The following is a 56677-nucleotide window of genomic DNA, read 5'->3' as shown; positions in this document are numbered from 1 at the left end:
TCGCTTCGCGAGCCCTGCGTACTGCCTCTGCCAGTTCTTCCGGGTGGCGGGTGGAGAGGTACAGGTAGGGGGTCGGGTCGGTGGGGTCGGTGACTTCGATGCGGACGGCGGTGGGGATGTAGGAGCGCAGCAGCATGAAGGCGCGGGTGTCGGCCTTGTGGGTGCGCCAGGCGCGGGCCTCCTCGGGGTCCATCACATGGGTCTCGCCCAGCACCGCCACCGGGACCTTCGCCTCGCCCGCGACCAGCGCCCCGCCGACCACGCGGATCCGGACCGAGCCGTACGAGCTGGCCGCGACCGCTGCCACGGCGGTGCCGCCGACCAGGCCGCCGAGCAGCGGCAGGGTGCCGAACGGCAGGAATGTCAGGGCGAGACCGATGCCCACCAGCAGGGAGATGCCCCACCAGATCTTGGGCGCGGTGAGGCGTTCTTCGTACGGGGTGGCCGAGAGCTGCTCCATGCCGGACAGCTTGGCACGGGGCGGGTGCCGGGCCGTCGCCAGGGCGGTGGGAAGGAAGCGCCGTAGGTCACAGCGCAGGCGGGTAAGGTCTGCGGCTGTGAGTGGTACTTCCCCGAGTCCGAAGCCCCCGGCCGACGCCGTGCCGCCGGTGCGGCATCCCGACGCTCCCGCCCCCGGTGAGCTGCTCGGATCGCACTACGGACAGTGCTTCGGCTGCGGCGGCGAGCAGCCGCACGGACTGCATCTGGCGGCCCGTGCCGGTGAGGGCGTGTCGATCACCGCCGAGTTCACCGTGCGTGCCGCCCACCAGGGCGCCCCGGGCCTCGCCCACGGCGGGGTGCTGGCCAGCGCCCTGGACGAGACGCTCGGCTCGCTGAACTGGATGCTGCGGGTGATCGCGGTGACCCGGCGGCTGGAGAGCGACTTCGTGCGGCCGGTGCCGGTCGGCGCCACCCTGCACCTGCGTGCCGAGGCCGTGGCGGTGGCCGGGCGGAAGATCTACTCCACGGCCACCGGCCGGATCGGCGGCCCCGACGGGCCGGTCGCCGTCCGCGCGGACGCCCTCTTCATCGAGGTCAAGGTCGACCACTTCGTCGACAACGGCCGCCCCGAGGAGATCCGGGCCGCCATGAGCGACCCCGACCAGATCCGGCGGGCCCGCGCCTTCGAGGTGAACCCGTGAGCCGCGAACCGCTCGGCGTTCTCGTCCGCCGCGTCGACCCCGACGTACCGCTGCCCGCGTACGCGCATCCCGGGGACGCCGGGGCCGATCTGCGCACCACCGAGGCGTGCGAGCTGGAGCCCGGGGAGCGGGCCGTGCTGCCCACGGGGGTGTCGGTGGCCCTGCCCGAGGGGTACGCCGCCTTCGTGCACCCCCGATCCGGGCTCGCCGCCCGCTGCGGCGTCGCCCTCGTGAATGCCCCCGGGACGGTTGATGCCGGGTACCGTGGGGAGATCAAGGTGATCGTGGTGAATCTCGACCCGCGCGAGGCCGTGCGGTTCGAGCGCTTCGACCGGATCGCCCAACTGGTCGTCCAGCAGGTCGAGAGGGTCCGCTTCCAGGAGGTCGCGGAGCTTCCCGGCTCGGCGCGGGCCGACGGGGGCTTCGGGTCCACCGGAGGCCATGCCGCCGTCGCCACGACCAGCACAGCAAGCGGCACGAACGGTCAGGCCGCCGCGGGCGGCACGACGGGTGGGAATCGATACGCTTCGGTCGTATCCGACCGGGAAGGACAGTGACGTGTTCGGACGTCGCAAGAAGAAGGATGCCGCCGAGGACGCGGCCGGCGAGGCCGAGCAGGTCGTCGACAGTGTCGACACTGAGGCGGACGACGAGGGCGAGGGCACGGGCGAAGGCGCCGGCGAGCGCGAGCGAGTACGGCTCGAACCCGAGCCCCGCCCCGACGGCCCCTGGGACAGCACCGAGGTGAGTGACCCCGCCGAGGGCCGCGTGGACCTCGGCGGCCTCTTCGTCCCGGGCGTCGACGGCATGGAGCTGCGGGTCGAGGTCGCGGGCGACGCGATCGTCGCGGCCACGGTCGTGCTGCGCGACAGCGCGGTCCAGCTCCAGGCGTTCGCGGCACCCAAGCGCGAGGGCATCTGGGGCGAGGTGCGCGAGGAGATCGCCACCGGCATCACCCAGCAGGGCGGCATCGTCGACGAGATCGAGGGGTCGCTGGGCTGGGAGCTGCGGGCCCAGGTGCCGGTGAAGCTGCCGGACGGCACGGGCGGCTTCCAGGTCGTGCGGTTCGTCGGTGTGGACGGCCCCCGCTGGTTCCTGCGCGGGGTGATCTCCGGGCAGGGCGCGGTGCAGCCGCAGGCCGCCGGGCTGCTGGAGCAGATCTTCCGGGACACGGTCGTGGTGCGCGGCGAGGGCCCGATGGCCCCCCGTGACCCGATCGTCCTGAAGCTGCCGAACGACGCGCAGATGGTTCCCGAGGGCGTCCAGCAGGAGGACCAGGCCGGTTCCCGCTTCTCCGGCGGCATGGGCCAGCTCCAGCGCGGACCGGAGATCACCGAGGTCCGCTGAGCCGTCCCCCTGGGGGCGGCGGGTGCCCGGTGCCGGGTGCCGAGAACACGTTGTGCCGATGGGCTGCGTTTCCTGCCAAGGGGAGCGTGGCCCATCGGCGTTCCCGGACCCCACGGGGACACCGGGGATCCACGCCGAACCGTTGATCGGCCGGGCGCCCCCGGAGATACCGGCGCCCGGCCCACGGGGGGAGAAGATCATGAACCAGGTGGTCACGGAGACCATGGTCGGCGTCGAGGATGTCCACAAGTCGTACGGTCAGGGCGCCGCCGCCGTCCACGCCCTGCGGGGCGTCTCGTTCACGATCCCGCGCGGTGAGCTGGTCGCCCTCAAGGGGCGCTCCGGGTCCGGCAGGACGACCCTGCTCAACATCGTCGGTGGGCTCGACGCACCCGACCAGGGCCGGATCACCGTCGGCGGCCGGGAGCTGACCGGGCTCGGCGAGAAGGGACTGCTGGAGCTGCGCCGGGACCGTATCGGGTTCGTCTTCCAGTCCTTCGGGCTCATCCCGATCCTCAGCGCCGCCGAGAACGTCGGCGTCCCGCTGCGGCTGCGCAAGGCCGACCCGCGTGAGCGCGAGGAACGCGTCGCCCTGCTCCTCGCCCTCGCCGACCACGGCGCCCAGCGCCCCGGCGAGCTGTCCGGCGGCCGGCAGCAGCGCGTGGCCATCGCCCGCGCCCTCGCCAACCACCCGGCGCTGCTCATCGCCGACGAACCCACGGCCCAGCTCGACGCCGAGACCGGGCACGCCGTGATGGAACTGCTGAAGGCGGTCGTCCGCAGCGAGGGCGTCACCGCACTGGTCGCCACCCATGACACGACCCTGCTGGACCTGGCCGACCGGGTGCTGGAGCTGAGCGACGGCACCATCGTGGAGGTCTGACGGGCGGGCCCACCCAGGGGTGCGGGGGCGTACGCCCGGCGCATCAGAGTTCTGTCAAAGACGTCCGCTGACCTACCCCTCGTCCCATTTGTCGGCACCGTTGGCCGTAAGGTCTACGCTGCGTACGCGGCAGTGACGGGAAGACAATAGGACCATGGCACGCGGCAAGCTTCGGATCTACCTCGGTGCGGCACCGGGCGTCGGCAAGACCTACGCCATGCTGTCGGAGGCCCATCGCCGGGTGGAGCGGGGCACCGACTGCGTGGTCGCCTTCGTCGAGCACCACAACCGGCCCCGTACGGAGGTGATGCTGCACGGCCTGGAGCAGATCCCGCGCCGTGACCTGGAGTACCGGGCCACCACCTTCACCGAGATGGACGTCGACGCCGTCCTGGCCCGCCGTCCCAAGGTCGCCCTCGTGGACGAGCTGGCGCACACGAACGTGCCCGGCTCCCGTAATCCCAAGCGCTGGCAGGACGTGGAGGAGCTGCTGGCGGCCGGGATCGACGTGATCTCGACCGTCAACATCCAGCATCTGGAGTCGCTGGGTGATGTGGTGGAGTCGATCACGGGGGTGCGGCAGCAGGAGACGGTGCCGGACGAGGTGGTGCGGCGGGCGGATCAGATAGAGCTGGTCGACATGTCGCCGGAGGCGCTCCGGCGTCGTATGGCGCACGGGAACATCTACAAGTCGGACAAGGTCGACGCGGCGCTGTCGAACTACTTCCGGCCGGGGAACCTGACGGCGCTGCGTGAGCTGGCGTTGCTGTGGGTGGCGGACCGCGTCGATGAATATCTGACCGAGTACCGCAGTGAGCACCGGGTGTCGAAGATCTGGGGTTCGCGGGAGCGGATCGTGGTGGGGCTGACCGGCGGTCCGGAGGGGCGGACGCTGATCCGGCGGGCCGCGCGGCTCGCCGAGAAGGGCGCGGGCGGCGAGGTCCTCGCCGTCTACATAGCCCGCAGCGACGGGCTGACGGCCGCCTCGCCCAAGGAGCTGGCCGTCCAGCGCACCCTGGTCGAGGATCTCGGCGGGACCTTCCACCACGTCGTCGGTGACGACATCCCGACCTCCCTGCTCGACTTCGCGCGGGGCGTCAACGCCACCCAGATCGTGCTGGGCTCGTCGCGGCGCAAGAGCTGGCAGTACGTCTTCGGACCGGGCGTCGGGGCGACAGTGGCCCGCGAGTCGGGGCCCGACCTCGATGTGCACATCGTGACCCACGAGGAGGCCGCCAAAGGGCGCGGACTGCCCGTCGCCCGGGGCGCCCGGCTCGGGCGGGGCCGGATCCTCTGGGGCTGGGTCGTCGGACTGGCCGGACCGCCACTGCTGACGCTGCTGCTCAGCACGGTCAGCATCGGCCTCGCCAACGACATGCTGCTCTTCCTCACCCTCACCGTGGCGGCGGCGCTGCTCGGCGGCCTGTACCCGGCTCTCGCCTCGGCCGCCTTCGGCTCACTCCTGCTGAACTACTTCTTCACCTATCCGCTCCACCGCCTGACCATCTCCGACCCCAAGAACATCGTTGCCCTGGTCATCTTCATCGGGGTGGCGGTGTCGGTCGCGTCCGTCGTGGACACGGCCGCCCGGCGCACCCATCAGGCCGCCCGGCTGAAAACCGAGTCGGGCATACTCTCCTTCCTCGCCGGCAGCGTCCTGCGCGGCGAGACCAGCGTGGAAGCGCTGCTGGAGCGGGTGCGGGAGACGTTCGGGATGGAGTCGGCGGCCATGCTGGAGCGGGTGAGCGACGTCGAGCCCTGGACCTGCGCGGGCCGGGTGGGCATCGGGCCCGAGCTGGAGCGGCCCGAGGACGCCGACGTCGATGTGCCCATCGGCGACCACATGGCGCTCGCGCTGACCGGCCGGGTGCTGCCCGCCTCCGACCGCCGGGTGCTCGCCGCGTTCGCCGCGCAGGCGGCCGTGGTGCTGGACCGGCGGCGGCTGCGCGAGGAGGCCGACCAGGCCCGGAGGCTGGCCGAGGGCAACCGGATCCGTACGGCGCTGCTGGCCGCCGTCAGCCATGATCTGCGGACCCCGCTCGCCGGGATCAAGGCGGCCGTGTCGTCGCTGCGCTCCGACGACGTGGCCTGGTCCGAGGAGGACCAGGCGGAGCTGCTGGAAGGCATCGAGGAGGGCGCCGACCGGCTCGACAACCTGGTGGGCAATCTCCTCGACATGTCCCGGCTCCAGACCGGGACCGTCACGCCGATCATCCGCGACATCGACGTGGACGAGGTGGTGCCGATGGCGCTCGGCGGGGTGCCCGAGGACAGCGTCGAACTGGACATCCCCGAGACCCTGCCCATGGTGTCCGTGGACGCCGGGCTGCTGGAGCGGTCCGTGGCCAACCTGGTGGAGAACGCCGTCAAGTACAGCCCGCCGGAGCAGACCGTGCTGGTGTCCGCGAGCGCCATCGCCGACCGGGTGGAGGTACGGGTGGTCGACCGGGGGCCCGGCGTGCCGGACGAGGCGAAGGAACGCATCTTCGAGCCCTTCCAGCGGCACGGGGACGTACCGCGCGGAGCCGGGGTCGGACTCGGACTCGCCGTCGCCCGGGGCTTCACCGAGGCGATGGGCGGCACACTGATGGCGGAGGACACGCCGGGAGGCGGGCTGACCATGGTGCTGTCGCTGCGGGCGGCGGCCCGGGGCGGCGGTACGGCGGGAGGCGGCGGCTCGGCAGGGGGCGGCGGTACGGCGGGGGAGCGCGGGGCGCCGGAGGAGGCCGGGGTCCGTGCCGGTGACGCCGGTGTCCCTGGTGTCCCCGGTGACGCCGGGGGACCGGCGGATGTGACGAAGGCGCGGGCCGAGCGCTCGCGCACCGGGGCCGACAGCCCCGTACGACCCGAAAGGCAGGCTTCATGACCCGGGTGCTCGTGATCGACGACGAGCCGCAGATCGTGCGCGCCCTCGTGATCAACCTCAAGGCCCGCAAGTACGAGGTCGACGCGGCGCACGACGGGGCCACCGCCCTTCAGCTGGCCGCGGCCCGGCACCCCGATGTGGTCGTGCTGGATCTGGGGCTGCCGGACATGGACGGGGTCGAGGTGATCAAGGGCCTGCGGGGCTGGACCCGGGTGCCGATCCTGGTGCTGTCCGCGCGGCACTCCTCCGACGAGAAGGTCGAGGCGCTCGACGCGGGCGCCGACGACTACGTCACCAAGCCGTTCGGCATGGACGAGCTGCTCGCCCGGCTGCGGGCCGCCGTGCGCCGCGCCGAGCCCACCGGGGCCGGTGAGGACGAGGTGACGGTGGAGACCGAGGACTTCACCGTCGATCTCGCCGCGAAGAAGGTCAACCGCGCGGGCAAGGACGTACGGCTCACCCCCACCGAATGGCATCTGCTGGAGGTGCTGGTGCGCAACACCGGGCGGCTGGTCAGCCAGAAGCAGCTCCTCCAGGAGGTGTGGGGGCCGTCCTACGGGACCGAGACCAACTATCTGCGGGTCTACATGGCTCAGCTGCGGCGGAAGCTGGAGGCGGATCCCTCGCACCCCCGGCACTTCATCACCGAGCCGGGAATGGGATACCGGTTCGAGAAATGATGCGGGAAAGATGATGCGGGAAAGGAGGGCTACTGGGCTGTCGGTGTGCCCCGGTACCCTTCAGACATGAGTGCTGTTCCTCGTTCCGAAAAGCCGGTGGGCCGGTTCCGGCGCATGCTCGACCGGCTCTCCTCGTCGCAGGAGGACCTGGAGTCCGAGGAGCTGCGGGAGGACGCAGACATCACCGGCTGTACACGCATCTGTGACTGCCATGACCGACAGATAGTGACGGTTACTGGTACCTTGCGCACGGTCACGCTGCGACCACGGGCGGGCGTCCCGGCCCTGGAGGCCGAACTGTTCGACGGCTCCGCCGCGCTGGACGTGGTATGGCTCGGACGGCGCTCCATCGTCGGGATCGAGCCGGGCCGGAAGATGATCGCGTCGGGCCGGATCTCGCTGAGCCGGGGCCGCCGTGTGCTGTTCAATCCCAAGTACGAACTGAGACCCCTCGGACGGGAGTAGCCGGTGACGTCGCTCGACAAGCCGACCGAAGACGCCCAGCAGGAGCAGGATTCACGGGCGGTCACGGAGGCCGCCCTGTTCGAGGCGTTCGGCGGCGTCCGCGGCATGGTCGAGACCGTGGTGCCGGGCCTGCTGTTCGTCAGCATCTACACGATCAACAAGGACATGCATCTGGCGGCGATCGCCGCGCTGGCCGTGTCCCTGCTGCTCGTGGTGGTCCGGCTGGCCATGAAGGACACCGTCAAGCACGCGTTCAGCGGGGTCTTCGGGGTCGCCTTCGGTGTCGTCTTCGCGATGATGACGGGCAACGCCAAGGACTTCTATCTGCCGGGCATGCTGTACACGCTGGGGCTGGGGTTCGCGTACATCATCACCACGCTGTGCGGGGTGCCGCTGATCGGGCTGGTCCTCGGGCCGGTGTTCAAGGAGAACCTGTCCTGGCGGACGCGCAATCCCGGGCGCAAGAAGGCGTATGCCAAGGCCAGCTGGGCGTGGGGGCTGATTCTGCTCGGCAAGTCGGCGATTTTGTTCCCGCTGTACTGGTGGGCGGATACGACGCAGCTGGGGTGGGTGCTGGTTGCCCTCAAGATTCCGCCGTTCCTGTTGGCTGTGTGGCTGACGTGGGTGTTCCTGGCGAAGGCGCCCGCGCCTATTGATGTGTTCGCGGAGATGGAGGCGGAGGAGGCGGCCGAGAAGGCTCGGCGGGAGGGTGCGGCGCGGGTGCCTGAATAGGTGCTTCGGCGTCGGGGCTGAGGTCGCTGGGGCTGAGGTCGCTGGGGGCTCCGCCCCCGGACCCCCGGCCTTTGCCCACCCTGCCGCCCGTTTCCAGTCCGTTCCAAGGCTCACGTCGACAAGCCTCGAAGGGCGCCCCGCGATGCATCGCGGGGCGCCCTTCGGTTGTTCTCGGATTGCTAATCCGTTGTCGGTTCGCGGCGTACCGACAGGAGGTCTTCCAGTTGTTCCTCTCTTGCCTGGGCCGCTACGAACAGGAGTTCGTCGCCGGCTTCCAGGGAGTCCTCCCGGGTGGGGGTGAGGACGCGGGTGCCGCGGATGATGGTGACCAGGGAGGTGTCCTCGGGCCAGTCGACATCGCCGACCTGGGTGCCGGCGAGGGCGGACTCCTCGGGGAGGGTCAGTTCGACGAGGTTGGCGTCGCCGTGGCTGAAGCGCAGCAGGCGGACCAGGTCGCCGACGCTGACGGCCTCCTCGACCAGGGCGGACATCAGGCGGGGGGTGGAGACGGCGACGTCGACGCCCCACGCCTCATTGAACAGCCACTCGTTCTTGGGGTTGTTGACGCGGGCGACGACGCGCGGGACGCCGTACTCCGTCTTCGCGAGCAGGGAGACGACCAGGTTGACCTTGTCGTCGCCGGTCGCGGCGATGACGACGTTGCAGCGCTGGAGGGCCGCCTCGTCCAGGGACGTGATCTCGCAGGCGTCGGCGAGCAGCCACTCCGCCTGCGGTACCCGCTCGACCGAGATCGCGGTGGGGGCCTTGTCGATCAGCAGGATCTCGTGGCCGTTCTCCAGCAGTTCGCCTGCGATCGAGCGGCCCACGGCGCCGGCGCCGGCGATGGCGACTCTCATCAGTTGCCGCCTTCCTTCGGGCCCTCGGCGAACGCCGCCTCGACCTTCTCCACCTCGTCGGTGCGCATCATCACGTGCACCAGGTCGCCCTCTTGCAGCACGGTCTGCGAGGAGGGCAGCATCGCCTCCCCGAGGCGGGTCAGGAACGCCACCCGGACACCCGTCTCCTCCTGGAGCTTGCTGATCTTGTGGCCGACCCAGGCGTGCGAGGCGTGCACCTCGGCGAGCTGGACGCCGCCGGTGGGATCGCGCCACAGCGGCTCCGAGCCGGACGGCAGCAGGCGGCGCAGCATCTGGTCGGCGGTCCAGCGGACCGTGGCCACGGTGGGGATGCCGAGGCGCTGGTAGACCTCGGCGCGGCGGGGGTCGTAGATCCGGGCGGCGACATTCTCGACGGCGAACATCTCGCGGGCCACTCGGGCGGCGATGATGTTGGAGTTGTCGCCGCTGGAGACGGCGGCGAAGGCACCGGCCTCCTCGATGCCGGCTTCGCGCAGGGTGTCCTGGTCGAAGCCGACGCCGGTGACCCGGCGGCCACCGAACGAGGAGCCAAGGCGTCGGAAGGCGGTGGGGTCCTGGTCGATCACGGCGACCGTGTGCCCCTGTTGCTCCAGGGTCTGGGCGAGAGCGGAACCCACTCTGCCGCAGCCCATGATGACGATGTGCACGACCGTCCTTCCGAGGTCAAGGGTTATTGACTTGGCTGGTTCTAGGGTCTCAGACCGTGGCCCAAGCTACACACGCACGGTCGGCGGACGGCAACCCGTGTGAGCGGCTGTCAGGGGCTGTCGGCGCGTCTGCTGATCCTGCGGACACTGAGGAGCGTGAGGACACCGAGGCCGATGAGTGCGAGGGTGGCGCCGATCAGCTCTGCGGTCGCGGGCATGGGACCTCCGGGGGTGCGGCGGGAGTCTGCCGGTGGCTGTCCCGACGTCGGTGTCGGTGGCTGTCCCGACGTCCATGAGGACGCCTGGAGCGGCGTGGATGCCTGTGCCGGCGTCGGGGGGGATCGTCGTACAGGCACGCTTGTCGTACCGGAAGGGGGTCGGCGCGCAGCGGAAGGGGGTCGGCGGGGCCTCGGAATCGGGGCTGTGATTCACCCGTGGGGCAGATCGGAGCGGGCTGTGCGGGCCCCGGGGGCGCGGGCCGGGGTGTGGGGCGGGGTGTAGGCCGGGGTGTGGGGCGGATCTCGGTCACGATGTGGGCGAGCGGGCGTTCGAAGCCGTACGATGCTCAGTCGTGTCCAAACTGACCGACGTGCCCAAACGGATTCTCATCGGGCGCGCACTGCGCAGTGACCGGCTGGGGGAGACGCTCCTGCCGAAGCGCATCGCCCTCCCCGTCTTCGCGTCCGACCCGCTGTCCTCGGTGGCGTACGCGCCGGGCGAGGTGCTGCTGGTCCTGTCCATCGCGGGTGTGTCGGCGTACCACTTCAGTCCCTGGATCGCGCTCGCGGTCGTGGTGCTGATGTTCACGGTCGTCGCCTCCTACCGGCAGAACGTGCACGCGTATCCGAGCGGTGGCGGCGACTACGAGGTGGCGACGACCAACCTCGGCCCCAAGGCGGGGCTCACGGTCGCCAGCGCGCTGCTGGTCGACTACGTCCTGACCGTCGCCGTCTCCATCTCCTCCGGCATCGAGAACCTGGGCTCGGCGATCCCGTTCGTGGTCGAGAACAAGGTGGCCTGCGCGGTCGGTGTGATCGTGCTGCTGACCGTGATGAATCTGCGCGGGGTCCGCGAGTCCGGCTCGCTGTTCGCGATCCCGACGTACGTGTTCGTCGCGGGCGTCTTCCTCATGATCGCGTGGGGCGCCTATCGCGGGCTGGTGCTGGACGACACCCTGCGGGCGCCGACGGCGGGCTTCGAGATCAAGGCGGAACATCAGGGCCTGGCCGGTTTCGCCCTGGTCTTCCTGCTGCTCCGGGCCTTCTCCTCGGGCTGTGCCGCGCTGACCGGCGTGGAGGCCATCTCCAACGGCGTTCCCGCCTTTCGCAAGCCCAAGTCGCGCAACGCGGCGACCACGCTGGCGCTGATGGGGCTGCTGGCGGTCACCATGTTCTGCGGGATCATCGGGCTCGCCATGGCCAGCAATGTGCGGATGGCCGAGAACCCGGCGCACGATCTGCTGGAGGGCGGCGTCCCGGTCGGCTCGGACTATGTCCAGAACCCGGTGATCTCCCAGGTCGCCGAGGCGGTCTTCGGCTCCGGCAGTTTCTTCTTCCTGGTGCTGGCGGCGGCCACCGCGCTGGTGCTGTTCCTGGCCGCGAACACGGCGTACAACGGCTTCCCGGTGCTGGGCTCGATACTCGCCCAGGACCGCTATCTGCCGCGCCAGCTGCACACCCGGGGCGACCGGCTCGCCTTCTCCAACGGCATCGTGCTGCTGGCGGGCGCGGCCGGGCTGCTGGTGTGGGTCTACGGGGCCGACTCGACGCGTCTGATCCAGCTCTACATCGTCGGTGTGTTCGTCTCCTTCACCCTCAGCCAGATAGGCATGGTCCGGCACTGGAACCGGCATCTGGCGGTCGAGAAGGACCCGGGCAAGCGGCGGCACATGTTCCGCTCCCGGGCGATCAATACGTTCGGCGCCTTCTTCACGGGGCTGGTGCTGGTCGTCGTCCTGGTCACCAAGTTCACGCACGGCGCGTGGGTGGCGCTGCTCGGCATGGTGATCTTCTACGTCGTCATGACGGCGATCCGGCGCCACTACGACCGGGTCGCGGAGGAACTGGCGGCGGCCGAGGGGCCCAGCGACGACAGCGTGCGGCCGTCGCGGGTGCACTCGGTGGTCCTCATCTCGAAGATCCACCGTCCGACGCTGCGTGCCCTCGCCTACGCCAAGCTGATGCGCTCGGACACCCTGGAGGCGCTCAGCGTCAACGTGGACCCGGCCGAGACGAAGGCGCTGCGCGACGAGTGGGAGCGGCGCGGGATCGACGTACCGCTGAAGGTGCTGGACTCGCCGTACCGGGAGATCACTCGGCCGGTGATCGAGTACGTGAAGAGTCTGCGGCGGGAGTCGCCCAGGGACGCGGTGTCCGTGATCATTCCCGAGTATGTGGTCGGGCACTGGTACGAGCAGTTGCTGCACAACCAGAGCGCGCTGCGGCTGAAGGGCCGGCTGCTGTTCACGCCGGGGGTGATGGTGACGTCCGTGCCGTATCAGCTGGAGTCGTCGGAGGTGGCCCGGCAGCGGGCGCGCAAGCGGCAGGAGTGGAATGCGCCGGGGGCGGTGCGGAGGGGGGCTGCGGGGGCGGGTGGGTCCGGTGAGGCCAGTGGGTCTGCGGAGGCTGCGGGGTCCGGTGGGGCTGCTGGATCCGAGGGGCGGGGGAAGGACGTCAGCCGGGACTGACGGGTGTGTCGGGGGACGTAGACTGGTGGGCTGTTGCCCGGCCCTTCCCCTTTGACGTACTGGAGCCTTCCGCCATGCAGGCAGAACCGAAGAAATCGCTGGTCGGGGCGGAGTACGAGGTCGAGGTCGGGCCCGTCGCGCACGGCGGGCACTGCGTCGCCCGTACCGAGGACGGTCAGGTGCTGTTCGTCCGGCACGCGCTGCCCGGGGAGCGGGTGGTCGTGCGCGTGACGGAGGGCGAGGAGGGGGCCCGGTATCTGCGGGCGGACGCGGTCGAGGTGCGGTCGGCGTCGAAGGACCGGGTCGAGGCGCCCTGTCCCTACGCGGGCCCCGGGCGCTGCGGTGGCTGCGACTGGCAGCACGCCAAGCCGGGTGCGCAGCGGCGGCTGAAGGGCGAGGTCCTGGCGGAGCAGCTGAAGCGGCTCGCGGGACTGACGCCGGAGGAGGCCGGCTGGGACGGCACGGTGATGCCGGCCGAGGGCGACAAGCTGCCGGCCGGGCAGGTGCCGCGGTGGCGGACCCGGGTGCAGTACGCGGTGGACGCCGAGAGCGGCCGGGCGGGGCTGCGCCGGCACCGTTCGCACGAGGTCGAGCCCGTCGACCACTGCATGATCGCGGCGGAGGGTGTCAGCGAGCTGGGTGTCGAGAAGCGGGACTGGACCGGGATGGCGTCGGTGGAGGCGATCGCGGCGACGGGGTCGCAGGACCGCCAGGTGATCCTCACCCCGCGGCCCGGGGCCCGGCTGCCGATCGTCGAGCTGGACCGGCCGGTGTCGGTGATGCGGGTGGAGGAGAAGGACGGCGGGGTGCACCGGGTGCACGGCCGGCCGTTCGTCCGGGAGCGCGCTGACGGCCGTACGTACCGGGTCGGCAGCGGTGGCTTCTGGCAGGTCCATCCGAAGGCGGCGGACACGCTGGTGACGGCGGTGATGCAGGGGCTGCTGCCGCGCAAGGGCGACATGGCGCTCGACCTGTACTGCGGGGTGGGCCTCTTCGCGGGCGCGCTGGCCGACCGGATCGGCGAGAAGGGCGCGGTCCTCGGCATCGAGTCGGGGAAGCGGGCCGTGGAGGACGCGCGGCACAACCTTGCCGAGTTCGACCGGGTGCGGGTGGAGCAGGGGAAGGTGGAGGCGGTGCTGCCTCGTACTGGGATCACGGAGGTTGACCTCATCGTCCTCGATCCGCCCCGGGCGGGGGCGGGGCGCAAGACGGTGGAGCATCTGGCGACGCTGGGTGCGCGGCGGATCGCGTATGTGGCGTGCGATCCGGCGGCGTTGGCTCGGGATCTGGGGTATTTCCGGGAGGGGGGGTATCGGGTGCGGATGTTGCGGGCGTTTGATTTGTTTCCGATGACTTCGCATGTGGAGTGTGTGGCGATTTTGGAGCCGGTGGGGAAGGGTTCCTGACCTGCTGTTTGCGCGGGCGGACCATGTGGGGTACCGGTCACTGGGTGATGAGCGTGGGCGGGTGGCTCGGGTCGTGGGGGCACACGGCGATGGTCAGGCGGCCGCGGCCGGGTGAGACGCCGGTGGGGGTGTTGGCGCCCACGATGTGGGCGTCCGCCTGGTCCTCGTAGGGGATCCAGCTCGTGGTGCTGGGGTCCCATTCCGTGTGGCTCACGGTGAGGAGGGGGGTGGCTTCGGTGCCGCAGTTGGTGCAGGGCGAGGGGCTCGGTCCGGTGAGGGGCCAGGTGGGGTATCCGCCGACCTTCCAGCCGGGAGCGGTGGACAGCTCGGAGATGTAGTGGTCGCCCTCGGTGTCGGGGCCCTCCCATGCGGCGATGCGGTCCCGTAGATCGGCGTCGAGGGTCATCAGGTAGGGGTGCTCGACCACCTGTTCGGGATGCAGCACACACGGGGACGGCACGAGTTCTTCCCGGCCGACCACCTCGGGGGCCGGTTGTTCGGTCAGCCACGGGCCGGTGCTGTCCGAGTGCCTCCACCGCAGTTCCACGTGGGGTTCGTGGCGGCTCTCGCCGTGCCGTTCGAAGCCGCACCAGAACACCTGGAGCAGATCGCCCTCTCCCGTGTCCGGTAGACCGGGGACGTCGTGGCGGTACAACTGGGCCACGGCAAGGAGTGGAATGGGGTCCGTGTCCGCCAGGTGCGGGGCATGCCGGCCCCGCTTGAACCCCGCGAGGATGCTGGACTCCTCGGCGGTGGGTCCGTTTTCCGGGTCCCGCCGCCAGGCGCGTTCGAGGATCTCTCGTTCCCTCAGTACGTCGGTGAGCCGATAGCCGCTGCCGCGCTTGTGGGGGATCGTGCAGAGCGGCCAGGGTTCGTCAGCGGGCCAGAGCAGGGGGCCCCCGGCGGAGCTGTCCCGGGCTGTGGGTGCGCCGCGGCGAGGGTGCAGCCGGGTCGCGGTGCGGCGCTCTGCGGTCAGCTCGGGGAAGGCGGCTTCCACATCGATCGGGCGCGGTGGGGTGGTGCGCGGCATGGGCCAGGGCTCCTGGGGCTCGGCTTGTGGTTCGGGCGCCGGTGCGACGCCGGAGGCCGGTGGGGCACTCTACCCAGTTCAGGGTTTCCATCCCGGTACGGCGGTGCGCACACCGGCCGCCGGGTTGTCGAGCCAGCCGGTCAGCTCGAAACCCCGGTTGCCGTGGGCGGCGTATTCGAGTCGGATCGGGATGGGGTTGGTGCCTTCGTAGATCGGGGTGATGTCGTACTGGACGACCTCGCCCCGGGAGACGGCCTTGTAGATCTGACCTTCGATCAGGTCCCGCTGATAGGGGGAGTTGGTCGGGTCCTGGGTCTGGGTGACCAGGTTGTGCTTGGCGTTGTGGTGGGTGCCCGCGCCGCCGAGGCGGTCCGCGAGGAGGTGGCCGCGGGCCTCGTTGAACGCTGTTCCCTGTCCGCGCCAGCCCGGCGGGGTGATCTTCCCCGCTTCGGTTCCCTGGTTCAGCATGCCGGGGCGGACGGACGCGGAGACACCGGTCGGCCGGCCGAGGTGATCGAGGCCCTTGTAGCGGACGCTGCCGCCGTGGGCGTAGTGGTCCTTGCGGCAGGGCGCGAGGCCGAGCGGGTCGTAGAGGTCGAGCGGGTTGTCGACGTAGGCGACCGGGTTGGGTGCCGGGAGCAGGCCCAGCGGGTCGGGGCTGATGTAGCGCGCGGTCTCCGGGTCGTAGTGCCGGAAGTAGTTGTAGTGCAGTCCGGTCTCGGGGTCGGCGTACTGGCCGGGGTGGCGCAGGGGTGTGTGCGCGGTGGCGTCGGGGTTGACGGCCGTGGTGCCCCAGACCGTGGTGCGCGTGTGCCAGGCGACCGTGCCGTCCTCGGCGACGAGTTCGGTCGGGGTGCCGACGACGTCCGAGACGATGGCGAAGAACCGGGAGTCGACCTCTTCGTCGGACAGTGGTTTGCGCTCGTACTGGACGAGGGGCCGGTGGCCGTCGTGTTCCCAGGTGAGCGTGATACCCGTGGCGTTCGTGGTCTGCTCCGCGAGGCGGGTGCCGTCCCAGGTGAAGCGGATGGTGTCGACGATCTGGCCTGACTCGTCGAGGCGGTACTTCGCGGTGCGGCGGCCGAGCGGGTCGTACCGGTAGTGCCAGGTCGCTCCGTCCGGGGTGGTGCAGGAGGTGAGGCGGTTCTCGGCGTCCCAGGCGTACCGCCAGATGTCGGGCTTGCGTGACAGCCGCTTCTTCACCCGCTCGACGAGGCGGCCGGCCCCGTCGTAGCGGTAGCGGGTGTCGCCGGCGTGGGTGACGCGGGTGCCGTCGTAGTGGCGCTCGCCGCGGGCCGATGGGTCCGCGGAGCGGTCCGGCCAGTGGGCGGTGAGCTGATTGCCCGAGGCGTCGTAGGTGTACGCCTCGGGTCCGGCGGGGCCCGTGGCCCGCAGGGGGCGGCCGGTCCGGTCGAGGAGGTAGGACGTGCCGCGGCCGGTGACCTCCTCCTGAACCGCGATCAGGTGGTCGTCGGCGCGGTAGGTGTAGCCACGGGCGCGTATGCGGCGGCCCGGGCGTGTCGTGAGCATCTGCCGGGTGAGGCGGCCCGCCGGGTCCCAGGACGAGGTGAGATCGAGGTGCTTGCCGATGGCGCGATCGGTCTCGCGGCCGAGGAGGTCGTGGCTGAAGGACAGCGTGTGCCGGTCGTCCAGGGCGAGACCCGTACGGTTGCCTGCCTCGTCCCAGGTGAGGGAGGTGCGGACGCCGGTGGGGGTGGTGCGGCTGACCCGACGGCCCGCCGGGTCGTACCCGAGGGTGAGGGCGGCGCCGTCGACGGTCTGTGTCAGCAGGCGCCCCGCGATGTCGTAGGAGAACTCCAGACGGCAGCCGGGACGTGTCGCGGCCGTCAGACGGGACGCCGGGTCGTAGGAGAACGAGGTGCGTATCTCTCCCGCGGTCTTGGCGGCGAGGCGTCCGTTGATGTCGAAGGCGTAGTCGACGCTCTCGCCGGCCGCATGGGTGCGGCGGGCCAGTTGACCCGCCGGGTCGTAGGCGCAGGTGGTGGTGCGGTCGTCGAAGTCCGTCTCGGAGGAGATCCGCCCCACTGGGTCGAACCGGTAGTCCCAGGTCAGACCGGCGGGGTTGACGACCTGGACGAGGCGTTGCTCGGTGTCGTGACGGAAGGTGTGGGTGCGGTTGTCCGGGGTGGTGCGGGTGGCGATCAGGTCGAACGGTCCGTAAATGCTGGTCGTGCTCCCGCCCAAGGGGTCGGTGTGGGTGAGGCAGTTGCCCTCGCCGTCCCACTCCCAGGTCTCCCGGCTGCCGTCGGGTGCTGTCCGCGACACGAGGCGGCCCTCGGTGTCCCAGGTGAAACCGCTGGTCCCGCCGAGCGCGTCGGTCAGTTCGACGGGCCGTCCGAGGGCGTCTCTGCGGCACGATGTGCGGGCGCCACGGGCGTCCTTCACCGCCAGAGGAAGACCGGCCGCGTCGTTCTCCAGGTGCAGCACCTGGCCGAGTGGGTCGGTCTGGCTCTCCAGGGCGCCGGTGGAGTGGTAGGTGAAGCGGATGGTGGCCTGGTCCGGGCCGATGACCGCGGTGCGATTGCCGCGCTCGTCGTACTCCTGGTGGCTCTCGGCTCCGTCCGGGCCGGTCAGGAGGGTCGGCAAGTGGCCGGTGTCGTAGGTGACGCGGGTGACGGATCCGTCGGGCGCGGTCACCGCTGTCAGGTTGCCGTCGGCGTCCCATTCCCAGCGAGTGGTGCGGCCCAGGGGGTCGGTGTGGGCGACCAGGTGGTCGTGACGGTCCCACCGCTGGGTGGTGGTGTGGCCGAGCGGATCGGTGATCGCGATGATCTGGCCGTGACGATTGGACCGGTGGACCGTCACGTGGCCGAGGGAGTCCGTGTAGGTGACGGTGCTCGTGCCGTCGCCCCGGGGGCCGCCGTACGACACCGTCGAGTCGAGGATCCCGTCGGTGCCACGGGTGGCGACCACCCGCCCGGCATTGTCGTACGTGTAGCTGAACTCGGAGTCGTTGGAGTCCTGCCAACCGGTCAGGCGATGGGCGTCGTCGTAGGAGAAGCGCGTTGTGGCGTCGACGGCGTTGTGTACCTGGGTCAGATTCCCGCTGTCGTCGTAGCCGAAGGTGCGCAGGCGTGTGGGTGTCTCGGTGCCGAGTGCCGACAGGCCGATGACCCGACGGTGTTCGGTGTCGGAGTGGACCTGGATGCGGTAGCCACCGCTGTGGCTGACGGTGAGCGGTACGTCGTGCTCGTCGCGTTCGATGGTGACGCTGTTCCCGTTGCGGTCCTCAAGGCTGACCAGCCACCAGACTTCGTCGCGTGCGGTGCCGGGCTCGAAGTGCCGGGTGAGGCCGGTGCGCGGATCCCGCACGGTCAGTAGGTAACCGGCATTGCGGGTGATGTAGGTGAGGGGCAGCCGGGCTCCCTCCGCCGGGCTCACCCGGTCTCCCGGCACGTCGGGCACCCGGGGGTAGGCGAGCGCGGAACCGTCCTCGCGATACCACCACAGTCCCCCGAGCGCCTCGTCGCGCTCCAGCCGCTCGTCGAGCGTGCATGCCCAGGACGGGCCGAAGGAGGAGCCGGCCGCGTAGCCCGACAGATGGGTGCGGCGCAGCGACAGCGGGAGCACGCCCGGAAGTTCCACATCCGTCTGGGCGAGGATCATCTGGCCGGTGGCCATGTCGATCGGGTCGCCGCATGTTTCCTTGCTCTCCAGTTCGCGCGCTCGCTGGGAGAGGGTGGCTGAATCGATCTTCATGGCGGGATCGGGGTTGTGGCCGGGATCGGGGTTGCGGCCGGGATCGGGGTTGCGGCCGGAAGCGGGAGCGGGTCCCTGGCCCGAAGCGCCGCTGCCACCGCCGTTGCCGCCGCCACGGCCACCGTCACCGTCCTTGCCCGCCCCGGAGTCGATCCGTTTGATCCGGTCGTGGACACCGACGTCGATGTTCTTCTGGTCGGTGGACGTCTTCTTGATGCCGGTCGACAGGCCGCCGCCCAGATGGCCCCCGAGATCGTCGGTGGCCTTGTTGAGTGTCTTGAGCGCCCGGTCGGCGATCGGGCCGATGATCTGAGCGATGCTGTCGCGGCCCCGGGTGCGGCTGTGATGGTCGCCGGCCTTGGACAACTTGCCCTTCGTACGGCCCTTGACGCTGTCGCTGACGGTGACGAGCTTGCCGGAGGCCCGTCCGTGTTCGTCGTGATCGATGTTCAACGAGTCGATCAGCCCGCCGAGCGAGCCAGGCCCGGTGCCCGTTCCGGCCGATGCCAGCTGGAGGCTTTCCTTGCCTGCGGCCACCCCGTCCTCCAGGCCGTCCTGGCCGGCCTGGACCGCTTGGCCGGTGTCGATGCCGTTCTGTAGGCCGAGGGCGTTGGCGCCGAGCTGTACCGCCAGATCGGCCGCGACGTTCTCGATCGCCTGCACGGCCGGCTCGGTCAGAGCCGTCATGACATAGCCGACGGCCTCCTCGCCGGCCTCCTTGATGAGCCTCTTCACCAGAGTCCGGGTCGCCGCCACGGTGCCCGCAGAGATCAGCGTCGAGAGGCCGAAGGTGAACGGGGCAGCCGCCAGCGAGATACCCGCCTGCGCGATCATCGCCGAAAGGTGGGCGATGCAGGCGTACTTCATCCCCTCGATCACACCCGCGGCCTTGTCCAGCGCATCCGCGACGAGGCGAGCCGCTCCGGCTATGTCGTCCTGCTTGGAGCGGACCTTGCTCCAGTGCTTGTCCAGTGCGGTGAGCGCCTCGCCGCTGCCCGATGACAGCAGACGCTGGACAGGACTGTGCGCCGAGTGGCTGTCCTCGTCCATGTCATCCGCGAACTCCCGCAACGACGTGGCCATATCGCGGTACGCGTCCTCGTCCACGTTCGGCCAGGCGATCCCCACGATGTCCAGCGCCGTGTCCAGCCAGTCCGGCAGTACGACCGCCACTCCCCGCCCCCTCGGGTCCACGCCGGCGCCACATCGTACGGGAACGGGCGTTTGCTTGTCGGATGACTTCACGATAGTCGGGGGGTGCGCACCAGCAAAGGGATGAGCCGGGGAGTCGATGGCCTGCTCCCGGCCGATGAGGGTGTGCAGTACCGGCCTTAGCTGGAGGAGCAGTTCGTGCGTCCGCCGAAGTTGTCAGCCGCCGGAAAAATGGCCGATCTGTACCCTTGCCTTTGGCAACCGCAACTCCGCCCACACGGTCTTGCCGGGCCCACGGTCCCGGGGCACGACCCCCCACCGCGACGCCAGCCGCGCCACGATGAGCAGCCCCCACCCCGACTCCTGATCCCCCGGCGGCTCGTGCGGCGCGAGCAGGGGTACGCGTTCGAGGCGGGTGTCGGTGACCCCCACGCGCAGGACGCGCGTCTCGCCGCCGTCCGTCTCTGTCAGCCGCACCTGGAAGTCCCGCCCCGGAACATGCCCATGCCGTACGGCATTTCCGGCCAGCTCCGAAGTGATCAGCGTCAGCGTCTCGTTCACGTCGCCGTCGGACGGGTGGCCCCAGGTGTCCAGCCGCCGCGAGACGAGGGTACGGGCGAGGCGGGCGCCGCGGGTGGAGGACGTGAAGCGCATGGAGAACTCGTGCACCGGCGCGACCCCCGTTGCGGGGGAAGTTTCCTGATTCATGTGGTCCACGCTGACGTGCGGGTTTTACCGTGACGAGATACGAAACGCACACGGGCGGTAGCTGTACGTGGCGGCTCGTCAGGTGTATGCGGGACGGAGCGTGACGGTCGGCGCGGGGCCGCGTTGGCCGGACAGGAGGCGGTGCGGGTATGAGCGAACAGACGGGACCGGTCGAGGAGGAGCCCTCCGGCACGGAGGAGGAGCGCGAGCCGGGGTCCGGCATCCTCCGCGCCTTCGGGCGCCAGTTGAAGCGGTTCCGGTTACGCGCGGGGCTGGAACGGCCCGAGTTCGGCGCGCTGATGGGCTACTCGGCGTCCACGATCGCCGCGTACGAGCAGGGGCGCCGGGTTCCGCCTCCGAGGTTCATCGACCAGGCGGACGAGGCGCTGGACGCGGGTGAGGTGCTCAAGGAGTTGAAGGAGGAGGTGGCTCGGGCGCAGTATCCGGTGTTCTTCCAGGATGCGGCGGACTTGGAACGGGACGCGGTTGAGCTGTATGTGTACGCCGTCTATGCGGTTCCGGGGCTGTTGCAGACCGAGGAGTACGCCAGGGCCGTGTTCGCCATCCGTCGTCCCTTGCTTGACGAAGATGGGATCGAACGAGGGCTGAGCGGGAGGCTCGCCAGGCAGGAGATCTACAGGCGCAAGGCCGCGCCGCTGATGAGCTTCGTCCTGGAAGAGGCGGTGCTTCAGAGGCCCATTGGGGGCAAGGAAGTACTGCGCGGACAGTTGGAGCAAGTCCTGCTCATCGGCCAGCGGCGCAACGTCGAGATCCAAGTCATGCCTGTCAGCCGCGAGGATCACGGTGCGCTGGGTGGCCCATTCACCTTGATCGATACACCTGAAGGGCGGAGGATCGCCTATGCAGAGGTGCAAGGCGACAGCCGCCTCTACTCGGGGCATGCGAAGGTCCGGGAACTTGAGGCCCGTTACGGGATTCTCCGAGCCCAGGCCCTCACGCCGACCGAGTCACTGGCCTACGTAGAGAAGTTGCTGGGAGAGACATGAGCATTGAGCCCGAACTGGCCTGGTTCAAGAGCAGTTACAGCACGGGTGACGGAGGCGAATGCATCGAGGTCGCCGTCCGGCCTCACGTCGTCCGCGTACGTGATTCCAAGGACATATCCCAACCCGGACTCGCCGTCGACAGCGCGGCCTGGGCCGCGTTCGTCGGCTTCGCCGTCAGGTAGTGCCTGAGTCTGCCCCCGGCGACACGGGCCAGGGGCAGGCGTCCAGCTTCCGGCGTAGCTGGTCTATACCAAACCACCCTGCCCCAGTATCCTCACCCGTGCCAGCCAGTAGCACCGCGCCACCCCACCCACCCAGGTTGCGTGCCGCGCGGGCGGTATCACCCCGCGACCAGTTCCACAGCCGCGCGACCTGCCGATGCACCGCCTCCAGGAGGATCACGGTGAGAGTTCGCACCAGAAGTTCGGCGATCATCGGCACCATCTGTCTCGTCGCCTCCCTCGCCCTGACCACGGCGTCGGCCGACGAGGCCGCCGCCCCGCCGTCGGCGGCGAAGGTCGCGCTCACGAACGTGGCCACGGCCCAGAATCCGACGGCCGGTGCCGCCGGTCCCGGCGGGAAGGTCTGGATCGCCGAACGCGCGGGCACCGTAAGGGTTCTGGGCGACAAGGGGCTCAGCCGACCCGTTCTCGACATCTCCGCCGACACCACCACCGACGGCGAACGCGGGCTGCTGGGCATCGCGTTCGACAAGAGGTTCGCGTACTTCTACATCTCCTACACGGACCTCGAAGGCACCAGCACCGTCGACGAGTTCGCCGTACGCAACGGCAAGATCCAGCCGAACACCCGGCGTACGGTCATCACCCAGACGCAGCCCTACGCCAACCACAACGGCGGCGACATCAAGATCGGCCCCGACGGCTACCTCTACATCGCGCTCGGCGACGGAGGCTCGGGCGGCGACCCGCACGGCTACGGGCAGAGTCTCGACACGCTGCTCGGCAAGATGCTGCGGATCGACCCCCGGGGCGGCACCCCGTACGCGATCCCGGCGGACAACCCGTTCGTGGACGACCCGAACGCGCGCGACGAGATCTGGGCCTACGGGCTGCGCAACCCGTGGCGGTTCTCCTTCGACGCGGTCAAGGGCGACCTGTGGATCGGTGACGTCGGCCAGAACGACTGGGAGGAGATCGACTGGGCCCGGGCCGACAGCGAGGGCGGGGAGAACTACGGCTGGGGTCAGATGGAGGGCACCCACCCCTTCCGCGGCGGCACCGAACCCGCCAACCACGTGCCGCCCGCCTACGAGTACGACCGCACCAACTGGGGCTGCTCGGTGACCGGCGGCTACGTCTACCGGGGCAAGGCGATCCCGGCCCTCAAGGGTCAGTACGTGTACTCCGACTACTGCGACGGCACCGTCCGCTCCTTGCAGCTGAAGAACGGCGAGGTGACCGGCATGACCGACCTCGGAGTCAACGGCGGCGAGGTCATCTCCTTCGCCCAGGGCGGCAATGGCGAACTGTATGTGCTCGCCATCGGCGGGAGCGTCTTCCGTCTCGACCCGGCGGTGTAGCGCATGACGGGGGGAAGATCACTGCGGCATCTGCGGGCCGCCGCCGTGAACATCGACGGTGTCATGCTCAACGACACCTTCAGCCCGGTGATCCATCACTTCGTCGTCAGCCGGGGCGGCGTCTACACCGCGGAGCTGGAGCGGCTGATCTTCTCGCAGCGGCAGGACGACGCCGCGCGGGTGATCGGTGCGGCGGTGGGGGTCGGCTGGTCGCCGGAGAAGGTCCGGGAGGTGTACTTCCAGGAGCGGGCCGGCTATCTGGAGCGTCATCCGGTGCGGGTTCTCGACGGCGCGGTCGGCATGGTGGAAACGCTGCGCTCGGTGGGGCTGCGGACGGTCTGCTACGGCGGGCTCGACCGGTCCCACTTTGACAGTGCCCTCGGCGAGCACGCCCAACTCTTCGACGAACCCGGGTATGTGTGCACCGACGCCTGTCGTCCCGGGCTCCGCGAGATCATCACGGAGACCTTTGGGCTCCGGCCAGATCAGGTGCTCGTCATCGATGACGTGGCGCGGGTCGCCGAGGCCGCCCATGGGCTCGGGGCGCCCTTCATCGGCAATCCCAGTTCCTTCGAGCACGGCTTCCAGCGGGAGGCGATGCGTGCGGTGGGCGTACGGCATCTGGTGCGGTCGCCGGGTGAGGTGGGGGAGGAGTTGCTGCGGGTCCTGGACGCGGAGGCCGCGGCCGGTAGTTGTTGGCGCGGCTGATGTGACGAACGGGGTTCCGCGTGCTGCGGAGCCCCGTTCGTCGTCCTGTGCCAGGTGCGGGCGGCAGATCCCCGCCGTGGTGTCGTGTCTACGCGGTCGGCATCGCGAGGGTGATGGTGCTGGTGAACGCCGTGCGGCCGTCCTGCGTCGCTCTCACTGACACGATCTTCACCGCCGGGTCCGGCGACTCGTGCTCCTCCGCCTCGATCTCGCACGGGGTGTCCAGCTCCACGTACCGCTCGAAGGTGTTCTCGCTCGCCATCGGCGTGCTGCCGGGGGCGAGGAGGCGGGTGACCTGGCGGGCGGCCTCCAGCAGGACCATGCCGGGGACGTGGTCGTTGGGGTGCTCGAACAGGATGGGGTGACGGCGGTCGGCCCGGAGCAGCCAGCGGCGCGGGGCGTCGCCGGGGGAGAGGACGACGTCCGGGGCGTACCGGCGGTCGACCAGTGCCGGTTCGATGGGTTCGGCCAGCGGCGGTCCGGCGTCCGGTCCAGGTGTCAGCCGTGCGCCACGGATCCGGCGGTAGACCTCCTGCCGCAGGATGGTCGCCTTCGCCACGCCCGAGCCCACCGGCTTGCCGTCGCGCACGATATCGACCGCGACATCCAGCCCGGCCAGCTGACCGCCCTTGCGGCGGAGCTTCGAGCAGGTGACGGACAGCGACAGCTCGGCCGGTGTGCCCAGGACCCTCAACTGCTCGGGGTCGCACGTGTACTGAAGGCTGTTCAGAATGAAGTGGGTGTTCAGCGGCACGCCGTACTCGGCGTGCGACACCAGTGTGCCGACCTGGCGGATGGTCTCCGCGACCAGCGTCGAGTCGTAGTGCTGCCCGCACGGGGACGTGAAGTAGCTGTGCGTACGCGGCCACTGCGCGGAGGCGATGAAGCGCGACTCGTCCACGCGCAGCCATCTCGTCAGCAGTACCTCGGCCACGGCGGCGCGATGGACGTACTCCTTGGGCACCGTGGTGGTGAACGGCGAGTGCTGGCGCTGTGCCGGGATGAAGACGTTCGAGATGTTCCAGGTGTGCGTAGGAAGCTGGGCTTCCGGTGCCACCTCGATCGAGAGCAACGATTCAGACATTTCCCCCCCAGTAATGGAAATTCGAACCCTTGGTCGGCTGACAGCTACAATACAGGTTAGTCGGTTTTTTTCTATGGGGTGGCGTCAGCGACTTGATAAGTTGTCGTACCGACCGCGCTGACCACCACTTCGGTCGCGGCGGCCTGACTACAGCAACTGGGAGAACGGCATGGCACAGCAGGCGCGGGCAGTGGAGACGAGGCGGCTCATCCTGCAAGGCGCGGCGATGGTCTTCGACGAGATGGGCTACGACGCCGCGTCGATCAAGGAGATCCTGTCCCGGGTGTCGGTGACCAAGGGCGCCCTGTACTTCCACTTTCCGTCCAAGGAGGATCTGGCGCGCGGGGTCCTGGAGGAGCAGACGCTCCATCTGCATGTGCCGCCGCAGACCTCCAAGCTCCAGGAGGTGGTGGACCTCGCGATGACCGTCGCCCACACCCTGCCGAACGACGCGATGCTGCGCGCCGGGAGCCGGCTGGCGCTGGAGCGCGGGTCCATCGACTTCGCGTCGCGCAGCCCTTTCCTGGCCTGGGCCAAGGTGTGCGAGCAGTTGCTGGAGCAGGCCAAGGGTGACGGCGAGGTGCTGCCGCACGTCGACTCGCGCGAGACGGCCGAACTGATCGTCGGCTCCTTCACCGGCATCCAGGCCTTCTCGCAGGTCAGCTCCGGTCTGCTGGATCTGGAGCAGCGGGTGTCGGCGATGTGGAAGCACATCCTGCCGTCCATCGCCGTCCCGGCCGCCCTGGCCCGGCTGGACACCAGCCCGGATCGGGGGGCACGGCTTGAGGCGGCGAGCTTGGCGGCCGGGGAGTCGGGTGCGGAGGGTGAGGGGGCGAGCGCGGGGGCCCCGGGGGCGGGCACCGGCTGACGCCGTTTCGGTGGTGGGGCCTTGGTGGTCGGGCCCCGGCTGATGCCCCTGTGGCCCCAGCGGGCAACCTTGAGTTGTGGCGATCGTCGCGACACCCCAGCTCAAGTGCTGAGCACCGGCTGACGCTCGCGGCCCTCAACGGGTCGGGCCCTGGCTGATGATTGGGGCGTTCAACGGGTCGGCGCCGGCCGACGATCGGGGCCCTGGCGGTCATGCGGCGGCGGACGTTCAGGGCCCTCGCGTCACCTCCGGCGGCCGGGCGAGCCCGCTGGTTCCCCCGGGCCACCCCGCCCCGCCGGTTCCCCCGGACCTCCCCGCCCCCGCCCCGCAACCGGCACCCGTCGCGGGACCGGGAGCAGCGGCCCGGCAGCGGGCGTGGCGGGCGCAGCGGGCGTGGCGGGCGCGGCGGGCGGGACGGCCGGGACGGGCAACGGGTCCGGTGGGTGGAAGCGGCCGGGCGGGGCGGTGTCTCCGGAAGGGCGGAAGCGGCCCAGTTGCTCGGCGGGCACCAGCGCGGGCAGCAGGGCGTCCCACGCGCCGGCCAGCACCGGCGCGGCCAGCCAGCCCGGGTCCTGGCGGGAGAGCATCTCGACGCCGGCCGTGGTCGCCGTGACCATACGGGCGGCCTGTTCCAGATCGCGGCCGGGCAGCAACTCCCCCCTGCGGTCGGACCGGGCGAGCAGGAGCGCCACGGCCCTGCTCCAGCTCGGGTACGGACTGGGGTACCGGTCCTCGCCGGGCCAGCGGTCGTCGCAGAGCCGCAGGCCCGCCCGGAACACGACGTCGTGGCATATCCGGTGGGCCAGACCGTGGGTCATGTTGATCAGCGCTTGCAGCGTCGGGCCGCCGGGCTCCCTGGCCGCCCGGACGATGCCCCGCCAGTCCGAGCCCGACTGCGCCGCGACCGCCTCGGCCAGCTTCTCCTTCGAGCTGAAGTGGAAGTACAGGGCCCCCTTGGAGACCTTGGCCGTCTCCACGATGTCGCTCAGGCTCGTCGACGCGAAGCCCGTCTCGTCGAAGCGCACGGCCGCCGCCCGGACGACCAGCTCACGCGTGCGTTCGGCTCGTTCTTGACGCGGCATGGCTTCTCCCTCGTTACGGCGATCCCGCGGTGGTCCCCCAGTGGTCCCCGAGTGGTCCCCGAGTGGTCCCCCAGTGATCCTGCGGTGATCATCACGGCGGTCTGACAAGTACCACCCTAACAAACCAACCGTGCGGTATATTACTCCGCTGTCGGGCCGCTCGGTGTGGGGTTCGTGAAGGACATGGTGAGGTAGAAAACCAACCGTCCGGTATTGTATGGTCGGTCTCATCGACGGTCAGGAACAAGTAGGGGGAGCCATGGAAACCGTGGAGAGGGTGGTGCAGACAGGGGGCGACGTCACGGACGACTTCGTCACCGAGTTCTGCCGGCGGATGCTCGCCTCGCTCAAACGACGCGATCAGCGGACCAGGGGTGAGTGGTACGTCTCCGGGTTACTGTCGGTTCCCGGACGCAAGTCCATCCGTGCCCTGGCCGCAGTGGCCGACCACGGCGCCGCCGAACAGAGCCTGCACCACTTCATCAGTAACTCCTCCTGGGCCTGGGGGCCCGTACGGCAGACGCTCGCCCGCCATCTGGACCGGGTGCTGCTGCCGCAGGCATGGGTGATCGACCTGATGGCCATCCCCAAGGCCGGGGTGCACTCCGTCGGCGTCGAGGAGTCCTTCCGCTTCGACCTCGGCCGCGTCGTCAACAGCCAGCAGGCGTACGGCGTCTCCCTGGCCAGCGAGCAGCTGAGCGTGCCCGTCAACTGGGACCTCAACCTGCCCTCCGAGTGGCTGGACGACCAGGAGCGGCGGCGCCGGGCCCGGATCCCGGACGACGCCGCGGCCATGCGGGTCGAGGCGGGCGTCGTGCACACGGTCGCCGAACTCGCCGACCCCGCCTGGGGGCTGCGCCGCCGACCGGCCGTCCTGGACGCCCGCACCCTGGACGCGCGCGCCCTCGTGGAGCAGTTCACGCGCCGGGGCATACCGTTCGTCATGCGTGTCGACGGGGCGACCCGCGTCGTCGGCTTCGACCCCGGTCAGCCCGGTTCGCGAGGGCGGCTCTTCCAGGCCGAACAGCTGGCCGAGCGGGGGAAGAAGCTGTCCAAGCCGGTCAGCTGGGTCGACCCGGAGTACTCGGTCACGCGATCGGTCCTGGTGAGCGGGGCCAGGGTGACCCTGCCGGGGGTCCGCAGGCCGGGGGCGACGCCGCTGTCCGACCGGCCGCTGACGCTCGTAGGCGGCTGGCCGATGCAGAAGGGCCGGTCGCCCGAGCTGTGGCTGTCCAATCTGCTGGACGTGCCTCCGGCCGCGCTGCTGCGGCTGGGACGGCTGACCCGGCGGGTGAGCAAGGACTTCACGGGGGTCAGCACACGGGTCGGCATGCGTGACTTCGAGGGGCGCTCGTACGCGGGCTGGCACCGCCATGTGACGCTCTGCTCGGTGGCGCACGCGATCCTGGTCCTGGCCTCGGACCGCCCGCAGCGCCTCGGCGCCTTGCAGGCCGCCGGTTCCTCGGCCCCTTAGCGGAGCCTTCCGTCGCGGAGCCTTCCTTAACGAAGCCTCCCGTAGCGGAGTCTTCCGCCGGTGACGGCGGGGTCGGCCTCCAGGGCCGCCCGCCGCATCAGTTCGGCCCGGGCCGCGCCACGCATCGCCGACATCGCCGAGACTGCCGACACCGCCGAGACTCCCGACCTCGCCGCCGGCAGGGCGCCGCTCCCGCCGGTACGGCCGATCAGCTCGCCCGGATCGGCCGGAACCGTCGGATCCGCCGCGCCCGTCAGCAGCTCGATCTGCCGTACCGCGCGGTGCACCCGCAGGGACAGGCCGTCGACCACGGTTCGGCCGGCGAAGCCCGCCGCCTTGGTGAGCCGGGTCGGCCAGGCCGAGCACGCCGTGTCGAGGACGGCGGCCCCGCAGTGCGCGACGGTCGGGGCGAGGGGGTCGGCGGCGTGGGCGGGCAGGGTGGAGACGACCACGGCGACGCCCTGGAGCGAGCGGTCCAACGCGTCGAAGTGACGCAGGTCCACCGCGACGCCCAGCCGCCCGGCCGCCGCCTCGACCTCGGTCGCCTGACGGCGCTCCCGGACCACCACGACCGGCTCCCTGACGCCGACCTCCCGCAGCGCGGCCAGCGCGGAACAGGCCGCGCTCCCGCCGCCCAGCACGACGGCCGATCCCGGCGCCCGGAGTCCGGCTTCGTGAAGGGCGGTGGTGATGCCGTGCGGGCCGGTGTGGTCACCGAAGCTCCGGCCGTGCCGGAAGACCACCGTGTCGGCCCCGCCCACATCCAGAGCCAGGTCGGACACCTCGTCGACCAGCGGCAGCACAGCCCGTTTCAGTGGCTCGGCCAGGCAGAGGCCGGCCCACTCGTCGCCGAGCGAGTCGAACAGCGCGGGCAGGGCGGGTTCGTCGCACTCGATCGCCTCGTAGCTCCAGTCCCGTCCCATGGCCGCGTGCGCGGCACGGTGCAGCGTGAGTGACAGGGACCGGCCGACCGGCGATCCGAGGACCGCAGCACGGTTGCCGCGCCCGGCCCAGGGCGGCGTGCGGCCCACGGGTGTCTGATCTGCGTACATGGGTTGGCAACGCTCCATCTTCGTCGGAGGTTCGGCGGAGGTCCGTCGGAGGTTCGTGGGGAGGGGGGCGGACACTCGGACACTCGGTGGCGGGTGGCGGGTGGCGGGTGGAATACGGACCGCGGATATCGGAACAGCCTAGAAAGCGGATCCTCCGGACAGGGCGCCGAGTTGACATAGACCCGTGACGGATCGGGCGGCAGGTCCCATTCCGCCCGTCTGATTCCGCCAGCCCGATTCCGCCCGTCCGCCCGTCCGGACCGTGAATCGCCTCCGTCGCTCTCCCGTCCGCAAGGTGATGAAATCGCGGCGGGCTGTTTGCCGCCGTCCCGGCCGTGGCGCCAGAGTCGAGTTCCGAGAGGGCCGCCCATCGCGAATTGGAGTTGTGATCGTGACCAACGTCGCCGTCATCTACTACTCGTCCACCGGACATGTGCACAAGCTCGCCGCCGCGGCCGCCGTCGCGGCCGAGAAGGCCGGTGCCGAGGTACGTCTGCGCAAGGTCTCCGAGACCGCCTCCGAGGCCACGATCGCGACGAGTCAGGAATGGACCGCGCATGTCGCCACCACCGGCGGCATCACCGAGGCGACGCCCGCGGACCTGGACTGGGCCGATGTCCTGCTGTTCGGCACACCCACCCGCTTCGGTCTGCCGGCCGCGCAGCTCAAGCAGTTCATCGACAGCACGGGCGACCTCTGGAGCCAGGGCAAGCTGGTGAACAAGGTGGTCTCCTCGTTCACCTCGACCTCCACCGCCCACGGCGGCCAGGAGAGCACGCTGCTGGCGCTCAACAACACCTTCTACCACTGGGGCGCGATCATCGTCGCCCCCGGCTACGCGGACCCGGTCCAGTTCGCGAGGGGCAACGGAAACCCGTACGGCACCAGCCATGTCGCCTACGACACCACCCCGCCCGGCGCGGAGAAGCTGGGGGCGATCGAGTTCCAGGCCCGCCGCGCGGTCGAGATCGCCACGGCGCTCAAGGCCGGTTTTCAGGCCGCCTGATCCCATCAGAGCCGGCCCATCTGCTCGATCAGAGCCGGCCCATCTGCTCGATCAGAGCCGGCCAGATCTGCTCGATCCGATCCGATCCGATGACCCGAGGGGACGCACACCCATGAACATCATCAGCTGGAACGGCACGGAACCGGAGAATCCGCTGGTGCCGGGCGACGCGACCGAACGCGACAGCGTGAAAATCGTGAACGCCCTCTTCACCGGCCTGGTCGAATACCACCCGGACACGGCCGAACCCCGTACCGCGGTGGCCCGGTCCATAGAATCGTCCGACTCCCGTGTCTACCGGATCAGCCTGAATCCGGGCTGGACGTTCCACGACGGAACCCCGGTCACCGCCGCGAGTTTCGTCGACGCCTGGAACTACACCGCGTACGGCCCGAACAGACTCCAGGGCGCCGATTACCTCTCCCACATCCAGGGTTATGAAGCGACCCAGAGCGGATCCACGGACGAGTTGTCGGGTCTGAAAGTGGTCGACGACAGCACCTTCGAGGTGACCTTGTCGGCGCCGTTCTCCGCCTTCGTGACCCGGCTCGGCTATGCCGCGTTCTTCCCGCTGCCGCGCGCCTTCTTCGCCGACCGCAAGGCATTCGAAGCGCATCCCATCGGCAACGGGCCGTTCGGCTTCGCGTCGCACACCCCCGGCGAGAACATCGTCCTGACCCGGTACGACGCCTACGCCGGAGCGCGCAAGCCGCGCGTGGACGGGGTGGAATTCCGGTTCTACCGGATGCTTGAGGACGCCTACGCGGACGTCGTGGCGAACAAGCTCGACTATCTCGACTTCGTCCCGGCGGACGCGCTCGACGGCGGCCGGTACAAGCGGGAACTGGCCGGGCGCTGTGTCTCCAAGCCGTACATGGGAGTGCAGTCGATCTCCTTCCCGCTGTACGATCCGCGCTTTCGTGATCCGCGTCTGCGGCAGGCGATCTCGATGGCCATCGACCGGCAGTTCGTGATCGACAAGGCATTCGACGGCGACAAGATGCTGCCCGACGGATTCGTGCCGCCGATCGTGCCCGGATACGCCGCCGATCCCGGCGCCGACCTGTGCACCTATCAACCGGAAAAGGCGAAGGCGCTGTTCGACGCCTCCGGCTTCCAGGGCCCGATCGAGCTGACCTCCAACGACGACTCGGCCAATGAGGTGTGGATCGACGCGGCCTGCACCACCATCACCGCCGCCCTGGGCGTCGAGGCCAGATATCTGCCGGTCCCCACCTTCGGCGAATTCCGCAAGCTGATCAACGAACAGAAGGTCAGCGCTCCCTTCCGTTCCGGCTGGGTCGCGGACTACCCGTCGATCGAGAACTTCCTCAACCCGATCTTCCGTACGGACGCGGCCGTCAATGGCTCCGGATACTCCCATCCGGAAGTGGACGCATTGCTGGCCGAGGCGGACGCGGCGCCCACGGAACAGGAGGGCTGGGCGCTCTACCGGCAGGCGCAGAGCCTGATCCTCCAGGACATGCCCGCGATTCCGCTGTGGTACCAGAAAGTCGAATCGGGCTGGTCCACCCGGACGAAGAATGTCAGCGTCACCCCGCTGCTCCAGCTGGATCTGTTCGATGTGACCCTGGAGGACTGAACAGGGCGGGCGTGCGGTGCGGTAGGCCGCAGAGGATCAAACGGGTCTGCGGCTTCATGACCGATCATGAAGCCGCAGACCCGATGTCGTGAGGTCCGGCCGCACTCTCCGGGTCCTCGCGGATCGGCACACGAGTCCCGTACTTGATTGTTTCTGCCGGTCAAGGCTCGCGAACAACTCGCCGCTCGGGTGGACTCAGGTCGAGGCCATCCCGTTCCGCGAACCAGAGAGAGGGCACCGTGAACAGCGAACTGCTTGTCTCCGACGCGAGCCACTTCCGGGTCGACTACGAGATCAACCCCTACATGGACACCGCGATCCAGCCCGACATCCAGGCGGCGCTCGCCGAGCACCAGACGATCGTGGCCGCGCACCTCGCGGCCGGCCGCAAGGTCGAGTACCTGCCGTCCGCACCGGAGTGCCCCGACATGGTGTTCACCGCCAACGCGGCCGTGATCCGCGGCGAACGGGCCATCCTCGGCTCACCGCCGCCCGAACGCCGCGCCGAGGTGCCGTACTTCAAGGGATGGCTGGCCGACCGGCGGTTCGAGGTCATCGAGGCGCCCTACGCCTTCAGCGGCCAGGGCGACGCCCTCGCCTGCGGCGACCTGCTGCTCGCGGCGTACGGCCGGCGCACCGACGAGCGGATGCTCAAGGTGCTCGCCCGCGAACTCGACTACGAGGTGGTGCCGCTGCGCACGGTGAGCCCCCGCTGGTACGACCTGGACCTGGCCGTCGGTGTCATCGCCCCGGACACCCTCGCGTACTGCCCGCGGGCCCTCGACGCCCGCAGCCTGCGCACCCTGCGCGGACTCGGGACCGACCTGATCGAGGTGTCCGCCGAGGAGGCGGCGCGGTTCGCGCTGAACCTCGTCAGCGACGGAACCACCGTCACCATGACCCGGGGTGCGCCGCGACTCGCCGCCGCGCTGCGCGACCGCGGCCTGGAGGTGGCCGAACTCGACACGACCGAACTGGCCAAGGGCGGTGGCGGGATCCGCTGCACCGCTCTGACGCTGGACAACCCGCCGGCCAATCCCGTGAAACAGTGGCCATAGGTTCAGGGACCGCGGCAGCCGGGCCCGGCCGCGAGCGGCCGTCCACGCGCCCGGCCCGTCGCCGCTCACGGCCGGGGAGCCGTACGGGCATCCGGCCGGGGAGCCGTACGGGCATCCGGCCGAGGATCCGCACGGGGATCGCCAACCCACGGGGGAGCAGGCAGGTATGACCACGGGATCATCCGTGCGGGCGCACCGCATCGTCGGCGCGCTGATCGCCGTCCTCGCGGCCGTGCTGGCCGTGCTCGGCTCGGCGGGCACCGCGTCCGCGCACGGTTCGCTCGTCGCCACCGACCCGGCGCAGGACTCGGTGCTGCCGAGGCAGCCCACCGCCGTCACGCTCACCTTCGACGACGGGGTGACCCTGCCCTCCGCCTCGCTCCGCGTCCTCGATCCCGGGGGCGAGCGGGTCGACACGGGCGCCCCGGCGCACGCCGCCGACCGGGCCGACACCGTACGGGTCACCCTGCGCGACGGCCTCGCCGACGGCACCTACACGGTGGCCTGGCAGGTGATCTCCGCGGACTCGCACCCCGTCGGCGGCGCCTTCACCTTCTCCGTCGGGGCGCCCTCGGCCGTCTCCGCCGCCTCCGCCGAGGCCCTCCAGGGCGCCGGGACGGACGGGGTGATCTCCTTCCTGTACGGCACCACGCGCGCCGTCGCCTATGCCGCGTTCGCGTTGCTGACGGGGGCGGTGGCGTTCGTCCTGATCTGCTGGCCCGCCGGGGTGTCCGTCCGGCGGGTGCAGCGGCTGCTGGTGACCGGCTGGATCGCCCTGCTGGGCTCGACCGTGGTGCAGATGATGCTGCGCGGGCCGTACGAACAGGGCAACGGCATCCTTCCGTCGCAGGATCCGGCGTCGGCGCAGGCCCATGTCCCCGTGGACGAACGGATCTATCTCGCGCTGGCGCTCAGGCTGGTGCTGCTCGTCGCGAGCGGCGTGTTCCTGGTGCTGCTGGTGGGGCAGTTGGGGCAGTCCGGTGCCGAGGCGCCCCGGCGGTCCCGGGTGCGGCTCTGCTCGGCCGCACTGGCGCTGGCGGTCGGGCTGTCGGCGACCTGGGCCATGACGAACCACTCCTCCGAGGGCGCCCAGGTCTGGCTGGCCGTGCCGGTGACCGTGCTGCATCTGCTGGCCATGGCGGTCTGGCTGGGCGGTCTGGTGACGTTGGTGGCCGGCCTCCGTCAGGGTGTCGGGCACGCGGCGGTGGAACGCTTCTCCGTCGTCGCCCTCGTCTCGGTGACGGTCCTCGTCCTGACCGGGCTGTACCGCTCCTGGCGTGAAGTGGGCTCCTGGGACGCCCTGTTCGATACCGGGTACGGGCAGCTGCTGCTCGTCAAGATCGGGTGCGTGCTCCTCATGCTCGCCGCGGCGTGGGTCTCCCGGTCACGCCTTGCCCGGCTGCGGGGTGGGGCGGAGGGACCGGAAGGCGGGTCCGCGCGAGCGCGACTGCGGCGTTCCGTCCTGGCTGAGTCGGTGGTGGCCGTGGTGGTGGTCGGGGTGACGACGCTGCTCACCTCCACACCGCCCCCGCGTACGGCGTCCGAGGACGTGTCGGCCGCCGCCCCGGGCCCGGCCGCGAGCGTGGCGCCGGGCGGGACCCTCACGTCGGCGATCCCGTTCGACACCGGTGGCGGGACCTCGAACGCCCAGGGCACGGCGACGGCGACCCTCACCCCGGCGACGGCGGGCGGCTACACCGTCCGGCTGGAGCTGCGCGAGGCGGACGGGACACCGGCGGACGTACCGGAGGTCCATCTGGCCTTCACCCTGCCCGCCCGTGACCTCGGCCCGCTGGAAGTGCCCCTGCGGCCCGACGGCACCGGGGTGTGGACGGGCCCGGCCCGGCTGGCGCTGGCGGGGGAGTGGACGGTGTCGGTGACCGTGCGCTCGTCCGACACCGATCAGACGACGTCGACGGGGCGGGTCACGATCGGCGGGTGAGCGGGGTGGACGGGTCGATTTCCGGGTGCGTCTACGGCCCTGAGGCCGGGCGCACTGACGTGTCGATCCACCCCCCCCACCTCACTCCCCGATCACCCCAACAGCCCCACTCCCGCACGGACTTGACAAGGTGTCCCCGCTCCGCTTTCCGGGGTGGTGAGGTGTCGAACACGCTGGGCGCATGATTCGTCAGAAGCAAGTCTGGCCATGGATGATCGCGGCCATCGGATTTGTCGCGCTGGTCGCGGCGGCCGGGTTCCGGGCGACCCCCGGTGCTCTGGTGGAGCCGCTGCAGCGGGAGTTCGGATGGTCCACCGGGGTCATCGGCTTCGCCATGTCCGTCAACCTCGCCCTCTACGGCATCACCGCGCCGTTCGCCTCCGCGCTGATGGAACGATTCGGCGTGCGCAAGGTGACCGCGGGCGCCATGTCGCTGATCGGCCTCGGCAGCGGACTCGCCATCTTCATGAACGCGTCCTGGCAGCTCGTGATGCTCTGGGGCGTGCTGGTCGGCCTCGGCGCCGGCTCGATCTCGCTGGGCTTCGTCGCCACGATCGGCACCCGCTGGTTCGTCAAGCGCCAGGGGCTGGTCACCGGCCTGCTCACCGCGGGCGGGGCGACCGGCTCGCTGGTGTTCCTGCCGCTCGTCGCCACGCTCTCCGAGGCGCCGGGCGGCTGGCGCACCGCCGCGATCGTGGTGTCCCTGGTGGCCTTCGCCACCGTGCCGTTCGTCCTGCTGTTCTTCCGGGAGCACCCGGCCGACGTCGGGATCCCCCCGTACGGCGCGGACGAGATCGTCACCCCGCCGCCCGCCACCCGCAGCGCGACCCGGCTCGCCATAGACGGGCTGAAGACCGCCGTGCACAGCAGAGCGTTCTGGCTGCTCGCCGTCGCGTTCGCGATCTGCGGCGCCACCAGCAACGGGCTGGTCAACACCCACTTCATCCCCGCCGCCCACGACCACGGCATGACCTCGGTCACCGCCGCCGGGCTGCTCGCCATGATCGGCATCTTCGACCTCATCGGTACGGTCCTGTCCGGCTGGCTCAGCGACCGCTACGACCCGCGCGTCCTGCTGCTCGGCTACTACCTGCTGCGCGGCGTCTCGCTGCTGATCCTGCCCCAGCTGTTCGATGACAAGATCACCGGCGCCATGATCGTGTTCGTCATCCTGTTCGGCCTGGACTTCATCGCCACCGTGCCGCCGACGGTCGCCCTGTGCCGGGAGTACTTCGGGATGTCCGCCCCGATCGTCTTCGGCTGGGTCTTCGCCGCGCACCAGCTCGGCGCCGCCTTCGCCGCCACCGCGGCCGGTCTCACCCGCGACGGTTTCGGCACCTACGCGCCCGCTTGGTACGTCGCCGGCGCCCTCAGCATCGGCGCGGGGTTCCTGTCCCTGCGCACGCGCCGTCCGGGGATCGAGAAGACCCTGATCGAAGAGCCCGCGCGCGTCTGACCGTTCACGTGTTCCAGCGCACCGCAGCGCACTCGCCCCGTTCCCCCGTCCCCGTTGTGTCTCCCCTTCCGCCATGGAGATGGCGCCTCCCCGAGCCCCACCGGAGGCGCCACCCTGGGCGCCTGGGGCCCTGAGGCCCCGATGCCGGTCACCGGCCCGGACCCGGCGGCGGCAAGGTGACGGAGTCCCCGCGATCCCGTTCATCTCTTGTCCGGAAACCTGCGATAAATCGAGTCAGTCGCGTACGTCGCGTCAGTCGAGTACGACGAGTACGTCGAGCCAGTCGACTACATCGAGTCAGTCGAGTACGTCGAGTACGTCGAAGCAAGTCCCCCTTTGTGAAAGGTGCCGTAATGGCGAACGCTCAGCAGACCAAGGCCGTCACCCTCCGCGAGCTGCACGAGAAGGGCGTGCTGGTGCTGCCGAACGCCTGGGACGCGGGCAGCGCGGCGCTCATCGCCCAGGCCGGCGCCCAGGCCATCGCCACCACCAGCGGCGGGGTGTCCTGGTCGGCCGGGAAGCCGGACCAGCAGGCGCTCACCCGCGACGAGATGGTGGCCGCGGTGCGCCGGATCGCCGACGCCGTGCAGGTGCCGGTGACCGCCGACATCGAGGGCGGCTACGGGCCCACGCCCGAGGACGTGGCGGCGACCGTCACCGCGGTGATCGCGGCCGGCGCGGTCGGCGTGAACATCGAGGACTCCAAGCCGAACGGTGAACTGTTCTCGGCCGACGAGCAGGCCGACCGGATTCGCGCCGCACGGCAGGCGGCGCGGCTGGCCGGGCTGCCGGAGCTGGTGATCAACCTGCGTACCGATGTCTTCCTCTTCCAGATCGGGGCGCCCGAGGGACGGCAGGCCGACGTGCTCGCCCGTGCGGCCGTCTACGCCGAGGCCGGGGCGGACAGCCTGTTCGTGCCGGGCCTGGTCGACCTCACCGTCATCGCCGAACTGGTGAAGGCCCAGCCGCTGCCGCTCAACGTGATGGCCGGTCCGGGCGCGCCCTCGGTCGCCGAGTTCGAGGCGGCCGGGGTGCGCCGGGTCAGCGTCGGCACCGCCGTCGCCCAGGCCGCCTACACCCTCGCCCAGCGGGCCGCCGCCGAACTGCTCGGCAAGGGCACGTACGACGAGCTGGCCGGCGCGCTCGACTTCGGCGCGGTCAACAGCAGTTTCGCTCGCTGAGGCACGCGGAAGAGCCTCACGGCCTGAGGACGTGCGCCAGGCACGGGGCAGGGCCGGCCGCTCACATCGGTCCGGCCCACCCCTCGTGTTGTCCATGTGTACGAATCATCCAGTACCTGTACAAGAGATGAGGGGATGGGAATGGGGAGGCCGGAGAAATCAGTGGACGCCTCGGGTGGAGCGGTCGCGGAGTTCGCGAGCCGCCTGCGCCGGCTGCGCATCGAGGCCGGCAGTCCGACGTACCGGGACATGGCCAAGGCGGCGATGTACTCGGCGTCGGTGCTGTCCAGCGCGGCCAACGGGAACCGGCTGCCCACGCTCCAGGTCGCGCTGGCGTACGTGGCTGCCTGCGGCGGCGATCGGGAGGAATGGCGCCGCCACTGGCTGGAGGCGGCGGCCGGCGGCGTACCGGGGATGCCACCGCACCCGGCGCTGCCACCGCACCCGGCGGCGCAGGCCGCACCGGGCGCACCGGCCGCCGCACCGCCGCCACCACCCGCGCCGCCGGTCTCCCGGCAGTCGATGGACGGGCAGCGGGTGGCCGGGCAGCCGTTGGGCGGGCAGCCGGTGGTCGGGCGGGCAGCGGCCGGGCGGGCAGCGGCCGGGCGGACGTACTCCCGGCAGCCGATGGCGGCCCCGGACTCCCGGCAGCCGACGGCCGCGCACGCCTACCAGCAGCGGACAGCCACGCACGGCCACCAGCAGCCGACGGGCACGCACGGCTACCAGCAGCCGACGGCCCCCCACGGCCCCCACCAGCCGATGGCCACCCCCGACCCCCGGCGGCCGGCAGCGGCAGCGGCAGCGGCAGCATCCCCCCAGCCGTCCGCCACCGACGCGATACCCCGCGAGCCGACCGCCGAGCCGATACCCCAGGGGCCCACGGCCCCGGCGAGACCCGAGCAGCCCCGGACCACGGTCACCGCCCTGGTCACCGCCCCGGCCCCCGCCCCCGCCATCCCCCTGGCCACCGCCCCGGCGCTGCCCACCCCCTTCCAACTGCCGCCCCGCCCGCAGGGGCTGGTCGGCCGCAACACCGAGCTGGTTCGGCTCGCCTCCGCCCCCGCCGGACCGGTCGTGATCAGCGGCCCGGCCGGCGTCGGCAAGAGCGAACTGGCCCTGCACCACGCGCACGACCTCGCCGTGGCCATGGTGGACGGCCAGCTGTACGCCGATCTCGGCCCGGTGCCCGAGGGCGGGTACGACGTGCCGGGGCTGATCGCCGAGTTCCTCGCGGCGCTGGGGGTGCCCGCCGGGCAGATCCCGGCGGCGGCCGACCAGCGGGCCGGGCTCTACCGCTCGCTGCTCGCCCAGCGCCGGGTGCTGGTGCTGCTGGAGAACGTGCACTCCGAGCGGCAGGTCCGCCCGCTGCTGGTCGACTCGGCGACCAGCACCACCATCGTCGTCGGCCGCTCCTCGCTGCTCGGCCTGCGGGACGTCCACCGGATCCGGCTGGAACTGCTCCCCCGGGCCGACTCCGTCGCGCTGATCTCCCGGGGGCTGCCGGAACGCGCCCAGGCCGATCCGGCGAGCGCCGAGCGGCTGGCCGAGCTGTGCGGCGATCTGCCGCTGGCGCTGGACATCGCCACCCGCAAGCTGCTCGCCCACCCCGGGATGTCCCTGCGCTGGGCGGTCAACCGGCTCGACCGCCCCGAGGCGCTGCTGGACTGGCTGAGCGTCGGTGACCTCTCCCTGCGGGAGGTTCTCCACTCGGCGTATGTCCAACTCAGCTGCGGCGCGGCCGACCTGCTCGACCGGTTGGCCAATCTGCCGCAGCTGGAGCTTCGGGCCGACGGATCAATTCTGGCCGGAGCCGATCGATTGATCGACGAGTTGGTCGAGGCGGGCATGCTCCGGGCCACCGACCGGCTGGGTGCCTACCGGCTCGACCCGCTGGCGCGGGCCTTCGTCGCGGACCGCGATCCGGCCCGCAACCTGCTGTCCCGCCACTCCGTGCCGTTCCCCCGGATCCGGCCGCAGGCCGCCGCCCCGCAGCTGACCTGACCGCCCGGTCAATTCCGGTCAACCGCACGTTGATTGTCCGATTCGGACAAGTCTGTCGATCAACAGCCGCTCTCGCTGTACTCGTCCTACCGAACGGAACTCGAACAGAAGAACGAGCCGTTCACCTGCTCGCTCGAACGGGCGGTGGGACGAGTAGCGAGGTGGAAGAGCATGACCAACCACGAGGTCGAGGTCCTGGCGATCGGCGCGGGGCCGTCCAACCTGGCCCTGGCGGTGGCGATCGAGGAGTCCGGCGCCACCGGCCTGGCGGCCGACACCCTGATCCTGGAACAGCACCCCGATGTGCAGTGGCAGCGCAATCTGCTGCTGCCGTTCGCCCGGAGCCAGGTCTCCTTCGTCAAGGACCTGGTGACCCTGCGCAACCCGCAGAGCCGTTTCTCCTTCCTCTCCTTCCTGCACGCCAAGGGCCGGCTCGACGAGTTCGTCAACCTCGGCACCTTCAACCCCTTCCGCCGGGAGATCTCCGAGTATCTCCAGTGGGTGGCCACCTCCCTCGACCATGTGGGAGTCCGCTACAACGCCAAGGCCCGTGGCGCCGCCCCGCGCCGGGCCGACGACGGCACCGTGATCGGCTGGCGCGTCACCCTCGCCGACGGCGACACCGTCGACGCCCGTGACCTGGTGGTCGGCACCGGCCGCGACGCCCGTATCCCCGCCGAGTTCGCCGACCTGCCCTCGGACCGCGTGATCCACAGCTCCCAGTACTCCGGCCGGATCGCCCGCTATCCGATCGACCGGCCGGTACGGGTGGCGGTGATCGGCGCCGCGCAGAGCGCCGCCGAGATGTTCGTCTCCGTCCACCAGGATCTGCCGCTCAGCCAGCCGACGCTCATCCACCGCTCGGTCGGCCTGATGAACTACCAGACCAGCAAGTTCGTCAACGAGCTGTTCTTCCCGTCCTTCGTCGACGACTTCCACGCCAGCTCCCCGCAGGCCCGCAAGGACATCCTCGACGAGGTCCGCCAGACCAACTACGCCGGTCTGGCCGCCCCGTTCCTCGACGAGACCTACATGATGCTCTACGAGCAGAAACTGACCGGCTCCCAGCGCTCCGCCGTCCGGCCGATGACCGAGGTCGTCTCCGCCCGCGAGGAGGACGGCGAGGTCGTCCTCGAACTGCGCGACCGCAGGACCGGCCGCGTCGAACGGCACCGCTGCGACCTGGTGCTGCTCGGCACCGGCTACGACCAGCGCATGCCCGCACTGGTCCGCGGCCTGGCCGCCCAGGTGGGCCTGGACGAGATCGAGGTGGACCGCCGCTACCGCGTGGACCTCGGCGAGGACACCCGCGCCGGCCTCTACCTCCAGGGCTTCAACGAGGCCACCCACGGCATCTCCGACTCCCTGCTCAGCGTCCTCGCCCAGCGCTCGCACGAAATCACCGGCGACCTGCTCGACCGGCGCAGCGTCACCGTCACGGCGGGGGGCCGCTGATGGAGATCCGCCGCCTGGACCGCGCCAACCTGACCCCCGCCTACGGCATCAAGGGCGAACGCCTCCAGCCGTGGGACGCGCTCAACGCCCCCTTCGAGGGCGCCTGGTGCGTCGTACGGGCCGGCGGCGAGTCCACCCCGCACAGCCACCACGAGTACGAGATCTTCATCGCGATGAGCGGCCGGGCCGCCCTGGTCGTGGACGGCGTCCACCACGAGTTCGCCGCCGGTGACATCGTCCACCTCCCGCCCGGCTGCACCCACAAGGTCGTCAACCCCTCCGCCGAGGACTTCGAGTACTACGGCATCTGGTGGGACACCGACATGTCCGAGTACTTCCTGACCCGCCACCAGAAGGAGGCCGCGGCATGACCAAGCGCACGGCGGTGATCTCCCCCGCCCCGACCGCCAACGGCGACCTGCACCTCGGCCACCTCGCCGGGCCGTTCCTGGCCGCCGACGTCTTCACCCGCTACCAGCGCGCCGCGGGCCGCGACACCGTCTTCGGCACCGGCGCCCAGGACACCTCCACCTTCGTCGTCACCACCGCCCGCCGCCTCGGCATCACCCCCGGGGAACTCGTCACCGACTCCACCGCCAGGATCGAGGCGACCCTCGCCGCCCTGGGCATCGCGGTGGACGCCTTCACCCGGGACGAGGAGCGCTTCACCAAGCAGGTGCTCCAGTTCGTCAGCCGCCTCCACGACGAAGGCAAACTCGTCCTGCGGCCCACCCTCTTCCCCTACGCCCCCAGCACCGGGCAGTACCTGGTCGACGGCTACGTCAAGGGCGGCTGCCCGAACTGCCTCGCGGAGGGCTGCGCCGGGCTCTGCGAGAGCTGCGGCCACCCCCTGGCGGCCGGCGACCTCATCGACCCCCGCTCCACCGAGCACCCCGACGAGACCCTGGAACTGCGCGAGGTCCCCGTCCTGGTACTGCCCCTGGAGGACTACCGGCAGCGGCTGCGGGAGTACTTCGCGAGCACCGGCGCCGCCCTGCGCCCGCACATGGCCCAGGCCGTCGACGAGATGCTGGCCCGGCCGCTGCCCGACTTCCCCGTCACCTACCCCATCTCCTGGGGCATCCCCGCCCCGTTCGCCGAGACCGCCGGGCAGAGCGTCAACCCCAACGCCGAGACGATGGCCTGGTCCATCTACACCACCGTCCTCGCCGCCGAACGGCACGGCGAGGTGGTGTCCGCCGACGACGAACTGTGGTGGCCGGAGTCCGGCACCGAGGTCGTCTACTTCCTCGGCTTCGACAACACCTTCCCCTTCGCCATCGCCGGGGCGGCCATGCTGCTCGCCCTGCACGACCGCTACGCCCTGCCGGCCCGCTTCGTCACCAACGAGTTCTACGAGCTGGAGCACCAGAAATTCTCCACCAGCCGGGGCCACCTGGTCTGGGGGCGGGAACTCGCCGACCGGCTGCCCCGCGACGTCGGCCGCTACCACCTGGCCGCCACCAGCCCCGAGCACCAGCGCACCAACTTCGGCTGGTCCGCGCTTGCCGCCGTCACCGGCGCCCGGCTGGTCGAGCCCTGGAACCGGGTCGCCGCCAAGGCCGGACGGTGGACCGGGCAGACCCTGCCCGTCTCCGCCGCCTCCCGCGAGGCCGCCGACCGGATCACCGAGCGGTTCGCCGCCGCCTACGAACTCGACACCTTCAGCCTCGGCCGCGCCGCCGAGACCCTGGCCGAGCAACTGGGCCGGCTGGACCGCTGGGAGGTGACCGACGACCGGGCCGGCGACTTCTGCCACCAGGTGCAGACGCTGCTCAGGGGCGCCGCCCCGATCCTGATCGACCTCGCCGAGCGGGCCGGGATCGACACCCGGCTCACCCCCGCCGACCGGACGACCGCGATCACCGTACGGGACCTGCCACGGCTGGACACCGGGACGGTGTGAGATGGCCGCCGACGCCCAACGCGTCCTTGTGATCGGCGCCGGGGTGACCGGACTGCTCTCGGCCGTCCGGTGCGCCCTGGCCGGGCACCACGTCACCGTGCTGGACCGGGACGCGATCCCCAACCCCGGCTCCACCTCCTTCGACCAGCACCGGGCCGTGCGCGCGCTCGACCTCGCCGACCTGGCCGCCTCCCGGCGGATCGCGGTGGCCCACCGCCGCTGGATGGCCCTGGAGGCCCTGACCGGCGCCAAGTTCTACCGCCGGGTGGGCATGATCACCGCCTGGCCGGCCGACGAGGCGGACGCCGTGCTGGACGCGGCCCGCGCCGCCGACCTCCCGGTCCGCCTGATCGACCCGGACACCGTGCCCCACGTCCGGTTCCCCGAGAACACGGTCGGGGTGCTGGAACGCCACGGCGGCATCCTGCTCGCCGACCACGCGCTCCAGGTCCTGGTCCGCTGGCTCAACGAGCAGCCGAACGTCACCCTGCGCCCCTGGCAGGAGGTCAAGGAGGTGGACGCGGAGACCGGCCGGGTGTACCTGCCCGACGCGGAGACCCTGGACGCCGACCTGACCCTGATCGCCACCGGCCCCTGGTCGAAGGATCTGGTCGACCTGCCGATGGTCCTGCACCGCCAGACCCTGGTCTACCTGAAGCCCCCCGAGCAGCTCGCCACCGCCTGGGAACGCACCCCCGGCATCGGCCGGATCGGCAGCCACGGCCTGGCCTGGCTCCTGCCCCCGGGCGACGGGACACTCCTCAAGGTCAGCTCGGCCTCCTCCTGCCGGGAGGCGAGCGTGGTCACCGCCGGTACACCGGAGGAGGAACGGCAGTGGGCCGAGCAGGTGCTCGCCGAGCCGATCCTGACCGAGCCCGACCGGTACACGGTGATCGCGGTCAAGCGCTGCCACTACCTGGTGGACGCCCGCACGGGCGCCGCCCACCTGGTCCGGATCGGCCCCAGCACCTGGGCCCGCACGGCCAGCGGAGGAGACGGCTTCCGCACCGCCCCGCTGGTCGCCGAACGCATTCTCGAAGCACTCACCACAGACTTCCGAGAGGAGACGATATGACCCCCGACGACACGACGCCCGGCGCCATGACCTCCGACGCCGTGACCCCCGACGACCGTGTGCTGCTGGTGATCGGCAGCGGGCTCAAGGTCTATCGCGAGTACCTGATCGAGTCCGCCGCCCGCCGCGCCGCCGAACTGGACCTCAAGCTGGTCCTGATCAACAACCTCAAGCCCAACTGGCAGCAGGAGTACTTCGACGAGATCACCGTGGTCAATGTCTTCGACCACGAGGAACTGCGCGCCGCGGCCCGGGAGATCGCGGCCCGCCGGACCGTCATCGGGATCTTCTGCTACGACGAACCGCTGGTGATGCCCGCCGCCGAACTGGCCGCCGAGTTCGGGCTCCCCGGCCTCGGCCCGGACGGTGTGCAGGGCTGCCGGGACAAGCACCGCACCCGCTCGGTGCTGACCGCAGCCGGACTGCCCCAGCCCGGCTTCGAGATGACCGACACCCTGGAGCAGGCCCGCGCGGTGGCCGCCCGGATCGGCTACCCCGTGGTCGTCAAGCCCCGGGCCCTGGGCGCCTCGATGGGCGTCGTGCTCGCCGAGGACGAGTCCCAGCTCGACGAGGCGTACCTCATCGCGTCGAACGCCAGCCTGGTCGGCGACGAGCCGTTCCGGGGCGGCGCGATCGTCGAGGGCTACGCCCGCGGACCCGAGATCAGCATCGACGGCGTGGTGCACCGGGGCGAGTACCGGGCGATGTTCGTGGCCCGCAAGGAGACCGGGCACCACCCGTACTTCGAGGAGGTGGGCCATGTCGTGGACGCGGCCGACCCGCTGCTGCACGACCAGGAACTGACCGACGTCCTGACCAAGGCGCACGAGGTGCTCGGCGTCGAGAACGGGATGACCCACACCGAGGTCAAGCTCACCTCGTACGGCCCGGTGATCATCGAGATCAACGGGCGGCTCGGCGGGGACCTGATCCCGTTCCTGGGCCGGATCGCCACCGGGATCGACCCCGGCGAGCTGCTGGTGGAGGTCGCGGCCGGGCTGCGTCCGGACACCGCCTTCACCCGGCACGGGGTCGCGGGCATCCGCTTCGGCTACCCCGCCGAGGACGTCACCGTCCGCGAGGTGCGGGTGCCGGCCGGACTGCCGGGGCTGGTGACCGCCGCCCCGATGGTGGAGCCGGGCACCGAACTGCGGCTGCCGCCCGGCGGCTACCTGGCCCGGCACTCCTTCGTGGTCTGCACCGGCGAGGACGAGGAGAGCTGCCAGGAGCGGCTCGCCGCCGCCGTCACCGCCGTCGCACTGGACGCGGAGCCGCTGGAGCGCAAGGACGTGACGGCCCGGCTGGAGATGCCGGCGGGACTGCTGGACGTGGACACGTGAGCGGCACCGGGGCCGACGGGCTGCCCGAGGAGCGTGGAGCGTCAGCCATCGACTACGACGGCCGCCGCTTCCGCAAGGTGGCCGCCACGGACGGGGTGACGGCCCGCTACCACCAGGAGGACGACCTGGTCTGGGCGGACTTCGCCGGGGGCCCGGTCCGCCGGGGGAACGTCAACGGGGTCTGTGATCCGGACGGCACCCTCCACCTCGCCTACACGATGGTGCTGGCCGACGGCGAGGTGATCGCCGGACACACCGTCAACACCCCCGAGCAGGACACCGGCGGCGGGCTGCTGCTGCGCGAGGAGTGGGAGCGGTACGGGCCGCACGCCGAGACCGGCGTCTCGTACCTGTCGGAAGTGACGGAACCGGAGGAAGCGGGATGACCGACTGGCAGAGCCTGCGCGAGCAGGTGGACGGAACGGTGCGGCTGCCGGGAGAGCCCGGCTTCGAGGAGAACAGCGGCGCGTTCAACAAGCGGTACGCGGACGTCCGCCCGGCCGCGACGCTCTCCGTGGCGAACGTCGCCGACATCGCCCGGGGCATCGCCTGGGCCCGGGAACAGGGCGTGCCGGTGGTGGCCCGGGGCGGCGGCCACAGCTACGCCGGACAGGCCGCCACCACCGGGCTGGTGCTCGACCTGCACGGCCTGAACACCGTCACGGTGGACCGCGAACGGGAGCTGGTCACCGTCGGCGGCGGGGCCCGCTCCGGCGAGCTGTACGCGGAACTGCAGCGCCACGACCTGGCGGTGCCGCTCGGCAACTCCGACGAGGTCGGCATCGGCGGTCTCGCCCTGGGCGGGGGAGTGGCCGCCGTCTCCCGGGCGTTCGGCCTCACCTGCGACTCCCTGGTGGAGACCGAGATCGTCCTCGCCGACGGCCGGCAGGTCACCTGCAACGAGACCGAGCACCCCGACCTGTTCTGGGCCTGCAAGGGTGGCGGGGGCGGCAACTTCGGGATCAACACCTCCTTCACCTTCCAGGCCCGGCCCACGGTCGCCAGCTCCACCTGCCTCGTGCTGTGGCCCCTGGACGACGCCGAGACGGTGCTCCCGGTGATGCAGCGGATCATGCGGGACGCGCCCGACCGGTTCGCCGCCCGGATCGGGGTGAGCCGCTCCGGCGACGACGACGGCACCGTCTCCGTGATCGGCCAGCACCTGGGCCCGGCGACCGAGCTGCGCGACCTGCTGGCGCCCGCGCTGACGGCCGCCGCACCCACCAGGACGGACATCGAGGACCGTACCTACTGGGAGGCCAAGGACTACCTGCGCCACGAGACCTCGGGAGACCCCTTCGCGGTCCGCACCCGGACCATCGCCGAGCCCCTCACCGAGGCCGGCGTCGACACCCTCCTGACCGCCCTGCGCAAATGGCCCGGCAGCGGCAACCCGGACGGCGCCGGCATCGCCCTGTTCACCTGGGGCGGCGCCATCAACCGGGTGCCCGTCACCGAGACCGCCTTCCCCCACCGGGACGTGCTCTTTCTGATCTCGATGGACGCGTCCTGGTCCACCGGGGACCCGGAGGAGGTGCGCCGCGCGAATCTCGACTGGCTGACGGAACTGCACGCCGCGATGGGCGCGCACGCCCGGGACGCCTCGTACGCCAACTTCGCCGACCCCGATCTGCCCGACGCCCAGGCCGCCTACTTCGGCCCCAACCTGGACCGGCTGCGCGCGGTCAAGCACCGCTACGACCCCGAGCGGGTCTTCACCTTCGCCCAGGCCGTCTAGCACCGGCCGGTACGCCCTTTCCGAGGAGGAAGCTGTCATGTCACCCGATCTGCGCGGCGCGATGCGCAACTTCGCCACCGGTGTCTGCGTCGCCACGACCTACGCGGACCACGAGGGTCTCCGCAGCCACGACGCGGTGACGCTCAACTCACTGACCTCGGTGTCGCTCGACCCGCCGCTGGTCTCGCTGTCCCTGCGGCGTGGCTCCGGGTTCCTGGGCGATCTGCTCACGACCAAGAAGTGGGCGATCTCCATCCTGGACGCGGACGCCGAGCCGTTGGCCCGGCAGCTCGCCAGGAGCCACGGCGACCGCGCCGAGGTGGTCGACGCCCTCCAGGCCCGGCCCGGCCCGGCCACCGGCGCCCTGATGCTGGACGCCCAGAGCGGCCTTGAGTGCGTGCTCTGGGACAGCTTCGACGTCGGCGACCACACGATGGTGATCGGCGAGGTGGTCTCCACCGGCGTCCGCGACCACCAGCCCCCCCTGCTCTTCCTGCACGGCAGATTCCACCAGCTGGCGACCGCCACGACCGCGACGACCATGACCAAGGAGTCCTGACATGACACACACTGGGGCGGTCCCCAACACCGCCGCCGAGATCCTCGCCGCCGCCAAGGCGCTCGCCCCGCAGCTGCGCGAACGTGCCCCCGAGATCGAGAAGAACCGCCGCCTCCCCGCCGACGTGGTCGAACTGATCCGTTCCACCGGCGCGTTCCGGATGGGCTTCAGCAGGGCCTGGGGCGGCCCGGAGCTGACCTCCGTCGAGCAGACCGAGGTGGTCGAGGCCCTGGCATACGGCGACGCCTCGGCCGGCTGGGCCGCCATGATCGGGATGGACTCCGGCCTCTACGCCTCGTTCCTCGACGAGACGGTGGCCAAGGAGATGTTCCCCCGCCTCGACATGACCACCGCCGGACTGCTCTTCCCGGTCGGCCGGGCCGAACGGGTCGAGGGCGGCTACCGCCTCTCCGGCCGCTGGCAGTTCGGCAGCGGCATCACCCACGCCGACTGGGTCATCTCCGGAGCCTTCCTGTACGACGACGGCGAACCCCACCTGGTGGACGGCGCCCACGACTCCATCCTCCTCATGGTGCCCCGGGCGGACGTCGAGATCATCGACACCTGGCACACCACGGGCCTGGCGGGCAGCGGCAGCTGCGACTACGCGATCCACGACGTGTTCGTCCCGGAGGGCAGGACCCTCACCCTGGGCACGGTCCGAGGCGGCGAAGGCCCGCTGGCCCAGCCCGAGGTGCACATGCGCAACATGCCCGGTGTCCCGCTCGGCGTCGCCCGCGCCGCACTGGACTGGGTACGCGAGCAGGTGCTGGCCAAGTCCCCCGCCGGGGGCGGCGGCTGGGCAGACAACTGGCGGGTGCAGGTCACCCTCGCCGAGTGCGAGGCCGACTTCAACGCCACCCGCAGCGCGGTGTACGGCGCCATGCGCCGCCAGTGGGAGGTACTGGAGACGACCGGCACCCTCGACGCCCTCACCCCCGAGGAGCGCGCCGCGCTCCCCCTCTCCCGGCTGCACGCCTTCCGCACGGCCCGCTCCATCGTCCTGCGGCTCTACGACCTGATGCAGACCGCCGCGATCTACAAGCCCGGCCCGCTCGACCGCTGGCTCCGCGACACCATGACGATGTGCCAGCACGTGGTGGCCCAGGACAAGATCCTCCAGTCCGCGGGCGCCCACCTCCTGGGCGGCAGGCCCGGCTTCCCGCTCAGCCTGGGCATCACCGCCTGACCCCCGGGAAACGAGCCCACGGCCCCCTCCCCTCCCCCCGAAAGGACCCCACCCCATGACCGACCTCCTCGCCCCCGAGGCCGCCCCGATCCCCGGTCAGGCCCCCCGCCAGGCCCGCACCCGTACGTATGTGATGTGCCGTCCCGACCACTTCGAGGTCAGCTACCGCATCAACGCCTGGATGGACCCGGACAAGCCCACCGACCGCGAGCTGGCCATCGCCCAGTGGGAAGACCTGCGCGCGCTGTTCATCGAGCTGGGCCACCACGTCCGTACGATCGACGCCGCCCCGGGACTCCCGGACATGGTGTTCGCCGCGAACGGCGCCCTGGTGGTGGACGGCAAGGCCCTGATCTCCAGGTTCCACCACCCCGAGCGCCAGGCCGAGGCACAGCTGTGGGCCCAGTGGTTCCGGCGGCAGGGCTATCCGGAGGCACAGGTCGTCCAGGCTGCCTTCACCAGCGAGGGAGAGGGCGACTACGTGACCACCGGCGGCGCCATCCTCGCCGGTAACGGCTTCCGCTCCGACCCCCGCTCCCAGGCCGAGGCCGAGGCACTGTTCGGCCGCCCGGTGGTCAGCCTGAAACTGGTCGACCCGCGCTTCTACCACCTGGACACCGCGCTGGCCGCCCTCGACGACGACGAGATCGTCTACTACCCCGGCGCCTTCGACCCGCAGAGCCTGTGCGTCCTGCAACAGCTGTTCCCGGACGCCGTCCTCGCGGACGAACAGGACGCCCTGGCCTTCGGCCTCAACCTGGTCTCCGACGGCCACAACGTCATCCTCCCCGAGCCCGCCACCGCCCTGGCCGGCAAGCTCCGCGCCCACGGCTTCCGCACCCACCGGGTGGACCTGGCCGAACTCCTCAAGGCGGGCGGCAGCGTGAAGTGCTGCACGCTCGAAATCCGCGACTGACGCGACTGGCGCGACTGACAAGGCCACTGACAACCTCCCTCTCCTAGGAGAAGCACCATGACCGAGCAGCCCTGGATCATCGTCGGCTACGTCAATGTCCTGCCCCACATCAAGGAGTTCGCCCCCGGCTCGGTGATCGTCATCGACGAGCCGGACGTGATCCGCAAGGGCGATGTCAAGAACGCCCTTGAGGGCGCCGCGATGCTGCGCGAGCTGATCGAGTGGGAGTACCAGCTCCCCGCCGCCGCCGACGAGTTCTTCAACACCTACCCCGACCTCGACCCGGCCGTGGTGGCCCCGCTGGTCGAGTACGCGACACCGTTCGCGGCCCGGCTGGCCGAACGGTACGGAGTGCCGGGGGCCGGGGCCGGGGCGGCCCGGATCATGCGGGACAAGTCGCTGCTGCGCCGGGTCACCCGGGCCGCGGGCGTCCTCAACCCGGTGTCCCGGGAGGTCACCTCCCCGGACGAGGTGCGCGAGTTCGTGGCCGCCCACCCCGGCTCCGTGGTCCTCAAGCCGTCCAACCGGCAGGCGTCCGTCGGCACCAAGGTGCTGCACTCGCTGGACGACCTGGATGCCGCGTGGACGGAGTGCACCAGCCAGGACGAGGGCGACCGGGTGCCGGACCGGGAACGCGAACTGCGCATGCTGATCGAGACCTACGTCCACGGCGCCGAGTACAGCGTCGAACTGCTGGTCAGCGCGGGCGAGGTGCTGTTCTCCAATGTCACCGGCAAGCTGCTCTACCCCGGCCCGCGCCCCATCGAACTGGGCCACACCGTGCCCGCCGCCGGAATCCCGGAGTCACTCGGCGAACTGCTGGTCGCCCAGACCGAGACGGTGCTGCGCGCGGTCGGCTTCGGCAGCGGCATGGTGCACTGCGAGTGGATCGTCAGCGACGGCCGCCCGTACCTGGTGGAGTGCGCCGGCCGGTTCCCCGGCGACGGCATCCCGATGCTGATCGAGGAGGCGTACCGGATCGACCTGGCCGGCGCGTTCTACACCGTCATGCGGGGCGAGTGCCCCGAGCCGCTGCCCCGGCGGCCGGCCGGCGGCGCGGCGGTCCGCTTCCTGGAGGCGGTCCCCGGCGAGGTGGTGTCCGTCGAGGGCGCCGACGACGCGGCCCGTCTGCCCGGCGTGCTCTCCCTCTCCCTCCAGCTGAAGCCCGGCGACACCGTGCGCGAACTGTGCAGCTCCTGGGACCGGGCGGGCTCGGTGATGACCCGGGGCACCACCTCGGCGGACGCCCTGCGCCACGCCGAGGAAGCCGCGGGCACGATCCGGATCACCACGACCTGAGGGTGAGCGTTCCTCACATGACCATCGTTCGCCTGTTCAGTCCTGGGGTGCGGTCGCCCGCTGATGCAGGCCGCTCAGGATCAGGCCGAGGCCGAACTCGAAGCGCGCGTCGAAGTTGACGATCTCCTCGACGGGGGTGGCGTAGAGATGCGGGTAGGTCTGCCGGGCGCCGTGGAGGTCGAGCCGGTCGAGGACGTCCTCGGTCCGGCCCTGCTGTTCGAGGCCTTCGCCCAGGACGTAGCAGAAGACCGTGGTGGTGGCCCACAGGGCGGCCGTTCCGTGCAGCCCTGCCTGCCGCATGACGCCGACGAGGCGGTCGGCGAAGGCGAGGTTGTGGCGCTGGGCGGCGTAACTGCCGCCGACGATCCGGGCACCGTCGCGCCGCCCTAGCAGGGCCTGGCGCAGCCGCCGGGCGAGGACGGCGACCTCGGTCTGCCAGGGCTCGCCCCGGCTCTCGGTGAGGGCGTCGGCGAGGATCGCCTCGGCCATCTCGTCCAGCAGGGCGCCCTTGTTGCTGAAGACACGGTAGATCGCGGGCAGTTGAAGCCCGAGGGCATCGGCGAGCCGCCGCATGGTGAGCGCTTCGAGCCCGCCGTCGTCGACGATCCCCAGAGCGGCGGACACCAGTGCCCGGGCGCGGGTCGCGGGGGGTGGGGCGGTGGCTCGTACGGGGGTGGGTTCCTCGTCTCGTACGGGCGCGGAGTCCTCTTGACCGGTCGGCATGTTAACGATGTTAGGGCGCCCCGGGACGTTGATACGGCTGCCCGACAGGTGCGCCCTTCCGGGCCCGAGCGGCGTTAACGGCGTTATCCTGCGATCCCACACCACGACAGGAGCAGCGACGATGCAGTACGTGAAGCTCGGTTCGACGGGAATGGACGTGTCCCGGATCTGCCTGGGATGTATGACCTACGGCGTGCCGGGCCGGGGCAAGCACGAGTGGACCCTGGCCGAGGCGGACGCCCGCCCGCTGATCAGGCAGGCGCTGGACGCCGGGATCACCTTCTTCGACACCGCGAACATCTACTCGGACGGCACCAGCGAGGAGATCGTCGGCAAGGCGCTGCGCGATTTCGCGGACCGCGACGAGATCGTGCTGGCGACCAAGGTGCAGGGCCGGACACGGCCGGGCCCCAATGGCGGCGGACTGTCCCGCAAGGCCATCATGACGGAGATCGACCACAGCCTGACCCGGCTGGGCACCGACTATGTCGATCTCTACTACATCCACCGCTGGGACCCGCACACCCCCATCGAGGAGACGATGGAGGCGCTGCACGATCTGGTGCGGGCGGGCAAGGTGCGCTACCTCGGGGCGAGTTCGATGTACGCCTGGCAGTTCTCCAAGGCCCAGTACACCGCCCGGCTGGGCGGCTGGACCCGGTTCGTCGCCATGCAGAACCACTACAACCTGATCTACCGCGAGGAGGAGCGCGAGATGCTCCCCCTCTGCGCGGACCAGGGCGTCGGTGTGCTGCCGTGGAGCCCGCTGGCCCGGGGCCGGCTCACCCGTGACTGGGGCACGGAGACCGGCCGCAGCACCACCGACGACTTCGGCAGCACCCTCTACCGGGACGGTGACCGGGCCGTCGTCGAGACCGTCACCCGGATCGCCGCCGAGCGCGGGGTGCCGCGCGCCCAGGTGGCCCTCGCCTGGCTGCTGCACCAGGACACGGTGACCGCCCCGGTCATCGGCGCGTCCAGGCCGGGGCACGTCGAGGATGCCATCGCCGCCGTCGAACTCACCCTCACCGGCAAGGAGATCGCGGAACTGGAGCAGCCGTACACCCCGCACCCGATCTCCGGCCACTGAGACCGACGCCGGCCACCCCCGTCACCAGCCGAGCGCGTCCTCGCCGAGGAGCGGGTCGCGGGCCGGGGCGGCCGGGCGGGCCTCCTGGCAGGGGAAACCGAGCCGGGTCAGGGCGCGGCGCATCTCGACGGTCGTGAAGTCACGGCGGTCGAGCCTGGTGACCACCTCACCGACCTGCATCACGGGGTACACCTGGCCGTCGATGGTCACCGACACACCGGTGACCGGTTCGGGCGTGATACCGCTCATCGACTGCTCGACCTCGCTCTTGGTGAGGTCGAAGGGGAAACGGGCGATGACACAGCGCATGGCTGCCTCCACAGGGGTGGGGAAGAACTCCGAAGAGGCCGGCCGCGCGAGCGCGACCGGCTCGGCGGTCAGGGAACCAGGGTGAGCACGCCCAGGGCGTAGCCGTGCTCGTCGATCACGGGGGACACATCCAGGGTCCGGACCCGCATGGCGTCCTCCGCCTCGCCGAGCATCGAGACGGACGCGGTGAACGGTCCGCGGTCGAGCGGGATGTCCCGCAGCCGGGTCCGGTCGCCGTACCAGGTGCCGCCGCGGTGCGCGGCGAGCTGGGCCCGGGTGACCAGACCCGTGCACCGCCCGTCCTCGTCCCGGAGCAGCAGATGGTGGACGCGGGCGCCGATGAGCACGGACAGGGCCACGTCCACCGCCATGTGGTCGTCGACCTGCGGCCCGGGAGCGCCCATGGCGTCACGCGCGGTCAGCCCGGTGCCATCGGCGAGGTCGCCGGGGGCACCGGCCGACGGTGTCCCGTCGCGAAGCAGCATCGGTGACGTCAAGGGCCTCTCCTCGTCGTGGACGCGGCCGGGAACGGGCGGCAGCCCGTCCCGACCGCTGCTGGGAGCGTGTCCCTGTGCTCGGATCAGGGGTTGTTCCGCGGGGCGGCACGACGGACCCGGCCGGCGGTCCGGGCGTTCCCACCCGGCCCCGCGCTCCGCCCGGCCCCGCCATGGGCACCGCCGGTACGACCGCTGCCACCGCTGCCACCGGTGCCGGAGCCGCCGCGGGCACTGCCGCCCGCGCCACCGCCGCTGCGGCCACTGCCACCGGACCCGGCGGCACGGCCGTTCCCGCCGCCGGACCCGCCGCCGCGTCCGCGGCGGCTGCGCCCGGCAGAGCCCTTGCCCTCGCGCCGTGCGTCGGCCGGGGCGGGGACCGTGATGGTGACCGGCTCGCCGGACGGCGTCCGGGCGCCGGTGATGCGGTTCAGCTCGGGCTCGCCCGGACGGACCCGGAGGTTCTGGGGCGCGATCCCGGCGTCGGCCATCAGCCGGTCCACCGCGCGCCGCTGGTGCGGCAGGACGAGGGTGACGACGGTGCCGGACTCACCGGCGCGGGCGGTACGGCCGCCGCGGTGCAGATAGTCCTTGTGGTCGCCGGGCGGGTCGACGTTGACCACGAGGTCGAGGTCGTCGACGTGGATGCCACGGGCGGCGACGTTGGTGGCCACCAGGACCGACACATGGCCGTCCTTGAAGTGGGCGAGCGTCCGGTTGCGCTGGGACTGGGACTTGCCGCCGTGCAGCGCGGAGGCGCGCACCCCGACGGACAGCAACTGCTTGGTGAACCGGTCCACCGCGTGCTTGGTGTCCAGGAACATCAGGACGCGTCCGTCGCGGGCGGCGATCTCCGTCGCCGTGTCGTGCTTCTCGGTGTCGCGCACATGCAGCAGATGGTGCTCCATGGTGGTGACCGTCCCGGTGGACGGGTCGACCGAGTGCACCACGGGGTCGTGGAGGTAACGGCGTACCAGGAGATCGATGTTGCGGTCCAGGGTGGCCGAGAACAGCAGCCGCTGACCGGTGGACGGGACCTGGTCGAGCAGCGTGGTGACCTGCGGCATGAAGCCCATGTCGGCCATCTGGTCGGCCTCGTCCAGGACGGTCACGGAGACCTGGTCCAGCCGGCAGGCGCCCTGCTGGATCAGGTCCTTGAGACGCCCGGGTGTCGCGACGACGACCTCGGCGCCGCTGCGCAGCGCGCTGATCTGGCGGCCGATGGACATGCCGCCCACCACGGTGACCAGCCGCAGCCGCAGGGCGCGGGCGTACGGGGTGAGCGAGTCGGTGACCTGCTGGGCCAGTTCCCGGGTCGGTACCAGGACGAGGGCGAACGGCTGGCCGGGCTGGGCCCGCTGTCCGTCCAGGCGGGCCAGCAGGGGCAGGCCGAAGGCGAGCGTCTTGCCGGAGCCGGTGCGGCCCCGGCCCAGGACGTCCCGGCCGGCCAGCGAGTTGGGCAGGGTGGCCGCCTGGATCGGGAAGGGCACGGTCACGCCCTCGGCGGTGAGCGCGGCCAGCAGCCGTTCGGGCATGTCCAGTTCGGCGAATGTCTCGACGGCCGGCAGCGGCTCGGTGAGCGTGACCGGCAGCGTGAATTCCTGGGGACGCGCGGCGGAGCGGGAGCCGCCCCCGCCGCCCTTGCCGGGACGCGGGCTCTGACGGCCGCTCTCCTGGCCACGGAAGCGGCTGCCACGGCCGGAGCCGGACGAGCGCGCGGACTGACGGTCCGCGCGGAAACCACCGGAAGTGCCGCCGGTGCGACGGGTGCGGTTCATGGGAACCTTCCTCGATGCGGCGTATCGAGGAATTCCGTCCGGCGGCGTTGCCGCACGCGGATTCGCAAGAATGAGCCGAAGAAAAAAGAAGAGCCGGGCCGTGAAATGGGGCCGGGTCTATCGATGGACCGGGAATTCCGGGAATGTGCGGCCGAGAGGCGACGCGGGCCAGCGGAAGTCCGGAAAACAATGAGCTGGGGCCCGCACCCCAAGAGCGCGGGCCCCAGTTCATGGTGATGCGCGAGCCACTGGCTCGCGACGATTTCGCGTCAGCGTCAGGCGGGAACGATGTTCTCGGCCTGCGGGCCCTTCTGACCCTGCGTGACGTCGAAGGTAACCTTCTGGCCTTCCTGAAGCTCGCGGAAGCCGGAGCTGGCGATGTTCGAGTAGTGCGCGAACACGTCGGCGCCGCCGCCGTCCTGCTCAATGAAGCCGAAGCCCTTTTCCGCGTTGAACCACTTCACGGTGCCAGATGCCATATTGAATCTCCCTTGGGGGGCAGTACCGGACTCCGCACTTTACGGAGCCGAGTCGCCGCGATGATCACCCCTCCGGAAAGATCCGGAAAGCTCTGCAAAGATAAATCTCTGGCAACCAAAACTGCAACTGCTAACAAGCTAACACAGGTCGGCCGGAGGCGGCGATGCGCTTTCCGGGTCGTTCCGGTGACTCTGGTGCCGCCGAGGGCGCTGTTTCTGTACCGGCGGGATCAGATATCCGCAGCGTGTGTACCACCGCGTGTACCACCGTGCGCGCCGAACGCGTCGAGCCGGCGGCGCATGTCCCGGTTCTGGCGGAGGGCGGCGTCGAGCTGGTCCTCCAGGGCGATGATCCGGCAGGCGGCCTCGACGGGGGTGCCCTGGCCGACCAGCTCGCGGGCGCGGGCGGCGACGCGCAGCTGGCGGCGCGAGTACCTGCGGTGCCCGCCCTGCGAACGCAGCGGCGTGATCAGTCCGGTCTCGCCGACGGCCCGGAGGAAGGCGGGGGTTGCGCCGAGCACGTCTGCGGCCCGGCCCATGGTGTAGGCGGGGTAGTCGTCGTCGTCGAGGTTTCCGGCGCCGGGGGCGTTCACAGCGGGCATGACACCTTCGTTTCGGGGACGCGGCGAGGGACCGGGACGGTCGTGGCGCCCGCGCTACGAAGGCTCGGCCGCCAGCCGCCGCGTACGACAACCCTAACGCCGCCGGGCGCGGACATGTGGACCGGCCGGAGCAGTTTTCCGGGTGGTGTCCCTCACCTGGGTGTCCGCCTTGTTCGCGCCGCCGAACGCGTGAGTTCACGAAGGTGTCCGCCCGGCGTGGGGGGGGCCCCCCGGCCGGCCCCCCCCGCCCCCCCCCCCCCCCGCCCCGGGGGGGGGGGGGGGCTGGTGGGGCCTGCGGGGCCCCCCGGGCCCCCC

Annotated in this window: 50 protein-coding genes (1 of these 50 running past the window's edge); 35 read left to right on the top strand and 15 right to left on the bottom strand. The window is 71.0% G+C overall.

The window, feature by feature from the left end:
- Positions 1-460 carry the 5' portion of a DUF3093 domain-containing protein gene (locus tag ACFRFC_RS20280; protein ID WP_382693340.1) on the bottom strand. Its footprint begins 8 nt before the window's first position, so the window shows 460 of its 468 coding nt (coding positions 1-460); its start codon is at positions 458-460; its stop codon lies off the left edge, out of view.
- Between the two features lie 97 nt (positions 461-557).
- Here ACFRFC_RS20280 and ACFRFC_RS20275 point away from each other — a divergent pair, with 97 nt between their 5' ends.
- The 8 genes from ACFRFC_RS20275 (at position 558) to ACFRFC_RS20240 (ending at position 8115) form a co-directional block, all read left to right on the top strand.
- Entirely contained in the window at positions 558-1142 is a 585-nt protein-coding gene (locus ACFRFC_RS20275; RefSeq protein WP_382693337.1) for a PaaI family thioesterase, read from the top strand.
- Positions 1139-1699, top strand: a complete 561-nt coding sequence (gene dut, locus ACFRFC_RS20270) for a dUTP diphosphatase (protein WP_382693335.1) — start codon at positions 1139-1141, stop codon at positions 1697-1699. Before ACFRFC_RS20275 ends, dut begins: the two co-directional genes overlap by 4 nt.
- Before the next feature lies 1 nt (position 1700).
- Positions 1701-2489: a DUF3710 domain-containing protein gene (locus ACFRFC_RS20265; protein WP_382693333.1), complete on the top strand. Its 789-nt coding sequence runs from the start codon at positions 1701-1703 to the stop codon at positions 2487-2489.
- Between the two features lie 199 nt (positions 2490-2688).
- A complete protein-coding gene (locus ACFRFC_RS20260; RefSeq protein WP_382693331.1) occupies positions 2689-3372 on the top strand; it encodes an ABC transporter ATP-binding protein in 684 nt (227 codons plus the stop codon).
- Between the two features lie 154 nt (positions 3373-3526).
- Positions 3527-6238: an ATP-binding protein gene (locus ACFRFC_RS20255; RefSeq protein ID WP_382693329.1), complete on the top strand. Its 2712-nt coding sequence runs from the start codon at positions 3527-3529 to the stop codon at positions 6236-6238.
- The gene (locus tag ACFRFC_RS20250; protein WP_382693326.1) at positions 6235-6918 is read left to right on the top strand and encodes a response regulator; all 684 of its coding nucleotides are present in this window, start codon (positions 6235-6237) and stop codon (positions 6916-6918) included. Before ACFRFC_RS20255 ends, ACFRFC_RS20250 begins: the two co-directional genes overlap by 4 nt.
- Positions 6919-6984: 66 nt before the next feature.
- Positions 6985-7383, top strand: a complete 399-nt coding sequence (locus ACFRFC_RS20245; RefSeq protein ID WP_382693324.1) for an OB-fold nucleic acid binding domain-containing protein — start codon at positions 6985-6987, stop codon at positions 7381-7383.
- Between the two features lie 3 nt (positions 7384-7386).
- A complete protein-coding gene (locus ACFRFC_RS20240) occupies positions 7387-8115 on the top strand; it encodes a DUF3159 domain-containing protein (RefSeq protein WP_383112636.1) in 729 nt (242 codons plus the stop codon).
- Between the two features lie 179 nt (positions 8116-8294).
- On the opposite strand, the gene ACFRFC_RS20235 is transcribed toward ACFRFC_RS20240, so the two are convergent.
- Both ACFRFC_RS20235 and ACFRFC_RS20230 read right to left on the bottom strand, forming a co-directional pair.
- Positions 8295-8972 (bottom strand): potassium channel family protein, encoded by a 678-nt coding sequence (locus ACFRFC_RS20235; RefSeq protein ID WP_382692198.1) that lies wholly within the window; start codon positions 8970-8972, stop codon positions 8295-8297.
- Complete coding sequence (locus tag ACFRFC_RS20230) at positions 8972-9640, bottom strand: potassium channel family protein (protein WP_382692199.1); 669 nt, start codon at positions 9638-9640, stop codon at positions 8972-8974. The genes ACFRFC_RS20235 and ACFRFC_RS20230 overlap by 1 nt, the downstream gene beginning before the upstream one ends.
- Positions 9641-10211: 571 nt before the next feature.
- Here ACFRFC_RS20230 and ACFRFC_RS20225 point away from each other — a divergent pair.
- Both ACFRFC_RS20225 and ACFRFC_RS20220 read left to right on the top strand, forming a co-directional pair.
- Positions 10212-12326 carry an APC family permease gene (locus ACFRFC_RS20225; RefSeq protein ID WP_382692200.1) on the top strand — a complete coding sequence of 705 codons (2115 nt, stop codon included), beginning with the start codon at positions 10212-10214 and terminating at the stop codon, positions 12324-12326.
- A gap of 74 nt (positions 12327-12400) precedes the next feature.
- Complete coding sequence (locus tag ACFRFC_RS20220; RefSeq protein WP_382692201.1) at positions 12401-13732, top strand: class I SAM-dependent RNA methyltransferase; 1332 nt, start codon at positions 12401-12403, stop codon at positions 13730-13732.
- 37 nt (positions 13733-13769) lie between these two features.
- Here the strand turns inward: ACFRFC_RS20220 and ACFRFC_RS20215 are convergent, their stop codons facing one another.
- The 3 genes from ACFRFC_RS20215 to ACFRFC_RS20205 all read right to left on the bottom strand — a co-directional run bounded on the left by ACFRFC_RS20215 (position 13770) and on the right by ACFRFC_RS20205 (position 20342).
- A complete protein-coding gene (locus tag ACFRFC_RS20215) occupies positions 13770-14762 on the bottom strand; it encodes a hypothetical protein (protein ID WP_382692202.1) in 993 nt (330 codons plus the stop codon).
- Positions 14763-14840: 78 nt separating this feature from the next.
- Positions 14841-19655 carry a DUF6531 domain-containing protein gene (locus ACFRFC_RS20210; protein ID WP_382692203.1) on the bottom strand — a complete coding sequence of 1605 codons (4815 nt, stop codon included), beginning with the start codon at positions 19653-19655 and terminating at the stop codon, positions 14841-14843.
- A gap of 195 nt (positions 19656-19850) precedes the next feature.
- Positions 19851-20342 (bottom strand): ATP-binding protein, encoded by a 492-nt coding sequence (locus tag ACFRFC_RS20205; protein WP_382692204.1) that lies wholly within the window; start codon positions 20340-20342, stop codon positions 19851-19853.
- A gap of 149 nt (positions 20343-20491) precedes the next feature.
- Between ACFRFC_RS20205 and ACFRFC_RS20200 the strand changes: the two genes are divergently transcribed.
- From ACFRFC_RS20200 to ACFRFC_RS20185, 4 genes are all read left to right on the top strand, one after another.
- The gene (locus ACFRFC_RS20200; RefSeq protein ID WP_382692205.1) at positions 20492-21349 is read left to right on the top strand and encodes a helix-turn-helix domain-containing protein; all 858 of its coding nucleotides are present in this window, start codon (positions 20492-20494) and stop codon (positions 21347-21349) included.
- Positions 21346-21531 carry a DUF397 domain-containing protein gene (locus ACFRFC_RS20195; RefSeq protein ID WP_382692206.1) on the top strand — a complete coding sequence of 62 codons (186 nt, stop codon included), beginning with the start codon at positions 21346-21348 and terminating at the stop codon, positions 21529-21531. The genes ACFRFC_RS20200 and ACFRFC_RS20195 overlap by 4 nt, the downstream gene beginning before the upstream one ends.
- A gap of 221 nt (positions 21532-21752) precedes the next feature.
- Complete coding sequence (locus tag ACFRFC_RS20190) at positions 21753-22892, top strand: PQQ-dependent sugar dehydrogenase (protein ID WP_382692207.1); 1140 nt, start codon at positions 21753-21755, stop codon at positions 22890-22892.
- A 3-nt stretch (positions 22893-22895) separates the two neighbouring features.
- Positions 22896-23600 carry an HAD family hydrolase gene (locus ACFRFC_RS20185; protein ID WP_382692208.1) on the top strand — a complete coding sequence of 235 codons (705 nt, stop codon included), beginning with the start codon at positions 22896-22898 and terminating at the stop codon, positions 23598-23600.
- An 88-nt stretch (positions 23601-23688) separates the two neighbouring features.
- On the opposite strand, the gene ACFRFC_RS20180 is transcribed toward ACFRFC_RS20185, so the two are convergent.
- Positions 23689-24684, bottom strand: coding sequence for a ScbA/BarX family gamma-butyrolactone biosynthesis protein (locus ACFRFC_RS20180; RefSeq protein WP_382692209.1), 996 nt, complete (start codon positions 24682-24684; stop codon positions 23689-23691).
- 169 nt (positions 24685-24853) lie between these two features.
- On the opposite strand from ACFRFC_RS20180, the gene ACFRFC_RS20175 reads away from it, so the two are divergent.
- Entirely contained in the window at positions 24854-25552 is a 699-nt protein-coding gene (locus tag ACFRFC_RS20175; protein ID WP_382692210.1) for a ScbR family autoregulator-binding transcription factor, read from the top strand.
- A 242-nt stretch (positions 25553-25794) separates the two neighbouring features.
- Here the strand turns inward: ACFRFC_RS20175 and ACFRFC_RS20170 are convergent, their stop codons facing one another.
- Positions 25795-26634 (bottom strand): ScbR family autoregulator-binding transcription factor, encoded by an 840-nt coding sequence (locus ACFRFC_RS20170; RefSeq protein ID WP_382692211.1) that lies wholly within the window; start codon positions 26632-26634, stop codon positions 25795-25797.
- Between the two features lie 259 nt (positions 26635-26893).
- Here ACFRFC_RS20170 and ACFRFC_RS20165 point away from each other — a divergent pair, with 259 nt between their 5' ends.
- Positions 26894-28108 (top strand): IS701 family transposase, encoded by a 1215-nt coding sequence (locus ACFRFC_RS20165; protein WP_382692212.1) that lies wholly within the window; start codon positions 26894-26896, stop codon positions 28106-28108.
- Positions 28109-28134: 26 nt separating this feature from the next.
- Here the strand turns inward: ACFRFC_RS20165 and ACFRFC_RS20160 are convergent, their stop codons facing one another.
- Positions 28135-29160 carry a shikimate dehydrogenase family protein gene (locus ACFRFC_RS20160; RefSeq protein WP_382692213.1) on the bottom strand — a complete coding sequence of 342 codons (1026 nt, stop codon included), beginning with the start codon at positions 29158-29160 and terminating at the stop codon, positions 28135-28137.
- A gap of 391 nt (positions 29161-29551) precedes the next feature.
- On the opposite strand from ACFRFC_RS20160, the gene wrbA reads away from it, so the two are divergent.
- From wrbA to ACFRFC_RS20070, 18 genes are all read left to right on the top strand, one after another.
- Entirely contained in the window at positions 29552-30166 is a 615-nt protein-coding gene (gene wrbA, locus ACFRFC_RS20155; protein WP_382692214.1) for an NAD(P)H:quinone oxidoreductase, read from the top strand.
- A gap of 112 nt (positions 30167-30278) precedes the next feature.
- On the top strand, positions 30279-31769 hold the full coding sequence (locus ACFRFC_RS20150) for an ABC transporter substrate-binding protein (protein WP_382692215.1): 1491 nt from the start codon (positions 30279-30281) through the stop codon (positions 31767-31769).
- 239 nt (positions 31770-32008) lie between these two features.
- Positions 32009-32827, top strand: a complete 819-nt coding sequence (locus ACFRFC_RS20145; RefSeq protein ID WP_382692216.1) for a dimethylarginine dimethylaminohydrolase family protein — start codon at positions 32009-32011, stop codon at positions 32825-32827.
- A gap of 166 nt (positions 32828-32993) precedes the next feature.
- Entirely contained in the window at positions 32994-34769 is a 1776-nt protein-coding gene (locus tag ACFRFC_RS20140) for a FixH family protein (RefSeq protein ID WP_382692217.1), read from the top strand.
- Between the two features lie 181 nt (positions 34770-34950).
- The gene (locus ACFRFC_RS20135) at positions 34951-36225 is read left to right on the top strand and encodes an MFS transporter (RefSeq protein WP_382692218.1); all 1275 of its coding nucleotides are present in this window, start codon (positions 34951-34953) and stop codon (positions 36223-36225) included.
- Positions 36226-36578: 353 nt separating this feature from the next.
- Positions 36579-37406, top strand: coding sequence for an isocitrate lyase/phosphoenolpyruvate mutase family protein (locus tag ACFRFC_RS20130; RefSeq protein ID WP_382692219.1), 828 nt, complete (start codon positions 36579-36581; stop codon positions 37404-37406).
- A gap of 162 nt (positions 37407-37568) precedes the next feature.
- Positions 37569-39410: a helix-turn-helix domain-containing protein gene (locus ACFRFC_RS20125; protein ID WP_382692220.1), complete on the top strand. Its 1842-nt coding sequence runs from the start codon at positions 37569-37571 to the stop codon at positions 39408-39410.
- A 171-nt stretch (positions 39411-39581) separates the two neighbouring features.
- The gene (locus ACFRFC_RS20120; RefSeq protein ID WP_382692221.1) at positions 39582-40865 is read left to right on the top strand and encodes a lysine N(6)-hydroxylase/L-ornithine N(5)-oxygenase family protein; all 1284 of its coding nucleotides are present in this window, start codon (positions 39582-39584) and stop codon (positions 40863-40865) included.
- Complete coding sequence (locus ACFRFC_RS20115) at positions 40865-41236, top strand: cupin domain-containing protein (RefSeq protein ID WP_382692222.1); 372 nt, start codon at positions 40865-40867, stop codon at positions 41234-41236. The genes ACFRFC_RS20120 and ACFRFC_RS20115 overlap by 1 nt, the downstream gene beginning before the upstream one ends.
- The gene (locus ACFRFC_RS20110; RefSeq protein ID WP_382692223.1) at positions 41233-42771 is read left to right on the top strand and encodes a class I tRNA ligase family protein; all 1539 of its coding nucleotides are present in this window, start codon (positions 41233-41235) and stop codon (positions 42769-42771) included. The genes ACFRFC_RS20115 and ACFRFC_RS20110 overlap by 4 nt, the downstream gene beginning before the upstream one ends.
- 1 nt (position 42772) lies before the next feature.
- Positions 42773-43846: an NAD(P)/FAD-dependent oxidoreductase gene (locus tag ACFRFC_RS20105; RefSeq protein WP_382692224.1), complete on the top strand. Its 1074-nt coding sequence runs from the start codon at positions 42773-42775 to the stop codon at positions 43844-43846.
- A gap of 41 nt (positions 43847-43887) precedes the next feature.
- Positions 43888-45186: an acetyl-CoA carboxylase biotin carboxylase subunit family protein gene (locus ACFRFC_RS20100; protein ID WP_382692273.1), complete on the top strand. Its 1299-nt coding sequence runs from the start codon at positions 43888-43890 to the stop codon at positions 45184-45186.
- Complete coding sequence (locus ACFRFC_RS20095) at positions 45183-45572, top strand: hypothetical protein (protein WP_382692225.1); 390 nt, start codon at positions 45183-45185, stop codon at positions 45570-45572. The genes ACFRFC_RS20100 and ACFRFC_RS20095 overlap by 4 nt, the downstream gene beginning before the upstream one ends.
- The gene (locus ACFRFC_RS20090; protein WP_382692226.1) at positions 45569-46924 is read left to right on the top strand and encodes an FAD-binding oxidoreductase; all 1356 of its coding nucleotides are present in this window, start codon (positions 45569-45571) and stop codon (positions 46922-46924) included. Before ACFRFC_RS20095 ends, ACFRFC_RS20090 begins: the two co-directional genes overlap by 4 nt.
- A 37-nt stretch (positions 46925-46961) precedes the next feature.
- Positions 46962-47483, top strand: coding sequence for a flavin reductase family protein (locus tag ACFRFC_RS20085; protein ID WP_382692227.1), 522 nt, complete (start codon positions 46962-46964; stop codon positions 47481-47483).
- A gap of 1 nt (position 47484) precedes the next feature.
- On the top strand, positions 47485-48672 hold the full coding sequence (locus ACFRFC_RS20080; protein ID WP_382692228.1) for an acyl-CoA dehydrogenase family protein: 1188 nt from the start codon (positions 47485-47487) through the stop codon (positions 48670-48672).
- A 55-nt stretch (positions 48673-48727) separates the two neighbouring features.
- Entirely contained in the window at positions 48728-49588 is an 861-nt protein-coding gene (ddaH, locus tag ACFRFC_RS20075; RefSeq protein WP_382692229.1) for a dimethylargininase, read from the top strand.
- Between the two features lie 57 nt (positions 49589-49645).
- On the top strand, positions 49646-50887 hold the full coding sequence (locus ACFRFC_RS20070; protein WP_382692230.1) for an ATP-grasp domain-containing protein: 1242 nt from the start codon (positions 49646-49648) through the stop codon (positions 50885-50887).
- Positions 50888-50923: 36 nt separating this feature from the next.
- On the opposite strand, the gene ACFRFC_RS20065 is transcribed toward ACFRFC_RS20070, so the two are convergent.
- Positions 50924-51610: a TetR/AcrR family transcriptional regulator gene (locus ACFRFC_RS20065; RefSeq protein ID WP_382692231.1), complete on the bottom strand. Its 687-nt coding sequence runs from the start codon at positions 51608-51610 to the stop codon at positions 50924-50926.
- 121 nt (positions 51611-51731) lie between these two features.
- Between ACFRFC_RS20065 and ACFRFC_RS20060 the strand changes: the two genes are divergently transcribed.
- Entirely contained in the window at positions 51732-52700 is a 969-nt protein-coding gene (locus tag ACFRFC_RS20060; protein WP_382692232.1) for an aldo/keto reductase, read from the top strand.
- A gap of 21 nt (positions 52701-52721) precedes the next feature.
- Here the strand turns inward: ACFRFC_RS20060 and ACFRFC_RS20055 are convergent, their stop codons facing one another.
- The 5 genes from ACFRFC_RS20055 to ACFRFC_RS20035 form a co-directional block, all read right to left on the bottom strand.
- Positions 52722-53009 (bottom strand): SCO5918 family protein, encoded by a 288-nt coding sequence (locus ACFRFC_RS20055; RefSeq protein ID WP_382692233.1) that lies wholly within the window; start codon positions 53007-53009, stop codon positions 52722-52724.
- A 68-nt stretch (positions 53010-53077) separates the two neighbouring features.
- A complete protein-coding gene (locus ACFRFC_RS20050; RefSeq protein ID WP_382692274.1) occupies positions 53078-53413 on the bottom strand; it encodes a CBS domain-containing protein in 336 nt (111 codons plus the stop codon).
- A gap of 176 nt (positions 53414-53589) precedes the next feature.
- On the bottom strand, positions 53590-55281 hold the full coding sequence (locus tag ACFRFC_RS20045) for a DEAD/DEAH box helicase (protein ID WP_382692234.1): 1692 nt from the start codon (positions 55279-55281) through the stop codon (positions 53590-53592).
- Positions 55282-55556: 275 nt separating this feature from the next.
- A complete protein-coding gene (locus ACFRFC_RS20040; RefSeq protein WP_382692235.1) occupies positions 55557-55760 on the bottom strand; it encodes a cold-shock protein in 204 nt (67 codons plus the stop codon).
- Between the two features lie 230 nt (positions 55761-55990).
- Positions 55991-56362: a MerR family transcriptional regulator gene (locus ACFRFC_RS20035; RefSeq protein ID WP_382692236.1), complete on the bottom strand. Its 372-nt coding sequence runs from the start codon at positions 56360-56362 to the stop codon at positions 55991-55993.
- Between the last annotated feature and the right edge of the window lie 315 nt (positions 56363-56677).

The organism is Streptomyces sp. NPDC056734, assembly GCF_042790455.1.
Taxonomy (GTDB): Bacteria; Actinomycetota; Actinomycetes; order Streptomycetales; family Streptomycetaceae; genus Streptomyces.
This window is presented reverse-complemented; position numbering and strand designations above follow the sequence as displayed.

Excerpts from the sequence above, each read along its gene's own strand:
- ACFRFC_RS20120 (WP_382692221.1), top strand. The coding sequence starts at position 39,582 with ATGACCAACCACGAGGTCGAGGTCCTGGCGATCGGCGCGGGGCCGTCC.
- ACFRFC_RS20215 (WP_382692202.1), bottom strand. The coding sequence starts at position 14,762 with ATGCCGCGCACCACCCCACCGCGCCCGATCGATGTGGAAGCCGCCTTC.
- ACFRFC_RS20175 (WP_382692210.1), top strand. The coding sequence starts at position 24,854 with ATGGCACAGCAGGCGCGGGCAGTGGAGACGAGGCGGCTCATCCTGCAA.
- ACFRFC_RS20160 (WP_382692213.1), bottom strand. The coding sequence starts at position 29,160 with ATGTACGCAGATCAGACACCCGTGGGCCGCACGCCGCCCTGGGCCGGG.
- ACFRFC_RS20150 (WP_382692215.1), top strand. The coding sequence starts at position 30,279 with ATGAACATCATCAGCTGGAACGGCACGGAACCGGAGAATCCGCTGGTG.
- ACFRFC_RS20070 (WP_382692230.1), top strand. The coding sequence starts at position 49,646 with ATGACCGAGCAGCCCTGGATCATCGTCGGCTACGTCAATGTCCTGCCC.
- ACFRFC_RS20055 (WP_382692233.1), bottom strand. The coding sequence starts at position 53,009 with ATGCGCTGTGTCATCGCCCGTTTCCCCTTCGACCTCACCAAGAGCGAG.
- ACFRFC_RS20050 (WP_382692274.1), bottom strand. The coding sequence starts at position 53,413 with ATGGGCGCTCCCGGGCCGCAGGTCGACGACCACATGGCGGTGGACGTG.
- ACFRFC_RS20220 (WP_382692201.1), top strand. The coding sequence starts at position 12,401 with ATGCAGGCAGAACCGAAGAAATCGCTGGTCGGGGCGGAGTACGAGGTC.
- ACFRFC_RS20170 (WP_382692211.1), bottom strand. The coding sequence starts at position 26,634 with ATGCCGCGTCAAGAACGAGCCGAACGCACGCGTGAGCTGGTCGTCCGG.
- ACFRFC_RS20040 (WP_382692235.1), bottom strand. The coding sequence starts at position 55,760 with ATGGCATCTGGCACCGTGAAGTGGTTCAACGCGGAAAAGGGCTTCGGC.
- ACFRFC_RS20255 (WP_382693329.1), top strand. The coding sequence starts at position 3,527 with ATGGCACGCGGCAAGCTTCGGATCTACCTCGGTGCGGCACCGGGCGTC.
- ACFRFC_RS20180 (WP_382692209.1), bottom strand. The coding sequence starts at position 24,684 with ATGTCTGAATCGTTGCTCTCGATCGAGGTGGCACCGGAAGCCCAGCTT.
- ACFRFC_RS20090 (WP_382692226.1), top strand. The coding sequence starts at position 45,569 with ATGACCGACTGGCAGAGCCTGCGCGAGCAGGTGGACGGAACGGTGCGG.
- ACFRFC_RS20045 (WP_382692234.1), bottom strand. The coding sequence starts at position 55,281 with ATGAACCGCACCCGTCGCACCGGCGGCACTTCCGGTGGTTTCCGCGCG.
- ACFRFC_RS20185 (WP_382692208.1), top strand. The coding sequence starts at position 22,896 with ATGACGGGGGGAAGATCACTGCGGCATCTGCGGGCCGCCGCCGTGAAC.
- ACFRFC_RS20130 (WP_382692219.1), top strand. The coding sequence starts at position 36,579 with ATGGCGAACGCTCAGCAGACCAAGGCCGTCACCCTCCGCGAGCTGCAC.
- ACFRFC_RS20140 (WP_382692217.1), top strand. The coding sequence starts at position 32,994 with ATGACCACGGGATCATCCGTGCGGGCGCACCGCATCGTCGGCGCGCTG.
- ACFRFC_RS20065 (WP_382692231.1), bottom strand. The coding sequence starts at position 51,610 with ATGCCGACCGGTCAAGAGGACTCCGCGCCCGTACGAGACGAGGAACCC.
- ACFRFC_RS20035 (WP_382692236.1), bottom strand. The coding sequence starts at position 56,362 with ATGCCCGCTGTGAACGCCCCCGGCGCCGGAAACCTCGACGACGACGAC.
- ACFRFC_RS20245 (WP_382693324.1), top strand. The coding sequence starts at position 6,985 with ATGAGTGCTGTTCCTCGTTCCGAAAAGCCGGTGGGCCGGTTCCGGCGC.
- ACFRFC_RS20165 (WP_382692212.1), top strand. The coding sequence starts at position 26,894 with ATGGAAACCGTGGAGAGGGTGGTGCAGACAGGGGGCGACGTCACGGAC.
- ACFRFC_RS20200 (WP_382692205.1), top strand. The coding sequence starts at position 20,492 with ATGAGCGAACAGACGGGACCGGTCGAGGAGGAGCCCTCCGGCACGGAG.
- ACFRFC_RS20235 (WP_382692198.1), bottom strand. The coding sequence starts at position 8,972 with ATGAGAGTCGCCATCGCCGGCGCCGGCGCCGTGGGCCGCTCGATCGCA.
- ACFRFC_RS20250 (WP_382693326.1), top strand. The coding sequence starts at position 6,235 with ATGACCCGGGTGCTCGTGATCGACGACGAGCCGCAGATCGTGCGCGCC.
- ACFRFC_RS20260 (WP_382693331.1), top strand. The coding sequence starts at position 2,689 with ATGAACCAGGTGGTCACGGAGACCATGGTCGGCGTCGAGGATGTCCAC.
- ACFRFC_RS20135 (WP_382692218.1), top strand. The coding sequence starts at position 34,951 with ATGATTCGTCAGAAGCAAGTCTGGCCATGGATGATCGCGGCCATCGGA.
- ACFRFC_RS20080 (WP_382692228.1), top strand. The coding sequence starts at position 47,485 with ATGACACACACTGGGGCGGTCCCCAACACCGCCGCCGAGATCCTCGCC.
- ACFRFC_RS20195 (WP_382692206.1), top strand. The coding sequence starts at position 21,346 with ATGAGCATTGAGCCCGAACTGGCCTGGTTCAAGAGCAGTTACAGCACG.
- ACFRFC_RS20110 (WP_382692223.1), top strand. The coding sequence starts at position 41,233 with ATGACCAAGCGCACGGCGGTGATCTCCCCCGCCCCGACCGCCAACGGC.
- ACFRFC_RS20085 (WP_382692227.1), top strand. The coding sequence starts at position 46,962 with ATGTCACCCGATCTGCGCGGCGCGATGCGCAACTTCGCCACCGGTGTC.
- ACFRFC_RS20115 (WP_382692222.1), top strand. The coding sequence starts at position 40,865 with ATGGAGATCCGCCGCCTGGACCGCGCCAACCTGACCCCCGCCTACGGC.
- ACFRFC_RS20205 (WP_382692204.1), bottom strand. The coding sequence starts at position 20,342 with ATGAATCAGGAAACTTCCCCCGCAACGGGGGTCGCGCCGGTGCACGAG.
- ACFRFC_RS20060 (WP_382692232.1), top strand. The coding sequence starts at position 51,732 with ATGCAGTACGTGAAGCTCGGTTCGACGGGAATGGACGTGTCCCGGATC.
- ddaH (WP_382692229.1), top strand. The coding sequence starts at position 48,728 with ATGACCGACCTCCTCGCCCCCGAGGCCGCCCCGATCCCCGGTCAGGCC.
- ACFRFC_RS20105 (WP_382692224.1), top strand. The coding sequence starts at position 42,773 with ATGGCCGCCGACGCCCAACGCGTCCTTGTGATCGGCGCCGGGGTGACC.